The 57,471-nt window shown below is 47.3% G+C and carries 60 protein-coding genes and 1 tRNA gene (2 of these 61 only partly in view); 48 read left to right on the top strand and 13 right to left on the bottom strand.

Translation table 11 applies throughout. The features are described from left to right. Window positions 1-539, top strand: partial view of an ABC transporter ATP-binding protein gene (locus C5I45_RS15105; RefSeq protein ID WP_107994484.1) — the 3' portion only. The gene continues 448 nt to the left of window position 1, outside the view; 539 of the gene's 987 nt are visible here — the last part of the coding sequence; its start codon lies beyond the left edge, outside the window; its stop codon occupies window positions 537-539. Continuing rightward, the gene (locus C5I45_RS15100; RefSeq protein WP_014304668.1) at window positions 532-1,497 is read left to right on the top strand and encodes an ABC transporter ATP-binding protein; all 966 of its coding nucleotides are present in this window, start codon (window positions 532-534) and stop codon (window positions 1,495-1,497) included. Before C5I45_RS15105 ends, C5I45_RS15100 begins: the two co-directional genes overlap by 8 nt. 71 nt (window positions 1,498-1,568) lie before the next feature. Here C5I45_RS15100 and katA read toward each other — a convergent pair whose 3' ends face one another. Continuing rightward, the gene (gene katA, locus C5I45_RS15095) at window positions 1,569-3,014 is read right to left on the bottom strand and encodes a catalase KatA (protein WP_057080141.1); all 1,446 of its coding nucleotides are present in this window, start codon (window positions 3,012-3,014) and stop codon (window positions 1,569-1,571) included. A 256-nt stretch (window positions 3,015-3,270) separates the two neighbouring features. Between katA and C5I45_RS15090 the strand changes: the two genes are divergently transcribed. The 6 genes from C5I45_RS15090 to rpsN all read left to right on the top strand — a co-directional run bounded on the left by C5I45_RS15090 (window position 3,271) and on the right by rpsN (window position 8,640). Beyond that, the gene (locus tag C5I45_RS15090) at window positions 3,271-4,206 is read left to right on the top strand and encodes an amidohydrolase family protein (RefSeq protein WP_107994483.1); all 936 of its coding nucleotides are present in this window, start codon (window positions 3,271-3,273) and stop codon (window positions 4,204-4,206) included. A 223-nt stretch (window positions 4,207-4,429) separates the two neighbouring features. Beyond that, window positions 4,430-5,197: an ABC transporter ATP-binding protein gene (locus C5I45_RS15080; RefSeq protein ID WP_107994482.1), complete on the top strand. Its 768-nt coding sequence runs from the start codon at window positions 4,430-4,432 to the stop codon at window positions 5,195-5,197. Between the two features lie 15 nt (window positions 5,198-5,212). Further along, window positions 5,213-6,202 (top strand): aliphatic sulfonate ABC transporter substrate-binding protein, encoded by a 990-nt coding sequence (locus tag C5I45_RS15075; protein WP_088037042.1) that lies wholly within the window; start codon window positions 5,213-5,215, stop codon window positions 6,200-6,202. Continuing rightward, complete coding sequence (locus C5I45_RS15070; RefSeq protein ID WP_003155411.1) at window positions 6,202-7,035, top strand: ABC transporter permease; 834 nt, start codon at window positions 6,202-6,204, stop codon at window positions 7,033-7,035. The genes C5I45_RS15075 and C5I45_RS15070 overlap by 1 nt, the downstream gene beginning before the upstream one ends. 24 nt (window positions 7,036-7,059) lie before the next feature. After that, window positions 7,060-8,196: an FMNH2-dependent alkanesulfonate monooxygenase gene (ssuD, locus tag C5I45_RS15065; protein WP_003155410.1), complete on the top strand. Its 1,137-nt coding sequence runs from the start codon at window positions 7,060-7,062 to the stop codon at window positions 8,194-8,196. A gap of 174 nt (window positions 8,197-8,370) precedes the next feature. After that, window positions 8,371-8,640, top strand: coding sequence for a 30S ribosomal protein S14 (gene rpsN, locus C5I45_RS15060; protein WP_014417259.1), 270 nt, complete (start codon window positions 8,371-8,373; stop codon window positions 8,638-8,640). 20 nt (window positions 8,641-8,660) lie between these two features. Here rpsN and C5I45_RS15055 read toward each other — a convergent pair whose 3' ends face one another. Beyond that, window positions 8,661-9,128: a hypothetical protein gene (locus tag C5I45_RS15055; RefSeq protein WP_107994481.1), complete on the bottom strand. Its 468-nt coding sequence runs from the start codon at window positions 9,126-9,128 to the stop codon at window positions 8,661-8,663. Then, entirely contained in the window at window positions 9,125-9,328 is a 204-nt protein-coding gene (locus tag C5I45_RS15050; protein ID WP_003155407.1) for a helix-turn-helix transcriptional regulator, read from the bottom strand. Before C5I45_RS15050 ends, C5I45_RS15055 begins: the two co-directional genes overlap by 4 nt. Before the next feature lie 188 nt (window positions 9,329-9,516). Between C5I45_RS15050 and C5I45_RS15045 the strand changes: the two genes are divergently transcribed. Then, window positions 9,517-9,590, top strand: a tRNA-Gly gene (locus C5I45_RS15045). A gap of 89 nt (window positions 9,591-9,679) precedes the next feature. Here C5I45_RS15045 and C5I45_RS15040 read toward each other — a convergent pair. Beyond that, window positions 9,680-10,303, bottom strand: coding sequence for a hypothetical protein (locus C5I45_RS15040; RefSeq protein ID WP_014304675.1), 624 nt, complete (start codon window positions 10,301-10,303; stop codon window positions 9,680-9,682). Window positions 10,304-10,387: 84 nt separating this feature from the next. Here C5I45_RS15040 and queG point away from each other — a divergent pair, with 84 nt between their 5' ends. From queG to C5I45_RS14945, 18 genes are all read left to right on the top strand, one after another. Next, window positions 10,388-11,548 (top strand): tRNA epoxyqueuosine(34) reductase QueG, encoded by a 1,161-nt coding sequence (gene queG / locus C5I45_RS15035; RefSeq protein WP_107994480.1) that lies wholly within the window; start codon window positions 10,388-10,390, stop codon window positions 11,546-11,548. Between the two features lie 76 nt (window positions 11,549-11,624). Next, window positions 11,625-12,536, top strand: coding sequence for an amidase domain-containing protein (locus tag C5I45_RS15030; protein ID WP_038461770.1), 912 nt, complete (start codon window positions 11,625-11,627; stop codon window positions 12,534-12,536). A gap of 36 nt (window positions 12,537-12,572) precedes the next feature. Continuing rightward, window positions 12,573-13,055, top strand: a complete 483-nt coding sequence (trmL, locus tag C5I45_RS15025) for a tRNA (uridine(34)/cytosine(34)/5-carboxymethylaminomethyluridine(34)-2'-O)-methyltransferase TrmL (RefSeq protein WP_007610253.1) — start codon at window positions 12,573-12,575, stop codon at window positions 13,053-13,055. Window positions 13,056-13,192: 137 nt separating this feature from the next. Further along, on the top strand, window positions 13,193-13,825 hold the full coding sequence (locus C5I45_RS15020) for a YhbD family protein (RefSeq protein WP_107994479.1): 633 nt from the start codon (window positions 13,193-13,195) through the stop codon (window positions 13,823-13,825). Next, window positions 13,816-14,529 (top strand): polymer-forming cytoskeletal protein, encoded by a 714-nt coding sequence (locus C5I45_RS15015; protein WP_231040458.1) that lies wholly within the window; start codon window positions 13,816-13,818, stop codon window positions 14,527-14,529. Before C5I45_RS15020 ends, C5I45_RS15015 begins: the two co-directional genes overlap by 10 nt. 11 nt (window positions 14,530-14,540) lie before the next feature. Next, complete coding sequence (locus C5I45_RS15010; RefSeq protein WP_057080137.1) at window positions 14,541-15,251, top strand: hypothetical protein; 711 nt, start codon at window positions 14,541-14,543, stop codon at window positions 15,249-15,251. Window positions 15,252-15,609: 358 nt separating this feature from the next. Further along, window positions 15,610-17,505, top strand: a complete 1,896-nt coding sequence (gene prkA, locus C5I45_RS15005; protein WP_003155391.1) for a serine/threonine protein kinase PrkA — start codon at window positions 15,610-15,612, stop codon at window positions 17,503-17,505. A gap of 190 nt (window positions 17,506-17,695) precedes the next feature. After that, window positions 17,696-18,874 carry a sporulation protein YhbH gene (yhbH, locus tag C5I45_RS14995; protein WP_014417268.1) on the top strand — a complete coding sequence of 393 codons (1,179 nt, stop codon included), beginning with the start codon at window positions 17,696-17,698 and terminating at the stop codon, window positions 18,872-18,874. Between the two features lie 186 nt (window positions 18,875-19,060). After that, entirely contained in the window at window positions 19,061-19,525 is a 465-nt protein-coding gene (locus tag C5I45_RS14990; RefSeq protein ID WP_003155389.1) for a MarR family transcriptional regulator, read from the top strand. A 36-nt stretch (window positions 19,526-19,561) separates the two neighbouring features. Continuing rightward, a complete protein-coding gene (locus C5I45_RS14985; RefSeq protein WP_007610259.1) occupies window positions 19,562-20,227 on the top strand; it encodes an HlyD family secretion protein in 666 nt (221 codons plus the stop codon). A gap of 40 nt (window positions 20,228-20,267) precedes the next feature. Continuing rightward, window positions 20,268-21,863 (top strand): MFS transporter, encoded by a 1,596-nt coding sequence (locus C5I45_RS14980; RefSeq protein ID WP_003155387.1) that lies wholly within the window; start codon window positions 20,268-20,270, stop codon window positions 21,861-21,863. Between the two features lie 24 nt (window positions 21,864-21,887). After that, window positions 21,888-22,421, top strand: a complete 534-nt coding sequence (locus C5I45_RS14975; protein WP_003155386.1) for an NAD(P)H-dependent oxidoreductase — start codon at window positions 21,888-21,890, stop codon at window positions 22,419-22,421. Between the two features lie 12 nt (window positions 22,422-22,433). Next, window positions 22,434-22,805: a hypothetical protein gene (locus C5I45_RS14970; RefSeq protein WP_003155385.1), complete on the top strand. Its 372-nt coding sequence runs from the start codon at window positions 22,434-22,436 to the stop codon at window positions 22,803-22,805. Window positions 22,806-22,923: 118 nt separating this feature from the next. Then, the gene (locus tag C5I45_RS14965) at window positions 22,924-23,691 is read left to right on the top strand and encodes a hypothetical protein (RefSeq protein WP_052585588.1); all 768 of its coding nucleotides are present in this window, start codon (window positions 22,924-22,926) and stop codon (window positions 23,689-23,691) included. Window positions 23,692-23,693: 2 nt separating this feature from the next. Then, window positions 23,694-24,071, top strand: coding sequence for a GntR family transcriptional regulator (locus tag C5I45_RS14960; RefSeq protein ID WP_014304684.1), 378 nt, complete (start codon window positions 23,694-23,696; stop codon window positions 24,069-24,071). Then, window positions 24,061-24,777 carry an ATP-binding cassette domain-containing protein gene (locus C5I45_RS14955; protein WP_107994477.1) on the top strand — a complete coding sequence of 239 codons (717 nt, stop codon included), beginning with the start codon at window positions 24,061-24,063 and terminating at the stop codon, window positions 24,775-24,777. The genes C5I45_RS14960 and C5I45_RS14955 overlap by 11 nt, the downstream gene beginning before the upstream one ends. Beyond that, entirely contained in the window at window positions 24,778-25,695 is a 918-nt protein-coding gene (locus C5I45_RS14950) for an ABC transporter ATP-binding protein (RefSeq protein ID WP_003155379.1), read from the top strand. Then, window positions 25,688-26,635 (top strand): ABC transporter permease, encoded by a 948-nt coding sequence (locus tag C5I45_RS14945; protein WP_107994476.1) that lies wholly within the window; start codon window positions 25,688-25,690, stop codon window positions 26,633-26,635. Before C5I45_RS14950 ends, C5I45_RS14945 begins: the two co-directional genes overlap by 8 nt. A gap of 91 nt (window positions 26,636-26,726) precedes the next feature. Here C5I45_RS14945 and cspB read toward each other — a convergent pair whose 3' ends face one another. After that, entirely contained in the window at window positions 26,727-26,927 is a 201-nt protein-coding gene (gene cspB / locus C5I45_RS14940) for a cold shock-like protein CspB (RefSeq protein WP_003155376.1), read from the bottom strand. A 381-nt stretch (window positions 26,928-27,308) separates the two neighbouring features. Between cspB and C5I45_RS14930 the strand changes: the two genes are divergently transcribed. Further along, window positions 27,309-28,139 carry a MetQ/NlpA family ABC transporter substrate-binding protein gene (locus C5I45_RS14930; RefSeq protein ID WP_107994475.1) on the top strand — a complete coding sequence of 277 codons (831 nt, stop codon included), beginning with the start codon at window positions 27,309-27,311 and terminating at the stop codon, window positions 28,137-28,139. 16 nt (window positions 28,140-28,155) lie between these two features. Here C5I45_RS14930 and C5I45_RS14925 read toward each other — a convergent pair whose 3' ends face one another. Next, a complete protein-coding gene (locus C5I45_RS14925) occupies window positions 28,156-29,235 on the bottom strand; it encodes a GGDEF domain-containing protein (RefSeq protein ID WP_003155367.1) in 1,080 nt (359 codons plus the stop codon). A gap of 151 nt (window positions 29,236-29,386) precedes the next feature. Between C5I45_RS14925 and C5I45_RS14920 the strand changes: the two genes are divergently transcribed. Beyond that, window positions 29,387-30,778 carry an L-cystine transporter gene (locus C5I45_RS14920; RefSeq protein ID WP_003155366.1) on the top strand — a complete coding sequence of 464 codons (1,392 nt, stop codon included), beginning with the start codon at window positions 29,387-29,389 and terminating at the stop codon, window positions 30,776-30,778. 68 nt (window positions 30,779-30,846) lie between these two features. Here C5I45_RS14920 and C5I45_RS14915 read toward each other — a convergent pair whose 3' ends face one another. Continuing rightward, complete coding sequence (locus C5I45_RS14915) at window positions 30,847-31,419, bottom strand: hypothetical protein (protein ID WP_063174147.1); 573 nt, start codon at window positions 31,417-31,419, stop codon at window positions 30,847-30,849. 144 nt (window positions 31,420-31,563) lie between these two features. Between C5I45_RS14915 and C5I45_RS14910 the strand changes: the two genes are divergently transcribed. Further along, window positions 31,564-32,103 carry a YhcN/YlaJ family sporulation lipoprotein gene (locus C5I45_RS14910; RefSeq protein ID WP_003155362.1) on the top strand — a complete coding sequence of 180 codons (540 nt, stop codon included), beginning with the start codon at window positions 31,564-31,566 and terminating at the stop codon, window positions 32,101-32,103. A gap of 120 nt (window positions 32,104-32,223) precedes the next feature. Continuing rightward, entirely contained in the window at window positions 32,224-33,168 is a 945-nt protein-coding gene (locus C5I45_RS14905; protein ID WP_003155360.1) for a hypothetical protein, read from the top strand. On the opposite strand, the gene C5I45_RS14900 is transcribed toward C5I45_RS14905, so the two are convergent. After that, window positions 33,128-33,793, bottom strand: coding sequence for a spore coat protein (locus C5I45_RS14900; protein WP_014304688.1), 666 nt, complete (start codon window positions 33,791-33,793; stop codon window positions 33,128-33,130). The genes C5I45_RS14905 and C5I45_RS14900 overlap by 41 nt on opposite strands. Window positions 33,794-33,985: 192 nt before the next feature. Here C5I45_RS14900 and C5I45_RS14895 point away from each other — a divergent pair, with 192 nt between their 5' ends. Both C5I45_RS14895 and C5I45_RS14890 read left to right on the top strand, forming a co-directional pair. Then, window positions 33,986-36,040, top strand: a complete 2,055-nt coding sequence (locus C5I45_RS14895; RefSeq protein WP_107994474.1) for a 5'-nucleotidase C-terminal domain-containing protein — start codon at window positions 33,986-33,988, stop codon at window positions 36,038-36,040. Further along, on the top strand, window positions 36,037-36,633 hold the full coding sequence (locus tag C5I45_RS14890; protein WP_003155352.1) for a class D sortase: 597 nt from the start codon (window positions 36,037-36,039) through the stop codon (window positions 36,631-36,633). Before C5I45_RS14895 ends, C5I45_RS14890 begins: the two co-directional genes overlap by 4 nt. Here C5I45_RS14890 and C5I45_RS14885 read toward each other — a convergent pair. After that, window positions 36,630-37,538, bottom strand: coding sequence for an RluA family pseudouridine synthase (locus tag C5I45_RS14885; RefSeq protein ID WP_003155350.1), 909 nt, complete (start codon window positions 37,536-37,538; stop codon window positions 36,630-36,632). The genes C5I45_RS14890 and C5I45_RS14885 overlap by 4 nt on opposite strands. Window positions 37,539-37,647: 109 nt before the next feature. On the opposite strand from C5I45_RS14885, the gene C5I45_RS14880 reads away from it, so the two are divergent. The 13 genes from C5I45_RS14880 (at window position 37,648) to C5I45_RS14820 (ending at window position 51,775) form a co-directional block, all read left to right on the top strand. Then, window positions 37,648-38,043, top strand: a complete 396-nt coding sequence (locus C5I45_RS14880) for a DUF5365 family protein (RefSeq protein ID WP_007408448.1) — start codon at window positions 37,648-37,650, stop codon at window positions 38,041-38,043. A 130-nt stretch (window positions 38,044-38,173) separates the two neighbouring features. Further along, window positions 38,174-38,596, top strand: a complete 423-nt coding sequence (locus C5I45_RS14875; RefSeq protein ID WP_003155348.1) for a CBS domain-containing protein — start codon at window positions 38,174-38,176, stop codon at window positions 38,594-38,596. A gap of 127 nt (window positions 38,597-38,723) precedes the next feature. Beyond that, window positions 38,724-39,413 carry an HAD family hydrolase gene (locus C5I45_RS14870; RefSeq protein ID WP_025852171.1) on the top strand — a complete coding sequence of 230 codons (690 nt, stop codon included), beginning with the start codon at window positions 38,724-38,726 and terminating at the stop codon, window positions 39,411-39,413. Beyond that, window positions 39,406-40,944, top strand: coding sequence for a bifunctional GNAT family N-acetyltransferase/carbon-nitrogen hydrolase family protein (locus tag C5I45_RS14865; RefSeq protein ID WP_003155346.1), 1,539 nt, complete (start codon window positions 39,406-39,408; stop codon window positions 40,942-40,944). Before C5I45_RS14870 ends, C5I45_RS14865 begins: the two co-directional genes overlap by 8 nt. A 242-nt stretch (window positions 40,945-41,186) precedes the next feature. After that, the gene (locus tag C5I45_RS14860) at window positions 41,187-42,539 is read left to right on the top strand and encodes an aspartate aminotransferase family protein (RefSeq protein WP_088005354.1); all 1,353 of its coding nucleotides are present in this window, start codon (window positions 41,187-41,189) and stop codon (window positions 42,537-42,539) included. Window positions 42,540-42,555: 16 nt separating this feature from the next. Further along, window positions 42,556-43,131, top strand: a complete 576-nt coding sequence (locus C5I45_RS14855) for a glycerol-3-phosphate responsive antiterminator (RefSeq protein WP_003155344.1) — start codon at window positions 42,556-42,558, stop codon at window positions 43,129-43,131. Between the two features lie 171 nt (window positions 43,132-43,302). Beyond that, window positions 43,303-44,130 carry an MIP/aquaporin family protein gene (locus C5I45_RS14850; RefSeq protein ID WP_003155343.1) on the top strand — a complete coding sequence of 276 codons (828 nt, stop codon included), beginning with the start codon at window positions 43,303-43,305 and terminating at the stop codon, window positions 44,128-44,130. Between the two features lie 16 nt (window positions 44,131-44,146). Further along, window positions 44,147-45,637 (top strand): glycerol kinase GlpK, encoded by a 1,491-nt coding sequence (gene glpK / locus C5I45_RS14845; RefSeq protein ID WP_014304694.1) that lies wholly within the window; start codon window positions 44,147-44,149, stop codon window positions 45,635-45,637. A 138-nt stretch (window positions 45,638-45,775) separates the two neighbouring features. Further along, entirely contained in the window at window positions 45,776-47,443 is a 1,668-nt protein-coding gene (gene glpD / locus C5I45_RS14840) for a glycerol-3-phosphate dehydrogenase (RefSeq protein WP_003155341.1), read from the top strand. Window positions 47,444-47,582: 139 nt separating this feature from the next. Beyond that, window positions 47,583-49,325 (top strand): phospho-sugar mutase, encoded by a 1,743-nt coding sequence (locus C5I45_RS14835; RefSeq protein ID WP_063174155.1) that lies wholly within the window; start codon window positions 47,583-47,585, stop codon window positions 49,323-49,325. 145 nt (window positions 49,326-49,470) lie between these two features. Next, window positions 49,471-50,607, top strand: coding sequence for a GAF domain-containing sensor histidine kinase (locus C5I45_RS14830; protein ID WP_052585602.1), 1,137 nt, complete (start codon window positions 49,471-49,473; stop codon window positions 50,605-50,607). Next, window positions 50,607-51,254 carry a response regulator gene (locus C5I45_RS14825; protein ID WP_015388495.1) on the top strand — a complete coding sequence of 216 codons (648 nt, stop codon included), beginning with the start codon at window positions 50,607-50,609 and terminating at the stop codon, window positions 51,252-51,254. Before C5I45_RS14830 ends, C5I45_RS14825 begins: the two co-directional genes overlap by 1 nt. After that, a complete protein-coding gene (locus C5I45_RS14820; RefSeq protein ID WP_014304698.1) occupies window positions 51,251-51,775 on the top strand; it encodes an NADPH-dependent FMN reductase in 525 nt (174 codons plus the stop codon). Before C5I45_RS14825 ends, C5I45_RS14820 begins: the two co-directional genes overlap by 4 nt. Before the next feature lie 13 nt (window positions 51,776-51,788). Here the strand turns inward: C5I45_RS14820 and C5I45_RS14815 are convergent, their stop codons facing one another. Beyond that, entirely contained in the window at window positions 51,789-52,031 is a 243-nt protein-coding gene (locus C5I45_RS14815; protein ID WP_003155335.1) for a YhdB family protein, read from the bottom strand. Between the two features lie 191 nt (window positions 52,032-52,222). Between C5I45_RS14815 and C5I45_RS14810 the strand changes: the two genes are divergently transcribed. Continuing rightward, the gene (locus tag C5I45_RS14810) at window positions 52,223-52,546 is read left to right on the top strand and encodes a DUF3889 domain-containing protein (protein WP_003155332.1); all 324 of its coding nucleotides are present in this window, start codon (window positions 52,223-52,225) and stop codon (window positions 52,544-52,546) included. A 42-nt stretch (window positions 52,547-52,588) separates the two neighbouring features. Here C5I45_RS14810 and C5I45_RS14805 read toward each other — a convergent pair whose 3' ends face one another. The 3 genes from C5I45_RS14805 to C5I45_RS14795 form a co-directional block, all read right to left on the bottom strand. After that, window positions 52,589-54,043: a peptidoglycan endopeptidase LytF gene (locus C5I45_RS14805; RefSeq protein WP_025852164.1), complete on the bottom strand. Its 1,455-nt coding sequence runs from the start codon at window positions 54,041-54,043 to the stop codon at window positions 52,589-52,591. A 178-nt stretch (window positions 54,044-54,221) separates the two neighbouring features. Further along, complete coding sequence (gene nsrR / locus C5I45_RS14800; protein ID WP_003155328.1) at window positions 54,222-54,656, bottom strand: nitric oxide-sensing transcriptional repressor NsrR; 435 nt, start codon at window positions 54,654-54,656, stop codon at window positions 54,222-54,224. A 131-nt stretch (window positions 54,657-54,787) separates the two neighbouring features. Continuing rightward, entirely contained in the window at window positions 54,788-56,302 is a 1,515-nt protein-coding gene (locus C5I45_RS14795) for a mechanosensitive ion channel (RefSeq protein WP_071543309.1), read from the bottom strand. A 169-nt stretch (window positions 56,303-56,471) separates the two neighbouring features. Between C5I45_RS14795 and C5I45_RS14790 the strand changes: the two genes are divergently transcribed. Beyond that, on the top strand, window positions 56,472-57,471 hold the 5' portion of the coding sequence (locus C5I45_RS14790; protein ID WP_014304700.1) for a SpoVR family protein. The gene runs 407 nt beyond the window's last position; 1,000 of the gene's 1,407 nt are visible here — the first part of the coding sequence; its start codon is at window positions 56,472-56,474; its stop codon lies beyond the right edge, outside the window.

The following is a 57,471-nucleotide window of genomic DNA, read 5'->3' as shown; positions in this document are numbered from 1 at the left end:
ACCGATATCCTCATGAGCTGAGCGGCGGCATGCTGCAGCGCATCATGACGGCTGTCGCGCTAAGCTGCGATCCGAAACTGATCATTGCCGACGAGCCGACGACAGCGCTTGACGTAACCATTCAGGCGCAGATATTGGATTTATTGCGGGATATGAAAAAGCAATTTCGCACGTCTATTTTATTCATTACTCATGACCTTGGCGTGGTTGCTGAAATGGCTGATTATGTGATTGTCATGTATGCGGGAAAAATTGTGGAGGAAGGACCGGTTGCAGAGCTGTTTTCTGATCCGAAGCATCCGTATACGAAAGGGCTGCTCGCGGCCAAGCCGGTTATCGGTCAAAAAAGGGAGACGCTGTACACCATTCCGGGGCAGGTCCCCGAGCTTGCGGACCTGTCCGGATCGTCTTGTTATTTTGCGGAGCGATGTGAACACAGCACGGAAATATGCCGGAGATCGAGCCCGCATTTTACTGAATTCGGGAAGGGGCATCAGGCGGCGTGCTGGCTTTACAGAGAGGAGAAAGCAGATGAGTGATGTGTTGCTGGAGGTCAAGGGGCTGAAAAAATATTACGAGGAGCATGGGGGGATGAGAAAGACTCATAAAAAACCCGTAAAAGCGGTTGACGGTGTCAGTTTTACGATAGGAAAGGGAGAAGTGTTCGGCTTAGCGGGAGAATCGGGCAGCGGAAAGTCATCAATCGGCAAGACCATTTTGAGGCTTCATGAGAAAACAGGGGGAGAGGTGTTTTTTCAGGGGCGTGATGTGTTTCGGATGAGCCGGCGCGAGCTCAAAACTTTCAGATCGGAAGCGCAGCTCATCTTTCAAGATCCGTTCAGTTCTTTAAATCCCCGGCGCCGGATTGGAGAAGCCATCGGTGAAGCGATGATCGAGCATCAATTGGCGGTGAAGCGGAACGCGCGTGATAAAGCGGCGGAAGTTCTTGAAGCCTGCGGACTTTCCGCAAACTTTATCGACCGATATCCGCATGAATTTTCCGGAGGGCAGCGGCAGCGGATCGTGATTGCAAGAGCGATGGCGCTCAAGCCGCAATTTATCATTATGGATGAACCCGTGGCGGCGTTAGATGTCTCCATCCAGGCGCAGATGATCAATTTGTTCAGCAGCCTTCAAAAACAGCACGGGCTGTCATATTTGTTCATTTCTCATGATTTAAGCGTGGTGGAGCACTTATGTACGAAGGTCGCCATTATGTATTTAGGGACGATTGTGGAATATGCGTCAAAGGAGGAGCTCTTTTCACGGCCGCTTCACCCTTATACGAAAGCGCTGTTATCAGCCGTGCCTGTTCCTGATCCCGGAGCGAAAAGGGAGCGGATAATTTTAAAGGGTGATATACCGAGCCCCTCTGATCCGCCTTCAGGCTGTAAATTCCGGACGAGATGTCCGGCAGCCAAGAAGATATGTGCTGAGAAAAGTCCGGCGCTGTCAGAAAAAGGGCTTCATCATTTTGCGGCATGCCACTTCGTGTAATTGAGAAAAAAACGGTTTTATTGATAATGAACATAAAAAACCTGCCGGGCAGACCGGCAGGTTTTTTGATGTTATTTTGGTGACGGCAGTCCGAGTCCTTCGGCAACGCGTCTGCCGTATTCAGGATCAGCCTTGTAGAAGTGGCCGATCTGGCGCAGCTTAATTTCTTCTTTTTCCACAGGTTTCATCGCACTGACGATATTGGCGACAAGGCGCGCGCGCTCTTCCTCGCTCATCAGGCGGTACAGGTCGCCGGCTTGTGTGTAATGATCATGATGATTATAGCTTACACTGTCAGCGAAACCTGATATAGGATATGCCGCCTGTTTATCTTCAGGTGACTCTTTCGGGCCACCGAAGCTGTTAGGCTCGTAATAGACGGAGCGGCCGCCGTTATCATCAAAACGCATTTGTCCGTCACGCTGATAGTTTTTCACTTCATTGCGGGAACGGTTGATCGGCAGCGCCTGATGGTTCGCGCCGACACGGTAGCGATGCGCGTCATGGTATGCGAACAACCGGCCTTGAAGCATTTTGTCAGGTGAGACGTCGACGCCGGGGACTAATGTGCCGGGAGAGAACGTCGCCTGTTCTACTTCCGCAAAGTAATTTTCCGGATTGCGGTTCAGAACCATGCGGCCGACTTCGATCAGCGGATAGTCTTTTTGAGACCACACTTTTGTGACGTCAAACGGATCAAAGCGATATGTGTTTGCATCTTCTAACGGCATGATTTGAACATATAATTTCCATGCGGGGAAATCGCCGTTTTCAATCGCATTGAACAAATCTTCCGTATGGTAATCGGGATTTTCGCCGGCGATTTTTGCGGCTGTATTAACATCAAGGTTTTTCACGCCTTGCTCTGTTTTAAAGTGATATTTAATCCAGACGCCTTCGCCTTTATCATTTGTCCATTTAAATGTATGGCTTCCGAATCCGTGCATATGTCGAAGAGTCGCCGGAATGCCCCGGTCTGACATCAGAATGGTTACCTGGTGCAGGGATTCGGGTGACAAAGACCAGAAATCCCAAACGGCCGTCGGATTTTTCAGATGTGTTCTCGGATCTCTTTTTTGTGTATGGATAAAGTCAGGGAACTTGATGGCATCGCGGATGAAGAACACGGGTGTATTGTTTCCGACGATGTCGTAGTTTCCTTCTTCTGTATAAAATTTAACGGCAAATCCGCGCGGGTCGCGCACTGTGTCACTAGAGCCCAGTTCGCCCGCAACGGTTGAGAAACGGATGAAAAGCGGCGTGCGTTTACCGACTTCTGACAGAAATGCGGCTTTCGTATATTTTGTAACGTCATTTGTGACTTCAAAATAACCGTGTGCGCCCGCGCCTTTTGCGTGAACGACACGCTCCGGAACGCGTTCTCTGTTAAAGTGCGCCAATTTCTCAAGCAGATGGACGTCTTGTATTAAAGCAGGACCGCGATCGCCGGCCGTCATTGAGTTTTGGTTATCTCCGACAGGAGCGCCCCAGCTGGTTGTCAATTTATTTGAACTCATGTGATCACCTCTTTAAATTTATAAGAACATAATATCACCTATCAGTAAAAAGTCAATATTATTTTATAATGATTATAAAATAATGATTTTTATTATCGAAAAGAAAGTATGGGTTTAAAAACCTACTTGACTGACGGGAACAATGGGTTTAATATGAGAAAAAATAGAAACCGCTGACTTGGACACAAGAGGCTCTTATTCTTCACTGGATAAGGGCCTTTTTTTATTGTCAGGCGGTAAGGGAGGCGGCGATTGTATGCTTTTCAGGCAGCATTTTAAACCAGTCGATATTCACGGTCATCTGCCGTACAGCCTTAATTTCGGCAAAAACGATAAGACATTTTCCGATTATAACCGGGAGCGGTCGGAAAGAATGAATCTCACTTGGGATTTTCCTGATCCGCATGATGTTGATGGCGATGACGGCGAAATCGCTTTGATGACAAGATGGGAGAAAGAATTAGATAAGTACGGCATTGACGTGCTGAATTTTTTAACAGCAGAGAGCAATGACCGGATGGCGGCGTTTATTCAAGCCAATCCCGCGAGGTTTACCGGATTTACATATCATCCTTTGGAACAAAAGGATGCGTATGAGGAGCTGAAAAGAGCGGTTGAAGAGCTCGGTCTGAAAGGATATAAACTGTTCGGGCCGCTGACAGACATCGAGTTTCATGATCCGTCGCTGAAAAAGCTGTGGACGTATCTGGCTGACAAAAGACTGCCTGTATTAATTCACTTCGGACTTTTAGGGAGAGCGGGGGGCATTGTCAGCCATCGCAACATCAACCCGCTCTCCATCTATCGCGTCGCGAGAGAGTATGCTGATATACCGTTCATCATTCCGCATTTCGGCGCCGGATATTATCAGGAACTGCTGCAGCTGTGCTGGAGCTGCCCGAATGTGTATATTGACACGTCCGGCTCAAATCAGTGGATGAGGTGGATGCCGTACCGGCTTGATTTGGAAATTCTGTTTCGAAAGACATCTGAATTAATCGGTGCTGAACGGATCATCTTCGGGACGGATTCGAACGGATTTCCGAGAGGATATGTATACAGATATCTTCAGGAGCAGGTGAGGACCTGCCGGGAAATCAATATGCGGGAAGAAGATATAGAAAACATTTTCGGCAACAACGCGCGGACATTATTGAAAATCGCCCGGAAAGAAAAGGAAGTAAATACGTGATACAGCCGATGCGCTCTTTGGCAGGTTTATGCCGGAAGGCGCATTTTTAATTCATACAAAAAACAGTTGACAAGTCGGAATAATTTGAATTAACATGATATTCAAATTTAAAAACAAACGGGTTGCCGATCGGACCGCCGAAGGCTCCCATCTCTGCAAGCAATCGGAGATGGGGGCCTTTTTGTTTTTCGATCGCATGCGGCAGAAAGAGAGGGGAAGACAGATGGCTGTAACCATCAGCATACAAGAAAAAGCTTTTGAGCATGAAGGCCGGAAAACGCCGGTGCTGAATGATATTGAGCTGTCAATTGCATCGGGAGAATTTTTGACTGTCATCGGACCGAGCGGATGCGGCAAAAGCACGCTTTTAAAATTGATTGCCGGTCTTGATACCGATTATAAAGGCTCTGTCGCAATAAACGGCCGCAATGTGTCGGGACCGGGCATCCGGCAGGGATTTATCTTTCAGGAGCACCGGCTGTTTCCCTGGCTGACGGTAAAACAAAACATCGCTGCCGATCTCAATATGAACGACCCGGCCGTTCGGAAAAAAGTGGATGATCTGATTGAGGTTGTCAGGCTGCAGGGAGCGGAGAACGCTTATCCGCGCGAATTATCCGGCGGCATGTCGCAGCGGGTTGCCATCGCCAGAGCCCTTTTGCGTGAGCCGGAGGTGCTGCTTTTAGATGAACCGTTCGGGGCGCTTGACGCTTTTACGAGAAAACATTTGCAGGATGTGCTGCTTGATATATGGCGCGAGAAAAAAACGACGATGATTCTTGTCACGCATGATATTGATGAATCCGTCTATTTAGGCGATAAGCTGGCGATCCTCAGGGCAAAGCCCGGCCGGCTGCACAGCCTGATGCCGATTCAGCTTCCGCATCCGCGCAATCGGACGTCAGCGAATTTTCAGGCCGTCCGGCAGAAGGTGCTTTCTGAATTTGAGAAAACGGAAGACCTCCGGTTTGCGGATGGGTCCGGAATATAGAAGGGACGAAGCGAAGTGAAAAAAATCATCATTCTTTTAGCTGCAGCAGTCATGATGTCAGCCGGATGCAGTGCCGACGGGACAGGAGGGAGCGGGGAAACGGTGAAAGAAATCCGGATCGGCATCCAGCAGAGTTTAAGCCCGCTTCTCATTGCCAAGGAAAAAGGCTGGTTTGAAGAGGCCTTCAAAAAAGACGGAATAAAAGTAAAATGGGTCGAATTCCAAAGCGGTCCTCCGCAATTTGAAGGTCTTGCCGCCGATAAGCTTGATTTTTCCCAGGTCGGCAATTCACCGGTCATTTCCGGTCAGGCGGCGGGAATTGATTTTAAAGAGATCGGGCTGTCTCAGGACGGGTTAAAGGCAAACGGCATTCTCGTAAACAAGGGCAGCGGGATTCAGAGCCTGAAAGAATTGAAAGGTAAAAAAATCGCCGTAGCCAAAGGCAGCAGCGGCTTTGATTTTCTCTATAAAGCTTTAGATAAAGCGGGGCTTTCCGCCGATGACGTCACTATCATCCAGCTTCAGCCTGATGAGGCGGTTTCCGCTTTTGAAAACAAATCAGTTGACGCATGGTCCATTTGGGAGCCGTATTTGTCGATTGAAACGCTGCAGCACGGGGCGGAAATATTGGCGAACGGAGAAAGCACAGATTTATATTCTCCCGGTTTCACATTAGTCAGAACGGGATTTTCCAAAGAACACCCGGATGAGGTTGTCCGTTTTCTGAAAGTGTTCAATAAAGCAGTTACATGGCAAAAGGAACACAAAGATAAAGCCGTCTCCTTATATGCGAAAATCAAACATCTTGATCCGAAAGTCGTCAGAAACGTGCTTAACAATACTGAGCCTCTCAATGAACCGATCGATGATGATATTGTCAAAGCCCAGCAGGAAACCGCTGATTTTCAATATCGAACAAAAGCGATTCATAAGAAAATTCATGTAAAAGACGTTGTCGACAATTCATTTATTAAAAAAGCGCTTGAAACGGGGGATGGCAAGTAATGAAAGCAGAAGCATCAACGGCTGCCGGCGCAATAAGCCAATCAGAAAAGAAAGCTCTGGCAAGATCCCGGAAGTATTCATACCAATGGATGAAAGGGATTGTACTCCCGGCTGCGGTCATCGCAGTATGGCAGTTTATCGCAAGTCTGGGCATCGTCTCGGCCGCGGTGCTCCCGTCGCCTGTCGTCATCTTGCAGACGTTTCAGGAACTTCTTCTTTCAGGTGAGCTTTGGGGTCATTTAGAGATCAGTTTATACCGGGCGGCTGCCGGATTTCTGCTTGGCGCGGGCCTCGGACTTGTTTTCGGGCTGCTGGTCGGTTTCTCAAAGCGGACGGAAGCATATCTTGATCCGTCTCTGCAAATGCTCAGGACGGTTCCGCACTTGGCCGTGACTCCTCTGTTCATTTTGTGGTTCGGATTTGATGAGACATCTAAAATTCTGCTGATCGCATTGGGGGCTTTTTTCCCCGTGTACATTAATACGTTTCTCGGACTCCGCAGTGTGGACGCGAAGCTGTTTGACGTCGCGCGGGTGCTGGAATTTAATTGGTATCAGCAGATGACGAAATTAATTCTTCCGGCATCTCTGCCGAATATCCTGCTCGGCATCAGGCTCTCCCTAGGCATTGCGTGGCTCGGTCTCGTGGTGGCGGAACTGATGGGATCGAGCGAGGGCGTCGGTTATATGATTATGGATGCCAGGCAATTCTCACAGACAAATAAGGTGTTTGTCGGCATTATCATTTTTGCGGCTGTCGGCAAGCTGACAGATGCATTGGTCAGAATGCTCGAACGGAAACTATTAAAATGGCGGAACAGTTATGAAGGATAACCTATTAAAAAAGGAGAGATTCATATGGAGATTCTTTGGTTTATTCCGACGCATGGTGACGGCCGGTATTTAGGGACGCAAACGGGAGGGAGAACGGCGGATCATCTTTATTTTAAGCAAGTGGCACAGGCGGCGGACAGACTCGGGTATACGGGGGTTCTGCTGCCGACGGGGAGATCATGTGAAGACCCGTGGCTGACGGCTGCCGCTTTAGCGGGGGAAACGAGTGACTTGAAATTTTTAGTGGCGGTCCGTCCGGGACTGATGCAGCCGTCTGTCGCCGCGAGAATGGCGTCGACAATGGACCGGCTGTCAGACGGCCGTTTGCTCGTAAATGTCGTAGCGGGCGGAGATCCTTATGAACTGGCGGGAGACGGCATGTTTATCAGCCACGATGAACGTTATAAGGCGACTGAAGAATTTTTAACCGTCTGGCGCGGACTCATGCGGGGCGAAACGGTGACATATGAAGGGGACCATATCAAAGTGGAAAACAGCAACCTCCTGTTTCCGCCAAAACAGTCTCCGCATCCGCCATTATATTTCGGCGGTTCATCACAAGCGGGAATTGAGGCTGCTGCGAAACATACAGATGTCTATTTAACATGGGGAGAGCCGCCGGAGCAGGTAAAAGAAAAGATTGAAACCGTTAAAAAACAGGCTGCGAAGGAAGGAAGGACGATGCGTTTTGGCATCAGACTTCACGTGATTATCCGGGAGACTGAGGAAGAGGCATGGGAAGCGGCTGAACGATTAATCAGCCACTTAGACGAAGAGACAATTGCGAAAGCGCAGGCTGCGCTCCGGCGCGCTGATTCATCGGGACAAAAACGGATGGCCGATCTTCATAACGGTGACCGCTCGAAGCTTGAGATCAGCCCGAATCTCTGGGCCGGCATCGGACTGGTCAGAGGCGGAGCGGGCACGGCGCTTGTCGGTGATCCGCAGACTGTCGCTGATCGAATTTTAGAGTATCAGGCACTCGGCATTGAGTCGTTTATCTTTTCAGGCTATCCGCATCTGGAAGAAGCTTATTATCTGGCTGAACTCGTGTTTCCGCTTCTGCCGTTTCAGAATGAGCGGACTAAAAAGCTTGAGCGCAGATTGGGTGAAGCAATGGGAAACGACCATTTTGCAAGAGGAAATAAAGCGACAGTCTGATGACGTCGCAAGGCGGATCATTGACGGCGGGTGCTTTCTGCGGTTTCATTTCCGGGGAAATGCCGGCAGTGAAGGCGGGTATTCACCCGCCTTTTTAAGCGCTTAGCTTGCACGATGCTCATATGGATGATATGATACAAAACGTAATTATTACGATTTGTTAGGAGTGCTGAAATGGCAAAAAAATCAAAAGTAATCAAAGAGCTCAAGCGGCAGAAGCTTGTTGAACAATATGCGGACATCCGAAGAGAATTAAAGGCAAAAGGCGACTGGGAAGCGCTGAGCAAACTGCCGCGTGATTCTGCTCCGGCCAGGCTTCATAACCGCTGTACGGTGACGGGGCGGCCCCGCGGATATATGAGAAAATTTAAACTGTCCAGAATCGCATTCAGGGAGCTGGCCCATAAAGGCCGGGTTCCCGGGGTGAAAAAAGCGAGCTGGTAACATAAAAAACTCCGGATCTGTCATGAACCGGAGTTTTTGCCGTGCTTATGAAAAGTGAAAACATAAGCCAAATGCTGAATCATCATCAGAATGAAAATCAAAAGAATCGGAAAAAAAGGTAGATGCGGCTGAACCAGCGGATAAAACAAAAGCAGAACGGCTGCGGCCGGCAATGAGAAGTAAACGGCGATATAAGAAGAACGGCAAGCTTTAGCCGTCATCATTCGTTCTCTTTCATCCTGCTCCTCAAATTCATCGGGCACAAGCCTGTGCTTTTTGCCGTTTCGCTTTTTCTTTTCGGCATAGATATACAATGCGGCACAAACGGTAAACAGCAGAAACGGAGTGATATTCAGCTCAAATGAACCGCTCCCCTCCGTTTGGAAAAACTGAGCGATCCGCGGCGCCGCTTCCATAAAGGAAATAAGCGTCCAGCAGGCCAATCCGTAGAGTGCAAGGTGAAAACACGCTTTTCTTTTCAAACTCATTTTTTCTCCTCCTCCAGCCAGAAAACTTCCTCCATCGGCAGGGAGAAAGCCCGGCAGATGTTAAGCGCCAATAAGAGTGAAGGCACATAATCTCCTTTTTCAATCGCTGCAATCGTCTGTCTAGTGGCTCCGGCTTCTTTTCCGAGCGTTTCCTGAGAATAGCCGAATCTGGCTCTCAGCTCTTTTACTTTATTTTTCATCATCAGGGCGTACCTCAAGTTTTCTTCTTTTTTATATTGTATGAGATTCTTAACAAAATGTAAACTTGACTTAACATGCGGACAAAAAAAGAATTTTTTTCGACAAATTTTTTAACATTCCCTTGACGAAAAAAAAATATACATGTAATATTAGAAACATCAAATCGGTACTGACAAAAAACTTTGATGCGGGTGTAGTTTAGTGGTAAAACCTCAGCCTTCCAAGCTGATGTCGTGAGTTCGATTCTCATCACCCGCTCCATACATACGTTATTAACGCAGTGTTTCGTTTCTCTGATAAACGAAGTATTGCGTTTTTTTATGTGAAAAAAGACACGAAGGCGTGTCTTTTTATGAAAGCCAAGAGACGGTATGCGTGCCTCCGTGAATTTGTTCAAACATTTTGGTCAAGGATGATAGCAGCTCATCCGCCGCGTCGGCATGAAATGAAGGCGGGAAAAAGATCAGCTGCAGCATTTTCTTTGTGCCGGTTGTTACAGGGCGGGTGTTGATATGTCCGGTAAGGCCGCCGAAAATGCCGCCAGAGTCGGAGAAAGCAAGTACGTGTTCTTTTTCTCCGATTGTAATCGAAATCGGTTCATCTATTTCTGCGGCGTCATACGCCATGATGGGCAATGAATATTTCAAGGAGAAAAAAAGTATGGTATCATGGGCTGAATTCACACTTTCAATGAATCGTTCCAGGGAAATATCGCCGAGCATAAGCTCCATCGGCGTTTTTTGTCCTGAAAAGGCGGGACTGAGCTGTTCCATCATACGCGCCCACTCTTTAACAAAAGGCTGCTCATCTATACCGCCGTCAGCATAATCAAAGTAAAGAGATTCTTGAAATAAACGGAGGCGGCCTTTCAGCATTTGCGGAGCAGGCCCGACTTCGATCTGTTCATATAAGACGGCTGCCGCTTTGATCCCCGGCACCCGTTCAGCAATAAGTGGATCTAAACTGATGTTCAAGTGTGTTCACTCCATTTCGGGATGATAAAACTCTATTATACCCGTGCGGGAGCCTGATCACAAAGAAAGGAGGCTGTGCAAAAAATGAATATTCATAAACTGAAAGAGGAATTAATCGAATACGCCAAAAGCATCGGAGTCGACAAAATCGGGTTTACAACGGCTGATACGTTCGACAGTCTGCGGGACCGGCTGATTCTTCAGGAATCACTCGGCTATTTATCCGGTTTTGAAGAGCCGGATATTGAAAAACGGGTTACTCCGTCTTTGCTTCTCCCGAAAGCCAAATCAATCGTCGCCATCGCCCTTGCTTATCCTTCCAAAATGAAAGATGCGCCGAAGAGCACGAGAGACGGGCGGCGCGGCATTTTTTGCAGAGCTTCCTGGGGGAAGGATTACCATGATGTGCTGCGGGAAAAGCTTGATCTGCTGGAAAATTTTCTCCAAAGCAAACATGAGGATATCCGCACAAAGTCAATGGTGGATACAGGAGAATTGTCCGACAGGGCCGTGGCTGAACGGGCGGGAATCGGCTTCAGCGCCAAAAACTGCATGATCACCACGCCTGAATACGGTTCTTACGTCTATCTGGCTGAAATGATCACCAATCTGCCCTTTGAACCGGATGTGCCGATTGAAGATATGTGCGGTACGTGCACAAAATGTCTAGACGCTTGTCCGACCGGCGCACTCGTCAATCCCGGACAGCTTAACGCCCAGCGCTGTATTTCGTTCCTGACCCAGACAAAGGGATTTTTGCCGGATGAGTTCCGCACGAAAATCGGAAACCGTCTGTATGGCTGTGACACGTGCCAGACGGTCTGTCCGATTAATAAGGGGAAAGATTTTCATCTTCATCCGCAGATGGAGCCTGATCCGGAAATCGCAAAGCCGCTGTTAAAGCCGCTTTTGACCATAAGCAACCGCGAATTCAAAGAAAAATTCGGACATGTATCGGGATCATGGCGCGGCAAGAAGCCGATACAGCGGAATGCGATTTTAGCTTTGGCTCATTTTAAAGATGCCTCGTCTCTTCCGGAATTAACGGTCTTGATGCACCAAGATCCGCGCCCCGTCATCAGGGGTACGGCCGCCTGGGCCATCGGGAAAATCGGTGATCCTGATTATGCGGAGGAATTAGAAAAAGCGCTTCAAAAGGAGCAGGATGAGGACGCCATACGGGAAATTGAAAAGGGACTGGAGCTGTTATCGGTTTCTGATAAGACTAAAACCGGCCGGTCCTGACATATGTATAGAGAAAAAGCACTTGGCCGGAGTTCAAGTGTTTTTTCTTTATAAAATCGTATGGTGGGTGGAGCGCTTGAAGCATATTATTGAAGATTTAGCGGAGGCCCGGCTTCATTATTTAATCAACGGAACCGAGATGAGGCAGAATGGGCAGGCCGGCGATCTTGAGGTCCTGACGAGAAAAAAAGAGCTGTTTGAAAAACGGAAAGTTGATATCGTGAAGGCGAAGGCAAAAGCCGTCATTGTCAAAAGCAGTCTTGAGGACGACGGCACGTTATGTGTCATGTACACGATTCATTTCGAATATTTGTGCAAGGAGCATGACGGACACCTTTACTTAGAAGAGCAGATTGAGGAACGGATTGCATTTCTCTATGATGAGCTTTTGATTAAAGACCGGGAAGTAAAGAAAAAACCGGCTGGATTTTCTGACGGAAACAGCGTAATTGAATATGAGCGGAGTGAACGGGAAGATTTCGGGCGGGCGTTTCAATACGACCGTCTGGCTGCCGTGCAGTACGCGGAGAAGTTTTGGAATAAACGAAATCCCGCTTATAAAAATTTCAGCGATAATTGCACCAATTTTATTTCCCAATGTTTACATGCCGGAAAAGCACCGATGCGGGGGCATCCGAACAGAGGCTCAGGCTGGTGGATGAAGGCAAGCTCGTGGAGCTACAGCTGGACGGTCGCGCATTCGATGAAGATGTATCTGGCCCAATCCAAGGCAGGGCTTCGCGCAGTGCAAGTATCAAGAGCTGAAGAACTGATGCCCGGAGATATCATTTGCTATGATTTTGAAGGAGACGGCCGTTTTAATCATACGGCGATCGTGGTCGCAAAAGATAAAAGCAATATGCCGCTCGTCAATGCCCAAACGTATGACAGCAGGATGAGATATTGGTCATATGAGGATTCAACGGCGTATACTCCTTCCATCAGATATGCGTTTTTTCATATTACGGATGATACGACAAAAGAGTAATTAATGATATAATGGTGGGCGGAATAAAAAACAGAGGTGAACATCGTGGCATTACATGTCGTTTTATATCAACCCGAAATCCCGGCCAATACGGGAAATATCGCACGTACTTGTGCGGCAACAGACACAACGCTTCATTTGATCCGCCCGCTCGGATTCTCAACCGATGATAAAATGCTGAAGCGCGCCGGACTCGATTATTGGGAGTTCGTCAACGTCGTATATCATGATTCATTGGAAGAGTTATTTGAAGCATATGAGAACGGAAAGTTTTTCTTCATTACAAAATTCGGTCAAAAGCCGCACACATCATTTGATTACTCAAATACGGAGGAAGACTTTTTCTTCGTATTCGGCAGAGAAACGAGCGGACTTCCGAAAGAATTGATCGAAAACAATATGGACCGCTGCCTGCGTCTGCCGATGACCGAGCATGTGAGATCATTAAATCTGTCCAACACGGCCGCGATTCTTGTATATGAAGCGCTGCGCCAGCAAAATTACAGAGATTTGACGTGAGAAAAAACGCCCGCATCCGGGCGTTTTTTTATTGAATAAAAAAGACAGGCAGCAGCGGTTTACGGCATTTTTATATTTCCGGGCTTAACAACGTAACAGTGTTATGTTACAATACGTTCATCGAAGGAGCTGGATTCATGGAGGAACAACTGATTTCTAAAAAAGAATTGCTGGAAGAAACATCAATTTCATACGGGCAGCTGTACCGGTGGAAACGGAAAAATTTAATTCCTGAAGAATGGTTTATCCGAAAATCGACGTTTACAGGCCAGGAAACATTTTTTCCGAGAGCGGAAATATTAAAACGCATCTCAAAAATACAGGAAATGAAAGAAAATCTGTCTCTGGATGAAATGAGAGAAATGCTGTCTCCGCAAATGACTGATGTCAATATAACGTCTGCGGAACTGCTTCAAAAGGGACTGATTTCAAAAGCCGCGCTGCAAGTTTATGGCGAAGACGGCGTGACATTCACGTCCCGCGCGCTGCTGTCTTTATATGTGCTTGAAGGGTTTTTGCAATCGGGCAATATCAGCCTTGAGGAAGGAAAATTGGCGGCGGGGGTGCTGAAAACGTATGAGGCTTCCGAGCTGAAAGCGAATACGGAGCTTGTCATGCTCCGAAAGCTTGGCGTAACGACGTGCTTCATCGCAGACGCGGAACATATTTTATTTGAACCGACTGTCAAAGTGGTTGAACGGGTGGCGCTTGCTGCGGCATCGGAAGAATTAAAAACGAAATGGATGCAGGAGGACCATCAATGGAAGTAACAGATAAATTAATCATTAACGGTTCGGGAAGTTCAAAAGGAGGCCGTTTTCATACAGTGGAGATCAACGGGAGCGGCACGGTGTCAGGTGATGTGGAGTGCACGAGCCTTTTGTTTAACGGCAGCGGAAAAACAGACGGACATGTCAAGACGCAAACGCTGACAATCAGCGGTTCGGGGAAAATCTCCGGCAGTGCCGAAGCTGAATCCATCCGTATCAACGGAACGGGTGTCATTAAAGGTGATGTCAAAACGGAGCGGCTGAACGTCGCGGGATTTTCGTCTTTCGGCGGCGGTGTGAAAGCTGATGATATTTTCATATCCGGGAAAGCCGGGATTGAAGGTGATTGCGAGACAGAGACATTCCGTTCGGAAGGCAAATGCAAGATCGGCGGCCTGCTGAATGCCGATGAAGTCAGTATGAAGCTGGCGGCGGGAGAAAGCCGGGTGAAAGAAATCGGCTGCCGCCATTTGAAGGTGATGAGCAGAAAGAGTGTGCTTACGCGTTTTAAGCTGATGCCGGCCCCGGTGCTGACAGCAGAGCTGATTGAGGGTGACATCATTGAATTGGCGGACACGAACGCGAAGACAGTCCGCGGAAATCATGTGCGGATCGGCGCGGGCTGCACCATTGGGACGGTGGAATACAGCGGCGATTTTACATGTGATCCTACCGCTTTGGTTAACAAAGTCGTGAAACGATAGGAGGAGCTGCAATGGAAACGACAAAAAAATTGAGTCATTTAAAAATGTACGGAGCCGGACACGCTTCCGGCGGTTCCTACCAAAATGTAAGCATTAAAGGGGAAGGAACTGTCGGCGAAGGACTTCAAAGCGAACGCTGCCGGATATTCGGCACGGGACTTTTTCTCGGAGATGCCGAGATCAACAGGCTGAAAATTTTCGGAGAGCATGAAGTTGCAGGAGACTTATCAGCACATTCAGCAAATGTGATCGGCACATTGAAAATTGGCGGCTCCATGCGTTTCGCCAGAATGAGGCTGAAGGGACTTGCTGAAATTGGCGGCGGGGCCGCGGGAGAACAGTGTCATATAAAAGGCAGTCTCACCGTCGGCGGCGATTGCGAGACGGAGCTGCTTCATGTAACAGGATGTATCAATGTGGCGGGATTGTTAAACGCAGGGGACGTAAACATCCATTTGCGTTATGACCGAAGCCGCGTGAAAGAAATCGGCGGCACATCGATCACCGTCAGACGGAAACCCGGTTTTCTTAAACGGAAAGCCGGCATGCTTTCTGCTGAATTGATCGAAGGAGACGCAATTTACCTCGAATACACGGAAGCGGACATCGTCAGAGGGAAGCGTGTGGAAATCGGCCCGGGCTGCAAAATCGGAAAAATCGAGTATCAAACAAGCTGTAAGTCTCATGAAAAATCAACTGTCCAAGAACATATTCAAATATGAAACATTGTTATGTTGTACAGGAAAGGGTGCTCTTCATAAAGAGCACCCTTTTGCCGTTATTTGTTTTCAGGTTTGCTGTCGTAACCCGCAGTAAAAATGGATACTAAAAAAGTGAGAATGACCCCAAGTAAAATGATCGTTTTCATCATGTCTCCTCCTCTTTGCTTTTCCATTTGATGTCCGAGTCTGGATGAAACTGTATTTCTTTCATTATGAACGGTGCACCGGACCCTTGTCAATGACGGCCTTATAACGTCTTTATTTTTAAGAAACGAAAAGCATGTATTATCACGTCACCGCATAGATTGTAACAAAGTACCTTATTTCTAGTGCATTAACCATGATAGAGGAGGTTCTTATGGATATATTAAAGAAAATTGAAAAGTACAGAGAGGAAGAGCAGCGTCTCAAATGGGAAGGGACGTTCGCTGATTATTTGGAGATCATAAAAGAAAATCCATTGGTCGCGCAGTCTGCTCATTCTCGCGTTTTTAATATGATAAAAGACAGCGGAATCGAGGAGGATGACGGGAAAAAGACATACAGCTTTTTCTCGCGGGAGCTGTTCGGCCTTGAGGAATCTCTGGAACGGCTCGTGGAGGAATACTTTCACCCGGCTGCCAAGCGGCTCGATGTGAGAAAACGGATTTTACTATTGATGGGACCCGTCAGCGGCGGAAAGTCAACTCTTGTCACCATGCTGAAAAAAGGGCTTGAAGCCTACTCATTGACAGATAACGGCGCTGTTTACGCCATTAAAGGCTGCCCGATGCATGAAGATCCTCTCCATCTCATTCCCCATCATCTGCGCGACGACTTCTACAGAGAATACGGCATCAGAATTGAGGGCAGCCTTTCTCCGCTTAATGTCATGCGGCTTGAAGAAGAATACGGCGGCAGAATTGAGGATGTTAAAGTTGAACGTATATTCTTCTCGGAGGATAAACGTACCGGAATCGGAACCTTCAGCCCGTCTGACCCGAAATCACAGGATATCGCCGATTTGACGGGGAGCATTGATTTTTCGACGATTGCCGAATACGGTTCGGAATCAGATCCGCGCGCTTATCGGTTTGACGGTGAATTAAATAAAGCGAACCGCGGAATGATGGAATTTCAGGAAATGCTGAAATGCGATGAAAAATTTCTGTGGCACCTTCTGTCACTCACGCAGGAAGGGAATTTCAAAGCCGGACGGTTTGCGCTCATCTCAGCCGACGAATTGGTTGTTGCGCATACGAACGAAACGGAGTACCGCTCGTTTATTGCCAATAAGAAAAACGAAGCCCTTCACTCCAGGATCATCGTGATGCCTGTTCCTTATAATTTAAAGGTGTCAGAGGAAGAACGGATTTATGAAAAAATGATTTCTGAAAGTGATGTTTCTGACGTACACATCGCCCCCCATACATTAAAAGTGGCTGCGATGTTTTCTATTTTGACCCGGCTGAAGGAACCGAACCGCTCTGATATTGATCTCGTCAAAAAAATGAGGCTCTATGACGGAGAAAGCGTTGAAGGTTACAATTCCGTTGATCTGGAGGATATGAAGAAGGAATTCCATGATGAAGGAATGAGCGGAATTGACCCGCGCTATGTCATCAACCGCATTTCCTCAACGATTATCAGAAAAAATATGGAATCCATCAATTCGCTTGACGTGCTGCGTTCCTTAAAAGAAGGACTCGACCAGCATCCGTCCATCTCAGCCGAGGACAAAGAGCGGTATATGAATTTTATTTCCGCCGCCAGGAAAGAGTACGATGACATCGCCAAAAAGGAAGTGCAGAAGGCGTTCGTTTATTCATATGAAGAATCCGCGAAAACTCTCATGGACAATTATTTAGATAATGTGGAAGCGTACTGCAATAAAAATAAGCTTCGCGATCCGCTGACGGGTGAAGAAATGAATCCTGACGAAAAACTGATGAGATCCATTGAAGAGCAGATCGGCATTTCAGAAAACGCCAAAAAAGCGTTCCGCGAAGAAATCTTAATCCGCATATCCGCCTATGCAAGAAAAGGAAAACGCTTTGACTATAATTCGCACGAAAGACTCCGCGAAGCGATTCAGAAAAAGCTGTTCGCAGACTTAAAAGATGTAGTGAAAATTACGACCTCCACCAAAACGCCGGATGAACAGCAGCTTAAAAAGGTCAATGAGGTAGTGGCAAGGTTAATAGATGAACACGGCTATAATTCGACTAGCGCTAATGAACTGCTGAAGTATGTCGGAAGCTTGTTAAACCGCTGATATTTGATTTCATTGAGAGGCCCGTCTGTAAAAGGACGGGTTCTTTTGTCTGTTTTTCGCAATTGTTTGTCAATTGGAGAGTCCGGCCGGCATAAGATAAAAATAAATCTTTTCGCCGGACTTGTTTCATAAACAGGACCAAGCCGGAATACACATGTAAAACGACCATAACGGTTAAGGAGGGGAATTCATGTCCCGTAATGACAGCGGAAATTTTTTGATTTCAGAGGAAGACTGGTCCCTCCATCGCAAAGGCTTTGACGACCAGCAGCGCCACCAAAAGAAAGTGCAGGAAGCGATAAAAAACAACCTTCCGGACCTTGTCACTGAGGAAAGCATTATTATGTCCAACGGAAAAGATGTTGTGAAAATCCCGATTCGTTCGCTTGATGAATATAAAATCCGTTATAACTATGATAAAAATAAACATGTCGGCCAAGGCGACGGCGACAGCGAAGTCGGCGATGTCGTCGCAAGAGACGGCGCAGATAAAAAGCAGGGCGCCGGAAAAGGCCAGGGAGCAGGCGATCAGGCAGGCGAGGATTATTATGAAGCGGAAGTTTCATTGATGGATCTGGAAGAAGCGCTGTTTCAGGAATTAGAACTGCCTAATCTGCAGCAAAAGGAAAGGGACAATATCGTCCATACCGATATCGAGTTCAATGATATCCGGAAAACCGGGCTGACAGGGAATATCGATAAGAAAAGGACGATGCTGTCGGCCTATAAACGAAACGCCATGACAGGCAAGCCGTCGTTTTACCCTATTTATCCGGAAGATCTGAAATACAAAACATGGAATGATGTGACGAAGCCGGAATCGAAAGCTGTCGTTTTAGCCATGATGGATACAAGCGGTTCGATGGGCGTATGGGAAAAGTATATGGCGAGGAGCTTCTTTTTTTGGATGACACGATTTTTACGGACAAAGTATGAAACGGTTGATATCGAATTTATCGCCCACCATACGGAAGCGAAGGTTGTGTCGGAAGAAGATTTTTTCTCGAAAGGCGAGAGCGGAGGCACCATCTGTTCCTCCGTTTACCGGAAGTCTCTTGAATTAATTGATGAAAAATATGACCCCGCCCGCTACAACATCTATCCGTTTCATTTTTCAGACGGGGATAACCTGACTTCGGATAACGCCCGGTGCGTAAAGCTCGTCAATGACATCATGAAAAAATCGAATCTGTTCTGTTACGGTGAGGTCAATCAATATAACAGGCATTCCACCCTCATGTCCGCCTATAAAAATGTCAAAGATGATAAATTTAAATACTACATCCTGAAACAGAAATCGGACGTATTTCAAGCGCTGAAAAGCTTTTTTAAAAATGAGGAAGCCGGTATAAGCAAAGCATCGTATTAAATATAAAGCCGAGTGAAGAATCGTGCGGCCGCGGTTCTTCACCCGGCTTTTTTAAATTAAAAATAAAGAGAAAAAACGGCATAAAAAAAATCCTTAAAAAATGAAACTTTTCTCTTTACAAACCTTCTTTCATTTATTAATATTTTATCTTGTGAACTATTATTAAGGGAATGAGGTGAAAATACGGTGATTGAATCAGAGCTCGCTTTGCTCAGTTTTGAACAACTGTTTGATACTTCCAGATCGATTTACAAAAAGCAGAAAATGATTCTGGAGACAGTGCTTGAACCTTTTGATATTACAGTGCTGCAGTATCTGCTGATGTTCAAAATACATAAGAGCAAAAGCACGCAGCTTTCAAGGCTGGCTTTGTCGCTTGATCTGAAACCGGCGTCTGTCACGAGAATGACCGATATTCTGTATAAGCGCCGCCTAATGGTTCGGAGCGACTATCACGACGACCGGCGTGTTGTTATGATTCAGTTAACCGAAGAGGGGGAAGAACTTCTAAAGAAAGCTGCTGTTCAATATGCCGAAAAAGCGGCGGTCTTATACCGGCAGCTCAATACCGCTGAACTGCAGTACCTGCGCAAGCTTGCGGAAAGTTTAACGAAGCTTGCAAACGGCTGTGCAGTGAAAAACGGAAAATAAAAAAATCCCCACATATTTTTATCATCATTCCACAAAATGATAGAGGAAGAAACGAAAGGAGAAAACAAAATGAACAGAGGACGTTTAATTCTGACCAACATTATCGGTTTGATTGTTGTTCTTGCAATTATAGGCGGAGGTGCTTACTACTATTATCAAAGCACACACTATGTAAAAACCGATGAAGCGAAAGTTGCCGGCGACATGGCTGCTATCACAGCTCCTGCTGCGGGTAAAGTAACTGACTGGAACCTTGATGAGGGGAAAGAAGTAAGCAAAAACGACGTTGTTGCAAAAATTAAAGGACAGCAAAATGCTGACGTAAAAGCCATCATGGATGGAACAATCGTGAAAAACGAAGTGAAAAACGGCCAAATGGTGCAAGCCGGTACGACAATTGCCCAGGAAATTGACATGAAACACCTTTACATCACTGCAAACATTAAAGAAACAGACATTAGAGACATTGAAGTAGGAAACAAAGTAGACGTAATTGTTGACGGCGATCCTAATACAACATTTGACGGAACAGTAGAAGAAATCGGTTATGCGACAAATTCAACATTTGATATGCTGCCTTCTTCAAACTCAAGCGGCAACTACACTAAAGTAACGCAAAAAGTTCCTGTTAAAATTTCACTCAGCAACCCATCTGACAAGGTGCTTCCTGGTATGAACGCATCTGTAAAAATCTCTGAATAATACAGATCAGTCATCAAACCATGAAGGGAGGTTGTCTTAGGTGGCTAAATCAGATAATCAAGTAAAAAGTCCTAAAACATTGCTTATTGTGCTTATGGCCGGGTTATTCCTGGCGATCTTGAACCAAACGCTTCTTAACGTGGCGATGCCGCACTTAATGACCGAGTTCGGTGTGAGTGCGACGACGATTCAGTGGCTTACGACCGGATACATGCTGGTCAACGGTGTTTTGATTCCGTTATCTGCGTTCTTAATCACCCGGTTCGGACAGAGAAGCCTCTTTCTCGTAGCCATGTTCTGTTTTACAGCGGGAACGTTAGTCTGCGGAATCGCGCCTAACTTCTCAACCATGCTGATCGGCCGGTTAATTCAGGCGGTCGGCGGCGGTATCCTGCAGCCGCTGGTCATGACAACCATTCTGCTTATTTTCCCGCCTGAAAGCAGGGGGAAAGGAATGGGGATTTTCGGTCTTGCGATGATGTTTGCTCCGGCGGTCGGACCGACTTTATCCGGCTGGATCATCGAGCATTACACATGGCGCATTATGTTCTACGGCCTTGTTCCGATCGGGGCAATCGTTATTATCATAGCGTTTTTCCTCTTTAAGAACTTGGTGGAACCGCAAAAAATCAAACTCGACAGCTTGGGTGCGATTCTATCTATTGTCGGATTCGCCTCATTGCTTTACGGAGTCAGTGAAGCGGGCAGCGACGGCTGGGGAGATCCGATCGTGCTGTCTACCGTCATTGTCGGTGTCATCGCGATTGCCGCGTTTGTCATTCAGCAATTGCGCTCTGAAAAACCGATGCTTGACTTCCGGGTATTTAAATATGATATTTTCTCACTTTCCAGTGTCATTAATATCATTATTACCGTTGCGCTTTACACAGGAATGTTCCTGCTTCCGATTTACCTGCAGAACTTAGTCGGCTTTACGGCGCTGCAATCGGGTCTCTTGCTATTGCCGGGCGCGATTGTCATGCTGATCATGTCGCCGATTTCCGGTATTCTGTTTGACAAAATCGGTCCGAGACCGCTTGCAATTATCGGGCTGGTCATCACGGTCGCAACGACATTCCAGTACACAAAATTGACAATTGACACACCTTACACGCACATCATGCTTGTCTATGCCATCCGCGCATTCGGTATGTCACTGTTAATGATGCCTGTTATGACAGCCGGAATGAACCAGCTTCCGGCACGGTTGAACAGCCACGGCACGGCGATGAGCAACACGCTCCGCCAGATCAGCGGATCAATCGGAACAAGTTTGATCACAACGATTTATACGAACCGTACGACAATGCATTATTCGCAGATTGCGGATAAAACAAGCACGGCTGATCCAAGCTTCATGCAGTCGTTCCAAAGCGCGGTTTCGAATTTAATGGTCAACATGAACATGTCGCTTGATGCGGCGAAACAAACCGTTTATTCATATCTCTACAAAACAGCTTCACTTAATTCCAACGTTATGGGGATTAATGACGCGTTTATGTGGGCGACGATCTTTGCGGTTATCGGCGTAGTCCTGAGCCTGTTCTTGCGTGACGTACGGAAAGACAAACAGCGGGCGAAGAAAAAAGAGGAGCTGTCATTGCTTCCGGCCCCTAAAGAAGTGAAGGAATCTTAATCATCTGAATGGGAGGTTTCCTGAATGAAAATTTACGTAGTGTACGATAGTGAAGGCGAACACACAAAACATCTTGCTGAAGCCATTGCCGAAGGCGCACGAGAAAACGCTGAGGCTGAAGTCCTGATCGACCATGTCGATCAAGCAGACATCCGCAAGCTGAAAGACATGGATGCCATTATCTGGGGATGCCCGGGTCACTTTGGCACCATCAGTTCAGGCTTAAAAGCGTGGATCGACAGGCTCGGCTATCTGTGGGCTGAAGGCGAGCTGATTGATAAAGTCGGCGCTGTATTCTGTACGACGGCGACAACACACGGCGGATTAGAAATGACCATGCACAATCTGATCACTCCTATGTTTCACCAAGGCATGATTGTTGTCGGTCTTCCCGGCAACGTTCCTGAAAACGCGCTGTACGGCTCTTACTACGGCGCGGGCGTCACATGCCCGGTTGACAGCGATGTGCTGATGACGGAAGAAGGCCTTCAATTAGGCCGTGCGCTTGGCAGACGTGTCAGCCAGGTCACTGGTAATCTAACTGCCGGACGACAGTAAGGAGAGGGTTATATGGCCATTATTATAGCGGTTATTGCTGCTGTCATTGTGATTGCACTTCTTATCACATTCAATGTCCGCAGCACTTCTGCAGGACAGGATGTCAAAGAAGAAAAGAGAGAAGCGATCGGCACTACAGCCGAACAGCCGGAAAAGCATGATCCGGCCGAGGAGCGCTCAGCCGAGCATGCTCCCGTCGTTGTAAAATCTGAATCTCCCCGTGAGAAAAAGAATACAATGGGCGATGATGTGTACCGTCAGGCGCTTCAGAAGTTTAAGACTTCTGAGACGGATCAGGAACCAAACGATCCTGATAGCGGCGGCAAAATGCAGGATAGCAGCTATCGTGATGCGCTGCTCTCCTTAAAAAACAAAAAGAAGTAATTTAAAAGGCAAATCCGCGTAAGAGCGGATTTGTCTTTTTTTATTGAAGATATTGTAATACGTGATGATCTAGTGTACTATGTTACTCATACACTTGATCCGAATGGAGAGAGAAAGAATGACATCGTTTTTAGGTTTGCTGAAAAAAGATGCGAAAGTTTCATGGATTTGGCTCGCGGTGTGGCTTTGCGGCATGATTTGCTGGGCGTTTGCAGCCCACGTCATCGCTGCCCGTCAGAAAGAACCGCTCGTCATTTTCGGCTTTTTTACGGCAATGGGGTTTTTTCAATTTCTTGTAGCGCCGCTTTTTATGTATTATCACCTTCATAAAGAAGGAAAAAACCAGCTGTGGCTTTACAATCCGAATGGGGGATTTTATCTGCTGGCTTCCAAGCTGACGGCCTCACTGCTGTATCAGTTGATCGGGCAGCTGGCGCTGACCGGTTACGGCATTTGGATGTACCGGATGCTTTCTGCAAAAGGAGTGCTGGAACACACCATTCCCCTGGCCGGCACATTAACCGGGCTGAATGCTTACCTGCTGATCAGTTCAGCGTACTTATCTGTGATCGTGGCCGTATTTTGGACTGTTTTTCACTCATTAAAACATTTTCCCGTCCTCCGTTGGGGGATCTGCATCGTGCTTGCGTTTGTCTGGACCTATATTGACGATAAAATCATTACGCCTTTCACTTCATCTCAACATGATTTATGGCCGGTAAAAGTGTATGCGAATTTTCATTTTCATTATACGAAATTGTCCGGATGGACGATGGAGCTGAAAGCCGTCCACATTTCGCTTTTCAGCTTTCTGGCAGTGATCGTGCTTGCAGCGCTCTGTCTCGCGCTGGCCTCTATGCTGCTGAATCGAAAGGTTGAGGTGTAATGATGGAGAATGAATTTCAGTCATCCAAGCCGATTTATCTGCAGATTGCCGATCGTATATATTACCGGCTGATCCGAAGTGAGCTTTCACCGGGGGACAAACTGCCGTCCGTAAGGGAGATGGCCGTACAGATGAAAGTGAATCCGAACACGATACAAAGAACGTACAGTGAAATGGAAAGGCTGGGAATCGTGGAGACGAGAAGAGGACAGGGAACCTTTATAGCGGAAAGATCCGATCTGAAAGCAGAGCTGAAAGACAGGCTGACAAAAGACGTTTTCAAACGCTTTATTCAGGAAATGGCGGAGCTGGGGTTATCTCCTGAGGAAATGCTCGAGGGGATCAAACAATATGCGGAGGAAGCAAACGATGAATCTTGATTTTAAACGCGTAACAAAAAAATACGGCCGCAGGATCGCGGTCAGCGATGTATCATTTTCATTGTCTCCGGGTAAAATCTACGGAATTTTAGGGCCGAACGGAAGCGGTAAATCAACAACGCTTAAAATGCTTGCAGGGCTTGCTTTTCCGACATCGGGCGCCGTCCGGATGGGAGAGTGCAAAGTAAGCAGGAACATGCTGTTTCGTACGGCTTATTTAACCGAACATGATATGTTTTCCGCCCGGACGACCGTCGGTGATATGCTCACGTTTTATCATTCGCAATTCCCGGATTTTCAGCTGGAAAAAGCACATAACCTATTAGCGGAAATGAATCTTTCAGCGAAGCAGAAGATAAAAGAGCTGTCCAAAGGCAGCCGGGGCAGGCTGAAAATCGTTTTGGCCCTGTCGAGAAAAGCATCGGTCATTCTGCTGGATGAGCCGTTTTCAGGTCTTGATCCGGCGGTCAGGGAGTCGATTGTCAACAGTCTCGTATCTTATATTGATTTTGACAGCCAGATCGTCGTCATCGCCACGCATGAGATCGGCGAGATTGAGACGCTGTTAGACGAAGTGATGGTTTTCATAAAAGGGAAAATCGCTGAACGGCGCGAGGTCGAAGAAATTCGGGAACAGGAAGGAATGTCCGTGCTGCAATGGTATAGAAACGTCATGCAGGCGCACGAAATAGAAGGGGGATTCTAATTGGAAACGGTATTAGAACTGCAACAGGTAAAGAAAACGATAAAAGGACGAACGATTATTCATGATCTGAGCTTCTCCGTCCGGGCGGGCGAAGTGTTTGGATTTTTAGGGCCGAACGGAGCGGGGAAAACCACTACGATCAGAATGATGGTCGGATTAATGAAACTGTCTCAGGGAGACATCGTAATCTGCGGGGAATCCATTACGAAAAACTATGCAAAAGCGGTCAGGCACGTCGGAGCCATCGTGGAAAACCCGGAGCTGTACAAATTCCTGAGCGGCTATAAAAATTTACAGCAGTACGCAAGGATGGTAAAAGGCGTTACGAAAGAAAAAATAGATGAGGTCATCGAGCTCGTCGGGTTGCAGGACAGAATACATGACAAAGTAAAAACCTACTCTCTCGGAATGAGACAGCGTCTCGGCCTCGCCCAAAGCCTGCTGCATAATCCTAAGGTGCTGATTCTGGATGAGCCGACAAACGGCCTCGATCCCGCCGGCATCAGAGAAATCAGGGACCATCTGAAAAAGCTGACACGTGAAAAAGGAATGGCTGTCATCGTCTCAAGCCATCTTCTGTCAGAAATGGAGCTAATGTGCGATCGAATCGGCATTCTGCAAAAAGGAGAGCTTGTCGATATTCAAAAAGTAAGGGATGAAGGAAAAGAGGATAAAGATACATACTTCTTCCATATTGAACAAAGAGAAGAGGCTCTTGCCGTTTTGAGTCAGTTTGACTGTGTGAAGAAGACAAACGGCATTGAGATCCAGCTGTCCAAACAGGAAGTGCCTGATGTGATATCACTGCTCGTCCGTGAAAACATCCGCTTATATGAAGTGAAAATCATGACAAAATCTTTGGAAGACCGTTTCTTGGAAATTACCGGCGGGACGAAAGAGGAGGTTCAATATGTTTAAGCTGATCTATAATGAATGGATTAAAATTTTCTGCCGCGTCGGGACGTGGGCTATGATTGTGATTTTAGGCGTTTCGATGATCGGTTTTGCGCTTCTGTCAAACCATTTCACCTCGAGCGAAGCCAATCCGAATTGGAAACAGGAGCTCCAGGCTGAAAACAAAGAAATGAAACAGCAGATGAAGGAAACCGGAAATCAGACGCTCATTGATAACCTGAAACAGAATGTCGCGATAAATCAATACCGTATGGATCATAACATCCCCGAGGATACAGGGTACACAGTGTGGTCATACGTAGCTGATTCTTCGATGATGACTGTTTTGACCGGGCTGTTTACGATTATCATTGCCGCAGGCATCGTGGCGAATGAGTTCAACTGGGGGACGATCAAGCTGCTGGCCATCCGTCCGCTCAGCCGTTTTCAGATTTTGCTATCTAAATATATGACAGTGCTGCTGTTCGGACTGCTGATGCTTGTGATTTTATTTGCCGGCTCCGCTCTGTTGGGATTGGTCTTTTTCGGTACAGGCGGAGATACTGCGGCTGATGTTCATCTCGTATACAAAGACGGCCATGTTTTTGAGCAAAATATCATCGCTTTCCTCGCTAAAACATATGTCTATGAATCTGTCTCCGCTTTTATGCTTGCGACGATGGCGTTTATGCTGTCTGCGGTATTCCGGAACAGCTCATTAGCGGTCGGATTTTCTATTTTTCTATTGGTTATGGGGAACACGGCGACGGTATTTCTTGCTGCGAAATTTGAATGGACCAAATATATTTTATTTGCGAACACGGATTTGTCGCAATATATGAACGGGGCTCCTTTAGTAGAGGGGATGACGATGACATTTTCGGTTGTGATGCTTGTGATTTACTTCGTTATTTTTCTGGCGCTTGCATTCGGCGTATTCTTAAAACGGGATATTGCCACCTGATATAAAAAAGCTGTTTTGCCTTTGCAAAACAGCTTTTCGTTTTAGATGAAAAAAAACCTGCCGGCGTACACCGGCAGGTTTTTTAAACAATTTATGCTTTTGTTACGTTAGCAGCTTGTGGTCCGCGGTTTCCTTCAACGATTTCGAAAGAAACAGATTGGCCTTCTTCTAAAGTTTTGAAGCCTTCGCCTTGAATAGCAGAGAAGTGAACGAATACATCGTCTTGACCTTCTACTTCGATGAATCCGAATCCTTTTTCAGAGTTGAACCATTTTACTTTACCTTCTAACATGAAATTTCCTCCTAAAGCGACAAACGCTTAAATTCACTATTCTTGCTCTAAAACAAACTTCCAAGACGAAAACTCTTACAAAACTTTCTTCTTAAAGATAGTTCGAACAAAAATAATTACCTTTACTCTACCAGTAATCCGAAGAAAAAACAACTGCTAAATGTAACTTTTTTCGAAATAACATGTTTTAAGAGGAAAACGCTCTGATACGGAAATCTGATTTGAGACCAGAACAGCCCATTTGCAGCTGATAAAAACCGCTTTGCAGCCTCTTAAGGAAGCAATTGACAACCCTTTTTTTAATCGGTATTGTATGTAATCATGAGCCCGAATACCATGGTGCAGCTTCTGTACATAAAAATAGATAGGGAGTAGGTCAACTTGAATCTGCGGCTTATAAACAGTCTGTTTCTTTTCATTTTGATCATGTCACTTACTTCATGCAATTATCCTGACGGGAACCGGACCATTACTATCGGAATCAATGAATCTGATCAATCGATCTGGGAGTTTGTCGCGAAAAAAGCCGGTGAGGAAGGATTGCAGCTTTCTTTGGTAACGTTTTCGGATTATGCTGAGGCCGATTTGGCACTTGCCGGCGGGGATCTCGACGCCAATGCGTTTCAATCCGTTACTAATTTTAAATCTTTGCCGCCTCACGTGAAAAAGAAGCTGGCTCCTTTAGGAACGACATATGCGGCATCGCTGGGGGTGTATTCCAAGCAACATAAACGGCTGAAGGATATACCGGACGGAGCGGTCATTGCCGTGCCTGATGAAGCGGCGGCCTTCGGCAGGGCGCTTTTTCTCATGCAGGAGGCCGGACTGATTACATTGAAAAAGGGATTCAGCGGTACGGGGTCAACGGATATGATCAAGGACAACCCGAAGCATCTGACCTTAAAAACGGAAACAAAAAAGAACGCCTATCAGGCGGCGGAACATGCTGACGCAGCAGTTCTCAGTCAAAGCGAGGCGAAAAAAGCAGGATTTCATGCGGAGAAGGACGCGCTGATCCGATCGGCGCAAATGAAGGAAGCGTATATTCATCTGATCGCCGTCAGAGCTGAGGATAAAGATGATGAACGGACGCAAAAACTCCTGTCTTTGTATCAATCAGATGATACCGCGGCGTTGATTGAAAAAGAATATGAGGGCAGCCTGATTCCCGTTTTCCTGAGGGGCGGCTTTCTCACTGAAAAGAAAGAATGATTTCCTCTTCGGGCGATCATTCTTTTTTTTCAGTGCTGCACACTTGATTGCGCCCTGATGTTTTCGCTTTGTACAGCATCCGGTCCGCGATCAGGGGCAATGTCTGAGGGTCCGGTGTATTTGTCGGATAATGCGCGATGCCGAGGGAAACGGTCACGGGAATTGTATCTCCGCTCGTCAGCAGAATCGGGTTCGCGTCAATCGTGTGCCTGATTTCCTCTGCGAGGTGAAGCCCTTTTGTATACGTGCAATTGGGCATAAGCACGGCAAATTCTTCCCCGCCGATGCGGGCTGACGTATGAGAACTGCTGAGTAAGAACCTCAGGCGCGCCCCCAGTTCCTTCAGCACTTGGTCCCCTTCATAATGGCCGTATTGATCATTGATCTGCTTAAAGTGATCAATATCCAAATAAATAAGCGCGAGCTGAGACGAGGGGGATTGAGACGTCCGATCGTACAGAACGCGCGAGACTTCCTCGAATTTTCTCTTATTAAAAATTCCCGTCAGAAAATCATAATTCGCTTGAAACTTGTATTGCTTGAACAAAACGCGGGCATCGGCTTCGTGTTTGATGATATACAGTGACAGCATTCCGCCCAAGATGGAAATGAGCCAATAATAAACGAGGGCCCCGGCAGGCTGTTCAGGCATAAGAAACAGCAGCGTCAAGGTGAAAATAACATTTGAAAAAAGCAGCATAACGAACGCCATTTTATGATCCGGCTTTTTTCCTCTGAGGACGGCCGCAGAAAGTATCGCAATAACCCCGACGGCGGCGATGGAAAAAATGGCGCTTGCATTGAAATTGATCAGGATACGGCCTGCGACGATAATCGCAAAGGCGGCTGCCGTAGACACCCAGCCTCCGTAAAGAGCGGCGATGATAATGGGGATATTTCTGAGATCAATGATGGAATCGGAGTAAGAAAAGCCGAAAGCAATCAGAAAAACCCCTAAAAGCCCGCAGACCGTCCCCTTCAGTAATTGAAACATCGGACGGTCTTCTTTATACGAAAGCGACTCTTTAAAAAGAAGGGTGAACAGATAATTAAATGTGATTAAAATCGTTAAATTAAGAAACAGTTCCTTCAGCATAACAATCACCCTTATATAAGTTACTAGAGAAAGGGTGGAAAGAAAAGAGAAAAATCAATAAAAATACATATATTGTCAATTCTTACTTGACCGATCGGAATTGATATAATATAGTGTTAAAGGATAATGAGCAAGGGAGTGTTTACCTGTTTTGGAGAATTTATTTGTAGTCTTACATGTTTTTATTATGCTTTTGCTTATAGCAGGTCTGTTTGTCATGCAAAAAAAACACGTTTCCTTTTCTAAACGTGTCTTTACCGCGCTCGGACTAGGCATTGTATTCGGTTTTGCACTGCAATTGATTTACGGGCCGGCATCACATATCGTGACACAAACGGCCGATTGGTTTAATATCGCCGGCGGCGGTTATGTCAAATTGCTTCAGATGATCGTCATGCCGCTAGTCTTTATTTCTATTCTCGGCGCATTTACGAAGCTGAAACTGACCCATAACATCGGGAAAATCAGCGGACTGATCATCGGAATTTTGATCGCCACGACAGCAATTGCCGCGGCAGTCGGAATTGTTTCGGCGCTTTCCTTTGATCTGAAAGCCGTCCATATCGACCAGGGAAGCACCGAGTTATCAAGAGGCCAGGAGCTGCAGCAAAAATCTGAGGATATGACGGCCAAAACGCTGCCTCAGCAAATCGTTGAGCTTCTGCCGGGAAATCCGTTTCTTGATTTCACGGGAGCCAGACCGACTTCCACCATCGGAGTCGTTATTTTCGCCGCTTTCCTCGGCATCGCTTTTCTGGGCGTGAAACGGAAGCAGCCGGAGCACGCTGCGACGTTCAGCGGAATTGTCGATGCGGTATACGCGATTATTATGCGTGTCGTGACGTTAATTTTAAGATTGACGCCTTACGGGGTATTGGCGATTATGACAAAGACGATCGCGACAAGCGACATCGACAGCATTGCGAAACTGGGGATGTTTGTGATCGCTTCATACGCCGCGCTTATCGTCATGTTTATCATTCACCTGCTGCTGATTACGTTCAGCGGTTTAAATCCGATCACATACGTGAAAAAAGCATTTCCTGTCATGGTGTTTGCGTTTACGTCCCGTTCAAGCGCAGGGGCTTTGCCGCTTAATATTAAAACGCAAAAAAGCATGGGCGTCCCTGAAGGAATTGCGAACTTCGCCGGTTCATTCGGTTTATCGATCGGTCAAAACGGCTGTGCCGGCATTTACCCGGCGATGCTCGCGATGATGATTGCGCCGACAGTAGGGCAAAACCCGTTTGAACCGGGATTTATCATCTCCGTCATCGCCATCGTGGCAATCAGTTCATTCGGTGTAGCAGGCGTGGGGGGCGGCGCGACATTTGCGGCTCTGCTCGTCCTATCCGCTTTGAACATGCCTGTCGCGCTTGCCGGGCTGCTCATTTCAATTGAGCCGTTAATTGACATGGGGCGTACCGCCTTAAATGTCAGCGGCAGTATGACCGCAGGGCTGTTAACAAGTAAAATGACGAAGGAAACCGATACCGCGGTGTACAATGATTCCTCAATCGTCATTGAAGCTGAAGAAGCTTAATAAAAAAGCAGATAGCGCTAAAACGAAAAATCCTTCATCGTTGAACGAATGAAGGATTTTTTTCGTTTCTAATGATTTCCGGGTTCAATTTCTTCCAGCATATTCATCACGGTGCTGTCATTTAAAACATTTACCGCGCTTTCTTCGAAGTGAATCGGCTCGGTATAGTGAGGCTTCGGCGAAGTTTCTTTACTGCGGTCTGCCTGTCCGTCCGTATGGGATGAGCCGGAGTGATTGCGGGAAGTCTGCTCATGCTGCTGTCCGCCGGATTCCCCGCCGAAAGCCTGTTTGATCAGCTCGGCAGGCTGCACGGAGCCTGTTTGTGAATGCCGTGCTTTGTCCGTGTGCTGCTGTCCGCCGGATTCCCCGCCGAAAGCCTGTTTGATCAGCTCGGCAGGCTGCATGGAGCCTGTTTGTGAATGCCGTGCTTTGTCCGTGTGCTGCTGTCCGCCGGATTCCCCGCTGAAAGCCTGTTGAATCAGGTCAGCAGGCTGCATGGAGTGTGTACCATCTTTATGCTGCATTCGGCCTGAAACCATTCCGGAGATTTTCCGGCGGATTTCGGGTGATAAAGCTGCAATCAGAATCGATGATCCGATCAGCAGCGCTGTCGGGCTGATGCCGCTTTTTTGTCTGAACAAGTTAAATCCCTCCTCATTCAATTGATTACGCTTACCTTTCCCTATCCTTCTGATATTTATCCAAACCGCTCAGAATGCAAACGGCGTGCATAAATCCCGCCAAATAGAAAAACCTATACGTAAAGTGAGAAAGGAGGAATTCACATGATAAAAAAACAAGCAGTTATTTCTGCCCTTCTTCTGCCGATGCTGATTACCGCAGGGTGCAGTATGGGGAACCAGGGAGAAGGAAAACGAAATGACAACCGCACCCAGAATGTAAATTACCGCAACACACCTAACGACGGTGCGACAAATATGAATACAGTGAACCGTCATAACCAAAACACCGATCACAATGACAACCGTAACCTGAGAGTGGCTGATAAAGCCGCCGACAAGGTGACTGATTTAAAAGAAGTTAAAAATGCGACTGTGATCGTTGCCGGAAACAGCGCTTATGTAGCCGTTGTTCTGACAAACGGACAAAAAGGCGCCATCGCCAACCATTTGAAAAATAAGATTACCGATAAGGTGAAATCAGCCGATAAACATGTCCGGACTGTATATGTATCAGCGAACCCGGACTTCGTTGAACGTATGCAAGGCTACGGAAAACGAATCCAAAACGGCCATCCGGTATCCGGACTGTTTGATGAATTCGGCCAAATGGTGCAGCGTGTATTCCCAAACCCCAATAAATAAATGAATGGAAAAGCCGCATTTGCTGCGGCTTTTTTATTTTATCTGCCGTCACGACCCAGCGCTCCTGAGCATAAAGTAAAGAATGAGATGAAAATTAAAGGATCGGGGAGGGGAGCTTGTTTGCGTGACGGCATGGGGAAACGGGCGGCATTCACTCTGATCCTGTGCGGAGTCCTTGTCATATTGGCTGTCAGTTCAGCCGTTTCAGTAAGTATGATGTACGTCCTGTCAGGCCAAAACAGCCGCTCTGTTCCGACGAAGGAACAAGTGACTGAACACATGAATAAAGAAATTTACAAACATACAGCGATTTACTATACGGCGGATGAAAAGCCGCTCTTGGATCTGACCAAGCTTACGCTGGACCACGCAAAGCGTATCAACCAAATCATTGTCGGCTATAAAGGAGCGGCGCCTCTTGAACTCATTTTCTTTTCGGATGAAGCTGAAATGGAGCAATACTCAGGATTGAAAAATGTAGTCGGTTTTTATTCAGAGCAGGAGCAGATGATGGGGCTTTTGCCAGAAGAGAAAAAACAGCTTTTGAAAAAAGATGAGCTGGCCGTTTTCATGTATAAGCAATTGATTATACATGAATATACACACTACGCATTTCATCAAAAAACGCGTCAATTGGGGACGGATACGTCTGTATTTCCGCTTTGGTTTCATGAGGGGCTGAGCGAGTGGGTTGCGCATTATGATGTGGTCATTGATCCGATTGCATTTTCCGTCGTGCCGTTTGATCAATTAACGACCGACCGAAAATGGCAGAAATCGCGTATGGAATATGAAACGGATGTTTATTTGCAAAGTTTCTATATGATAAAGGATTTAACCGAAACATTCGGAGAAGGCATTATCTTAACCATTATCAATAAAACCGCCGAAACACAGGATTTTGAAAAAGGCTTTGAAGCGGCTACGAAAGAAAGCCTGAAACAATTTGAACATGATTTCACAAAAGCATATGAAAAAAAGAAAACGGCATTGGAGAGTCAGGTTTCCAACGCCGTTTTTTTCATTAATGGAGGTTTTGCTGCTGCTGTCCCATTTGTCCTTTAATCGGAGGCATTTGCGGCTGTCCCTGCGCCGGCGCAAATGAATTCAGCATGGTCTGCATATCTTGTGCATTGAGCTGAGGAACCTGATAATAACCGTGTTTGTTTTGGTATAAGAAGATTTCATACGCCATTTCGACATATTGCTGAATTTGGGCGGAGAGCACTCTTCTTGTGACGGGATTGGTCATTTCAAGCGAGCTCATCGTCAAGAGAGAAGCTTGAGCTTTAATCAGGCCGAGCATATGGCCGCTTATTCCGAGATCTTTGACATCATTTAATGATTGATTCGGTTTTTTCGGCTGAGTCGGTTTTATACCGTAGACGGCCTGGTTCTGTTCCTCCATCATATATGTCGACGTTTCCTGAGAAGGCTTTTGGCCGGTCTTAAAGCATTCTGCCGTCAGATTATAGAGTCCGAGAATGAATTGATACTGGCGGTCAAGAATGTCGGCCAGCTGCTGATCCTGTATAAACTGTCTGAGCATCATAAATTGATCCAAAACGCCGACTGTTCCGGCCAGCACTTCATGCATATCGAAAAGCTCATGTCCTCCGTGATTCACTTGCGGTGAACCCGGAATCCCCTGATTTACTGGCGGCTGCTGCTGATTCTGCTGCTGTTCCACTGGTTGTTTTCCTCCTTCATGTCAAATCACATTTAAGATGTGAAAAAAGCCGATCCGTTATACATTAAGACTTATTTCGTTACGTGGGGATTATTTACTATTTTGCGCCAGCGAAGACAATCTTTACAAAAAAGTGATGTGATTTTTAACAAAATAAGCTAACGTATTTCTTAGAAGACAGGGGGGAAATGAATGAAGAAAAAAAGGGGTTTGCGTCTTTCGTGCTGTTTGCTGACGGTTTGTTTTATGATGTTCAGCGTGAAAGATGCGGAAGCAATCGGACAAGCCGGATCACTGAATGAAGCTGGAACGGATAAAGCGTATAAAGAACGGCAGACTGAAGACTCCGGCCGTATCCCGCTCAGAATCATCAGCATGAATGACCTGCACGGAAAAATTGATCAGCAATATGAGCTTGACCTTAACGGAGACGGTAAACCGGATGGCACTTTCGGACGGATGGACTACGCCGCCGCGTACATTAAAAAGGCGAAGGCCGAGAAAGAACACGCCTTTGTCGTACATGCGGGCGATATGATCGGGGGCAGCTCTCCCGTGTCAGCCCTTTTTCAGGATGAACCGACAGTAGAATTGATGGAAGACATCGGTTTTGATGTCGGAACTGTCGGCAATCACGAATTCGATGAAGGAACGAATGAGCTTAAACGGATCATCAATGGAGGAGATCATCCGGACGGTAAGGGGACAAGCGGTTATGACGGCCAAAATTTCCCGCTCGTCTGCGCCAACTGTAAATTGAAGTCAGGGGAGTCCTTTCTGCCGCCGTATGAAATCAAATACGTTTCCGGAATTCCGGTCGCATTTATCGGGGTTGTAACCAGATCGGCGGCAGGCATGGTCATCCCGGACGGAATTAAAAATATTACGTTTACGGATGAGGTAAAGGCCGTCAATGACGCCGCCGCAGACCTGAAGAAAAAAGGAATTAAAGCAATCGCCGTGCTCGCCCATATGTCTGCTGAACAAAATGGCTCAGCCATCACGGGAGAATCCGCAAAGCTTGCAAGCGGAACAGACTCAGAGATTGACGTGATTTTCGCCGCGCACAATCATAAAGTCGTAAACGGAGAAATCAACGGCAAGCTGATCGTGCAGGCATTTGAATACGGAAAAGCAATCGGAATCGCCGATCTCGAACTAGATAAAGAATCGAAGGATATCGTGAAAAAATCAGCGGAAATCCAATATATCGATCAAAGTAAAATCAAGCCTGATCCGGATGCGGCAGGCAAATTAAGCAAATATGAAGAGAAAGTGAAACCGATTATCAGCGAAGCGGTCGGGGAAGCGGCCCATGATATAACGGGCGGGTATTCAAATGACGGCGACACGGCGCTCGGAAATCTGATTGCCGACGGTATGAAAGCGAAGATGAAATCCGATTTTGCGCTTATGAATGGGGGAGGCATCCGGGACGGCATAAAAAAAGGGCCGATCACATGGGGAGATCTTTATAATGTACAGCCGTTCGGCAATGTGCTGACGAAGCTTGAAATCAAAGGAAAAGATTTGCGGGAGATCATCAACGCGCAAATTTCTCCGGTGTACGGACCGGATTACAGCATCAGCGGATTTTCCTATACATGGAACCCGGAAACCGGACAAGCGGTGGATATGAAAATGGCGGACGGTACAGACATACAGCCCGAAAAAGGATATACAGTAACAGTCAATCAATTTATGGCGACGGCATCGGGGGCAAAATACGGTCCGATCGGGAAACTCGGCAAGAATCCGGTGACGGGGCCTGAGGATTTGGAAGCGACAGTAGACTATGTCAAAAGCTTTTCCGCACCGATTTCTTATCAAACCGACGGCCGCATCCGCACGGCATCAGACGCCGAAACACCTGATGACACCGGCAATCAGCCGGGAAGCGGGGAAACACCGGGCAGCACCGGGCCTGATAAAGGAGAAAAACCTCAAACGGAAAAACCCGCTAAAAAACCGGATGCAGCAGAACAGCCTGATCAAACCAAAAAACCTGAACGTCCTGTCGTAAAAGAAGCAGCATCTGATACAGTGCAGTCAATTCCCGAATCCCATACGGCGTCTGCCGCAGATTCGGAACAAAGCACAGAACAGACTGAAAGCGGCACACAAAAAGGCCGCCCATTGCCTGATACTTCAGCGGGCAGCCATCAGACGGCATTGGCCGGCCTGGTGATCACGGGTGCCGGCGTATATTGGCTTTTCAGAAAGAAAAGGGGAACCCGCACACGATGAACAAACTGAAACATATTCCGCTTCTCGTCATCATCGCAGGTGTTATCATCACATGTTACGGTAGCTGGAAGATCATTGATTCACATATGAAAACGAACCAATCGCTTGAAGAAGCAAAAAAAGCAACAGAACCTGTCTTGGAAAAGAACGAAACAAAAAGCGCTGTGCAGGCACAGCGCAAAAAAGAATTTCACCCCGAAACGGGTGAGGCAAGCGGCATTTTAGAAATCCCTGAAATTGACGCTGAGCTCCCGATCGTCGAAGGGACTGACGCAGATGATTTAGCAAAAGGCGTCGGACATTATAAGGACAGCTATTATCCTGGCGATCACGGCCAAATTGTGTTATCCGGCCACAGGGACACGGTGTTCCGCCGGACCGGCGAACTGAAAAAAGGAGACAGACTGAACGTGATTTTGTCTTACGGCACGTTTTCTTATAAAATCAGCCGTACAAAAATCGTCAGCCGGGATGATACGTCTGTCATCACCCTTCAACACAAGCGGGAGGAACTGATCCTGACCACTTGCTATCCGTTTTCTTACATTGGAAATGCGCCGAAACGATATATTATATATGCCGACCCGGTTTAAGAAAAATACGTTTCGGTAAAATGAGCCAGATCAGCCGGCATCGGCGCCTCGGCAACGATTTCTTCTCCTGAGATCGGATGGACGACACTGACTTTTTTGGCGTGAAGCGCCTGCCTGTGAAACAGCGCCCTGCTTCCGCCGTACAGGTCATCGCCCGCCAACGGATGGCCGATGCTTGCCATATGCACCCTGATTTGATGTGTTCTCCCGGTTTCCAGTTCAAGCTCTGCCAATGTAAGCTGCGCACCGGGATGATAGCCCTTCACTTTGTAATGGGTGACGGCGGCTTGTCCGCCGGGTGAGACGCGCCGTCTGACGGAATGTGACCTGTCGCGGCCGATCGGCGAGTCAACCGTGCCTTTTTTCGGCGTGACTTTTCCTTCCGCCGCGGCGATATAGGTGCGTTTTAATGTTTTGGTTTCGAGCTGACGGTCAAGGATTGCATGGGCCAGGCGGTGTTTCGCGAAAACGACCGCGCCTGACGTGTCACGGTCAAGACGGTGAACGTGGCGCACTTTCGCTTGTTCGCCGTTGATTTGAAAATGGTAAGCGATCAGGTTGCTGAGGGTTCCGGTCTGACCCTCTTCATTTGGATGAGTCGGCATTCCCGCCGGCTTATTTGCAATCAGCATATGACTGTCCTCAAATAAAATGTCCGGCTCTCCGTATTCAGGAATTACCGAAGAACCCGTTTTTTCCTGAAGATCAATGAATAAGCGGTCTCCGGTTTTCAGTATGATGTTGTTTTTCGGGGATGTCCGATTCACCTGAATGCTTTTTTGGTTCATCCATTCCGTTATCACGGGTTTTGACGCCTGGAATTCAGATTTCAGGACTGAAAACAGCCATTGTCCGGCGTGTTTTTCCGTAATCAGGAGTTCCAGACCGCGGTCATTTTGTTTCATATCATAAAGCTCCTTTTCAAGCGGAAAGCGGCTGTTTCAATAGGAAACACTTACCTTAGCTTTCGCGTTTTTTTCTATGCTATTCTTGATAAAGATTAAGGATATTCACATGGCAAGAAAGGTGATTGATGTGAGAATTGTGAACGCAGCGACTGACGGACAAGAAAGCGCGATACAAGAGCTTTCCTCTGAATTGTTTCAAAATGTCTTTCCTCTTTATTTCTCCGAACTGGAAATTCAGCGCTTTAAAAAAAGGGGCGTATTGTCTTTACAAAACCAACGTTACCAAGGAACTTTAAAAGAAGCGTTTCAAATTATGGCTTGTCTGCAAACGGTACATATCATGCTGTCAAAGCCGCACCCCGTATATGACGTCAAAGAGCGGGCGCTGTTTGATAAAAATTGCGCTTTGCTGAATGAATGCGGAATGAATTTTCCCTTTACCTATGATGATTTCGAGACAGGGGCCGGATCAGAAGCCTGCGGTCACAGAAGGCTGATCTGACGGGTATAAAGAGCCTTTTGACAGGCTCTTTTTTGCTTCCTTGACATGATACCACAATTTCTTTCCTCTAACTCCCTTTATAATGAGTCAAATCCCCGAGCATAATAAAATGCGAAAGGGGTGCTTTACAATGAGTTCAATCAAACAATCAATGACTACCCACGTGGCTACCGTTTCTCCCAACCAAACGATCCAGGAAGCGGCTGCGCTGATGCACCAGCATAATGTCGGAGCAATTCCCGTCGTTGACGGAGGGGAATTAAAAGGAATGCTGACAGACCGTGATATCGCATTGAGAACAACGGCTCAAGGCCGCGACGGCCAAACACCTGTTTCACACGTGATGTCTTCTCAAGTTGTATCCGGAAACCCGGAAATGAGTCTTGAAGAGGCGTCACATCTGATGGCCCAACACCAAATCCGCCGCCTTCCCATTGTCGATCAAAATCATCTGGTCGGGATCGTTGCGCTTGGAGACTTAGCGGTCGATCAGCGTTCAAATGAGTCTGCGGGAGCGGCTCTTTCCAATATTTCCAGTCAAAACACACAGTAACGGATGAAGAGAGCTTGCACTCATGCAGGCTCTTCTTTCCGTGAGAATGTTACATTTTGAATGCAAAAGAAATTCACGGTATAGTGTATACATAGGTCAGTACGTTTAGCTAAAGGAGCTGTAACCATTGATAAAAGCATTAATCTTTGATTTTGACGGGTTAATTTTAGATACAGAAACCCATGAATATGAAGTGCTGCAGGAAATGTTTGAGGAACACGGTTCAACATTGCCTTTATCCGTCTGGGGAAAGGTGATCGGAACGGCGGCGGGGTTTAAGCCGTTCGCATATTTAGAGGAGCAGCTGGGAAGAAAGCTCGATCATGATGAACTGACGGCGATCAGGCGCGGGCGCTTCGAACAGCGGATGAAGACGGAAACGGCGCGTCCCGGAGTGGAGGCTTATTTAGCCGCGGCAAAAGAATTAGGGTTGAAGGTGGGGCTCGCTTCCAGCTCAGATTTTAAATGGGTGTCGGGCCATCTGAAGGAATTAGGCCTGTTTGATGAATTTGAAGTGATTCAGACGGCTGACGACGTAGAAGAAGTGAAGCCCAATCCGGAGCTCTATCTGAAAGCTGCGGAACATTTAGGCGTTGAACCTTCTGAATGTCTTGCCTTTGAGGATTCGGTCAACGGCTCAATCGCGGCCAAACGCGCCGGCATGAAATGTGTCATCGTGCCGAATAAGGTAACGAGCGCCCTGTTATTTAAAGAATACGATCACAGACTGGAATCGATGGCGGAAATGGAACTTGAATTACTCTTACAGCGATTGAACGATCAAAACGAACCGGCAGGGGGAAGCAGCATTGTCTGAGAAACTTGATCTGACCCGTTTTGAAAAGAAAATGGTCATACGGAATATGGAAGAGAAAGATATCAACAAAATTATTGAGCTGCAAAAGGATTGTTTTCCGGGGATGGAGCCGTGGGAGCCTGAGCATTTAATCAGCCATCTCGCGCACTTTCCGGAAGGTCAGTTTTGCGCCGAGTATGAAGGGGAAATTATCGGTTCATGCTCAAGCCTGATCATCAATTTCGATGAATATGATGACCGCCACACGTGGCAGGACATTACAGACGACGGTTATATCACGAACCACAACCCGGACGGATTGAATCTGTACGGGATTGAGGTAATGGTTCACCCGGAATACAGGCGGATGAAAATCGGACACCGGCTGTATGAGGCGAGAAAAGACTTGGCGAGACGATTGAATCTGAAAAGCATCATTATCGGCGGGCGGATTCCGAATTATCATAAGTATGCGGAAGAAATGACGGCGAGAGCCTATGTCGAACAGGTGACGCGCCATCAGATTTATGACCCGGTGCTTTCTTTCCAGCTGATGAACGGATTTACGCTCATGCGGATCAATCCGAATTATCTCCCGGATGACACCGCGTCCATTAAATATGCGACATTAATGGAATGGAACAATGTCGATTATCTGCCGCAGTCAAAGCGCTATTACAAATCGGCATTTCCGGTGCGCATCTGCGTCATTCAATATGAAATGAAAAAGATTTATTCTTTCGAGGAATTTGCCAATCAGGTTGAATATTATGTCGATGTGGCTTCAGATGCGAGATCTGATTTCGCGGTATTTCCGGAGATTTTCACGACGCAGCTCATGTCATTTCTCGAAGAGCGTTCTCCGAGTCTGGCCATTCAGAGGATTACCGAATATACCGAGGACTATATCAGCCTCTTTACAGATCTCGCGGTGAAATATAATGTGAACATTATCGGCGGCTCCCACTTCGTTGAAGAAGAGGGGAAAATTTATAACATCGCCTACTTATTCAGACGTGACGGTACGATTGAAAAACAATATAAGCTTCACATTACGCCGAATGAGCGGAAATGGTGGGGCATCAGCGCCGGAGACAGGGTGCGCGTATTTGATACGGACTGCGGAAAGATCGCCATTCAGATCTGTTACGATATCGAATTTCCGGAGCTTGCGAGAATTGCCGCGGATCAAGGGGCGAAAATTATCTTTACGCCGTTCTGCACTGAAGACCGCCAAGGCTATTTGCGCGTAAGGTACTGCTCTCAGGCGAGAGCGGTTGAAAACCAAATTTACACCGTCATCTCAGGTACGGTCGGAAACCTGCCGCAAACAGAAAATATGGATATTCAATACGCGCAGTCAGCCATTTTTGCTCCGTCTGATTTTGAATTCGCCAGAGACGGAATCGTCGGTGAAACGAATCCGAATATCGAAATGGTCGTGATCGGGGACGTGGACCTTGAAATCTTAAGAAGGCAGCGTGAAAACGGAACCGTGCGCCAGCTGAAAGACCGGCGCAAAGACATTTACCGGATTACGCATCTGAAATAAAAAAACGCCCGCTCCGCTTAAGGGCGGGTTTTTTTATAAAAACACTTGCACCGGCCCCGGTTTCGGGATATGCTCTTGTAGCCCTTTCGCTTTCTGGGAGAAAGCGTTTTTTTAATTGCCGCCGCTTTATTGACTCGCCCATGCCGCGCCTTTATATTCTTATTAAGAGGAAAACTTCACCATGAGAATCGGCGTCAGAAGCCGGGCAGCTTTCGATACAGTGCAATGATATTGAAAGGGAGATGAGCGGTGTGGAACATGTACAAAAAAATCAGTCACTCAAACAAAAGGATAAAGAGCTGATTTGGCACGCGATGAAAGGGGCGGAGCCGGATGACAGCATAATCGTCCAAAAAGGGGAAGGCGCCTGGGTTACGGACATTGACGGCAGACGGTATTTGGACGGCATGTCAGGATTGTGGTGCGTCAATATCGGATACGGGAGAAAGGAGCTTGCCGATGCGGCTTACAGCCAATTGAAGGAGCTTCCTTATTATCCGCTGACCCAAAGCCATCAACCCGCGATTGAGCTTGCGGAAAAACTGAATGAATGGCTCGGCGGCGATTATGTAATCTTCTTTTCCAACAGCGGATCGGAAGCAAATGAAACCGCGTTCAAAATTGCCCGCCAATACCACATTGAAAACGGCGATCACAGCCGCTTCAAATTCATCTCCCGGTACAGAGGCTATCACGGCAATACGATGGGGGCGCTCGCCGCTACCGGCCAGGCGCAGAGAAAATATAAATATGAGCCGCTCTCACAAGGTTTTTTGCACGCGGCGCCGCCTGATCTTTATCGGAATCCCGGCGATGCCGTCACATTGGAAAGCGCGCATGAAATCGACCGGATCATGACGTGGGAGTTAAGCGAAACGATTGCCGGCGTTATTATGGAACCGATTATTACAGGCGGAGGGATACTGATGCCCCCGGACGGGTATATGGCAAAGGTAGAGGACATTTGCCGCCGCCACGGCGCGCTTCTGATCAGTGATGAAGTCATTTGCGGTTTCGGCCGCACGGGAGAGCCGTTCGGATTTCAGCATTACGGCGTTTCACCGGACATCGTCACAATGGCAAAAGGCATTACGAGCGCTTATCTGCCGCTGTCGGCAACGGCAGTAAAACGGGAGATTTTTGAGGCGTATTCGGGCGGTGAGCCGTACGGCCGCTTCCGGCACGTGAATACATTCGGAGGCAATCCGGCAGCCTGCGCCCTTGCTTTGAAAAACCTGCAATTGATGGAGGACGAAAATCTGATCGCCCGCTCCCGGGAGCTTGGAGAACGGCTGCTCCGTGAGCTTGAGCCGCTCAAAGAACATCCGGCGGTCGGCGATGTACGGGGCAAAGGCCTTCTTGCCGGCATTGAGCTCGTCAAGGACAAAATCACGAAGGAACCCGCTGATGCCGCTCTTGTGCAGCACGTCATCACCGCGTGCAGAGAAAAAGGCCTGCTTGTCGGGAAAAATGGTGATACTGTAGCGGGATATAATAATGTCATTCAGCTGTCTCCGCCTTTTTGCCTGTCCGACGAGGAGCTCTCTTTCATCATTTCGACCGTCAAGGAAAGCGTGCTGAGCATTGATTTTTAAAGTAAAGGAGTAAAACATGAGTTTTCACAACCAGAAGATTCTACCGGCTATCCGGAACATGAAGCAATTCGATGCATTTTTAGAGAGTCCGTTCTTATACGGCGTCATTTTAGATATCCACCTCGGTCAATTAAAAGGTGTCGTGAATGAAGCGAAAAAACACGGAAAACTTCTGATGGTTCACGTCGATTTAATTCACGGCATTAAGCATGACGAATACGGTGCGGAGTTCATTTGTCAGGACATCCGGCCCGCGGGCATCATTTCGACGAGATCCGCCGTCATCGTCAAAGCGAAACAAAAGAAAATATACGCGATCCAGCGTCTGTTTCTCTTGGATACGAGCGCCATGGAAAAAAGCATGGAATTCGTCGGAAAGCATAAGCCTGACTTTATCGAGGTTCTCCCGGGCATCGTTCCGACTTTAATCAGAGAAATTAAAGAAATGACGGGGATTCCGATTTTTGCCGGCGGCTTTATCCGCACGGAGCAGGACGTTGAAAACGCCTTGCAGGCAGGAGCCACGGCCGTGACGACTTCAGACACCGAACTATGGGCTAAATATGAACATTCTATGACAAAAAAAGATTGACACCGCTTACACCCATTGTTACAATAGACCTAGGTTAATACTATGTGATGGAGACCCGGAGACCCACAACAGCTCTTTACGGAAGCAATAAGCGTAAAGCGGTTTGTTGTGGGTTTTTTATTCTCTATAACTCTGTCAAACCTGCTATTTTGTCATTTAGGAGGAATGATGATGACAGCATTTTGGGGAGAAGTAATCGGTACAATGCTGCTTGTTATTTTCGGCGGCGGCGTTTGTGCGGGAGTCAACTTAAAGAAATCGCTTTCATACCAATCCGGATGGATTGTTATTGTATTCGGCTGGGGATTGGGAGTAGCCATGGCGGCATATGCCGTCGGCAGCATCAGCGGCGCTCACTTGAATCCGGCTTTAACGATAGGCCTTGCGCTTGAAGGCAGCTTTCCTTGGAAAGACGTCCCTGTTTATATTGCGGGACAGATGATCGGAGCAATGATCGGTGCGGTTGTTGTGTACCTTCATTATCTGCCGCATTGGAAGGCGACGGATGATCCGGCCGCTAAACTGGGCGTTTTCTCGACCGGCCCGAGTATTCCTCATACATTTGGGAATATGATAAGTGAAGTCATTGGTACGTTTGTGCTTGTGCTCGGCATTTTGGCAATCGGAGCGAATGAATTTACAAAAGGGCTGAACCCGCTGATTGTCGGATTCCTCATCGTTGCCATCGGGATTTCTCTTGGAGGGACGACCGGATATGCGATCAACCCTGCGCGGGATTTGGGGCCGAGAATCGCTCACGCCTTTCTGCCGATCCCGAAAAAAGGGCCGTCAAATTGGAAATATGCCTGGATTCCCGTAATCGGTCCGATCATGGGCGGTGCGTTCGGCGGCGTATTTTACAATGCCGCGTTTAAAGGAAATGTGACACCTAGCTTTTGGTTTGTAAGCGTTATAATGGTTGTAGTGCTTTTCATACTCTATATTTATACCAAGAAATCTCAATCACAGAAAACATTATCAAATTCTGAATATATTTAAAAAGGAGAGCGGCATCATGGAGACCTATATTTTATCAATTGACCAAGGCACAACAAGTTCAAGAGCGATTCTTTTTAATAAAGAAGGAAAAATCGTGCATTCCGCTCAAAAGGAATTCACACAGCATTTCCCTCAGCCGGGCTGGGTGGAGCACAATGCGAACGAAATCTGGGGATCGGTGCTCGCCGTTATCGCGACTGTGATTTCCGAGTCCGGAATCAGCGCTGATCAAATTGCCGGCATCGGCATCACGAACCAAAGGGAAACGACGGTCGTATGGGATAAAGATACCGGAAAGCCGGTATACAATGCGATTGTGTGGCAATCGAGACAAACATCCGGCATTTGCGAAGAGCTTCGTGAAAAAGGATATAATGATACATTCAGAGAAAAAACGGGACTTTTGATCGACCCTTATTTCTCAGGAACGAAAGTCAAATGGATTCTTGACAATGTAGAAGGCGCGCGGGAAAAAGCGGAAAACGGAAATCTTCTGTTCGGAACGATTGATTCATGGCTCATCTGGAAAATGTCCGGAGGCGCGGCGCACGTAACGGATTATTCCAACGCTTCAAGAACGCTGATGTTTAATATTCATGAATTAAAATGGGATGACGAGCTGCTTGATATTTTAGGCGTGCCGAAATCCATGCTGCCGGAAGTGAAACCGTCTTCTCATGTGTACGCGAAAACGGTTGATTATCATTTCTTCGGTAAAAATATTCCGATTGCGGGAGCGGCCGGAGACCAGCAGTCTGCGCTGTTCGGTCAGGCGTGCTTTGAAGAAGGCATGGGGAAAAACACATACGGCACAGGCTGCTTTATGCTGATGAATACCGGAGAAAAAGCCATCACTTCTGATCACGGCCTTCTGACGACAATCGCCTGGGGATTAGACGGAAAAGTCGAGTATGCCCTGGAAGGAAGCATCTTTGTCGCAGGTTCTGCCATCCAATGGCTGAGAGACGGCATGCGGATGTTTCAGGATTCGAAAGAAAGCGAGACATACGCAGAGCGTGTGGATTCCGCTGACGGTGTTTATGTCGTGCCCGCTTTCGTCGGATTGGGCACACCGTACTGGGACAGTGACGTGCGCGGCTCAGTTTTCGGCCTGACACGCGGAACGACGAAGGAGCATTTTATCCGTGCCACGCTTGAATCTCTCGCATATCAGGCGAAAGATGTGCTTGATGCCATGGAGGCTGATTCAGGCATCTCTTTAAAAACATTGCGTGTAGACGGCGGAGCGGTAAAAAATAACTTCCTCATGCAGTTCCAGAGCGACTTGCTTGATGTGCCGGTCGAACGTCCGGAAATTAATGAAACGACTGCGCTCGGTGCCGCGTATTTAGCCGGAATCGCTGTCGGCTACTGGAAGGACAGCACTGAAATCGCCGATCAGTGGAACCTTGATAAGCAATTCAAACCGGAAATGGAAGATGAAAAACGCGTTGAATTGTACGGCGGATGGAAAAAAGCAGTAAATGCAGCTATGGCTTTTAAATAAGATAAAATTATGGTATACTGAAAACAAGTTAATAGGAACGGTCCTGAGATGAGGAGAGACCACAGCACCAAAGTGATGACATGCGCTTTGGCTGTTGTGGTCTCTTTTTCTATACCGTGACAACAAGGAGGAAGCGTAATGATGAATCACCAATTTTCAAGTTTGGAACGGGATCATATGCTGGAAGACATGACTAAAAAAACATACGATCTGTTTATTATAGGCGGAGGTATTACGGGTGCCGGTACGGCGCTTGACGCTGCTTCAAGGGGAATGAAAGTCGCTTTGAGCGAAATGCAGGATTTCGCGGCCGGCACATCAAGCCGATCCACAAAGCTTGTCCACGGCGGTTTGCGTTATCTGAAGCAATTTGAAGTCAAAATGGTGGCTGAAGTCGGTAAGGAACGCGCCATCGTGTACGAAAACGGCCCGCACGTCACGACGCCGGAATGGATGCTGCTGCCGTTTCATAAAGGCGGCACGTTCGGTTCATTCTCTACTTCAATCGGCCTGCGTGTGTATGACTATTTAGCGGGAGTAAAAAAATCAGAGCGCAGAAGCATGCTGTCTGCTAAAGAAACGCTGCAAAAAGAGCCGCTCGTCAAAAAAGACGGCTTAAAAGGCGGAGGCTATTATGTAGAGTACCGGACGGACGATGCGAGACTGACGATTGAAGTCATGAAAGAAGCCGTTAAATTCGGTGCTGAGCCTGTCAACTATTCTAAAGTGAAAGAACTGCTTTATGAAAAAGGAAAAGTTGTCGGCGTTTTAATTGAAGATCTGCTGTCAGGCAAGGAATACAAAGTGTACGCCAAAAAAATCGTCAATGCGACAGGTCCGTGGGTCGACGAGCTGAGAGAAAAAGACCACAGCAAAAGCGGAAAACATCTCCAGCACACAAAAGGGGTCCATCTCGTATTCGACCAATCCGTATTCCCGCTTAAACAGGCGGTGTACTTTGATACGCCGGACGGCCGGATGGTGTTCGCCATTCCGCGTGAAGGAAAAACATACGTGGGTACGACCGATACGGTTTACAAACAAAAACTTGAGCACCCGCGCATGACGGTGCAGGATCGCGATTATGTCGTCAGCTCCATCAATTATATGTTCCCGGAACTGAACATTACGGCGGACGATATTGAATCAAGCTGGGCCGGCCTCAGACCGCTTATTCACGAAGAAGGGAAAGACCCGTCTGAGATCTCCCGTAAAGATGAAATCTGGACATCTCAATCAGGCCTGATTACGATCGCCGGAGGAAAACTGACGGGCTACCGTAAAATGGCTGAGCACATTGTCGATCTTGTCCGCGACCGCTTGAAAGAAGAGGGCGGCCAGGACTTCGGCGGCTGCAAGACGAAGACGATGCCGATTTCCGGCGGACATGTCGGCGGCTCTAAAAACTTTGAGTCATTTGTGGAAGCAAAGACAAAAGACGGCTTGAAAATCGGTTTATCACAGGAAACCGCTAAGCAGTTAGCCATCAGATACGGCTCTAACGTTGAAAATGTATTCAGCCGGATTGAAGGCCTGAAAGACGAAGCGGAAAAACGCCAGATTCCGGTTCACATTTTGGCTGAAGCAGCTTACAGCATCGAAGAAGAAATGGCTGCGACACCTGCCGATTTCTTCGTCCGCAGAACGGGAAGACTGTTCTTCGACATCAAATGGGTGCAAACGTATAAAACGGCCGTGATTGATTACATGAGCGACCGATTCCAATGGAATGACGAAACGAAAGAAAAACACACTGAGTGGTTAAATACGCTGCTGCACGACGCGGTTGTTCCGCTCGAACAATAATAACCGGAGGGCTGTGCCGAAAAGGCATGAGCCCTTCTTTTATCTTTTTACATAAAGCATTTGGTTAAGTTATCAAGTGACACGGGCAGCCGCTTCATATTAAAATATGGTCATAAGCTGAAATTATAGGAGGACGAACATGAGTTGGAGTAAGAGTTACGAACGCTGGAATCAGGCCGAACAATTAGATTCAGAATTGAAAAAATTATTGGCGGACGCAGAAGGAAACGAGCAGCTGCTGGAAGATTTTTTCTACAAAAATCTTGAGTTCGGAACAGGAGGCATGAGAGGAGAAATCGGGCCGGGTACGAACAGAATGAACATTTACACGGTCCGCAAAGCATCCGCCGGACTTGCGGCGTATATCGCGAAACAGGGGGAAGACGCGAAAAAAAGAGGGGTTGCGATCGCATACGACTCCCGTCATAAATCTCCTGAGTTTGCGATGGAAGCTGCAAAAACCCTTGCTTCCCAAGGCATTCAAACATACGTCTTTGATGAGCTCCGCCCGACGCCTGAGCTGTCTTTTGCGGTGAGAAAGCTGAACGCTTATGCCGGCATCGTCGTGACGGCCAGCCATAACCCGCCTGAATATAACGGATATAAAGTGTATGGCGATGACGGCGCACAGCTGCCGCCGAAAGAAGCGGACATCGTCATTGCGGAAGTGAATGCCATAGAAAATGAATTAACGATTCAAGTTGAAGATGAACAGTCGCTGAAAGAAAAAGGTTTGATTAAAATAATCGGTGAAGAAATTGATAAACCGTATACTGAAAAACTGACTTCCATCTCCGTACATCCCGAGCTTTCGGATGAAGTGGATGTCAGCGTCGTGTTCACTCCGCTGCACGGCACGGCAAATAAACCGGTGCGCCGCGGTCTTGAAGCACTCGGTTACAAAAACGTCACCGTCGTAAAGGAGCAAGAGCTGCCGGACCCGGATTTTTCAACCGTCAAATCGCCGAATCCGGAAGAGCACGCGGCATTCGAATATGCCATTAAGCTCGGAGAAGAACAAAATGCCGATATTCTCGTCGCTACGGACCCGGATGCCGACCGTCTCGGCATTGCCGTAAAAAACAGCGAAGGCAAGTACACAGTGCTGACGGGAAACCAGACAGGCGCGCTTTTATTGCATTACCTGCTTTCCGAGAAGAAAAAACAGGGCACCCTTCCTGAAAACGGTGTCGTCATGAAAACGATTGTCACGAGCGAATTGGGCCGCGCTGTCGCTTCATCGTTCGGATTAGATACGGTTGACACGCTGACAGGCTTCAAATTTATCGGTGAAAAGATCAAAGAATATGAAAAATCAGGCCAATACACGTTCCAGTTCGGGTATGAAGAAAGCTACGGCTACTTAATCGGCGATTTCGCGCGTGACAAAGACGCGATCCAGGCTGCGCTGTTAGCCGTCGAGGTATGCGCCTTTTATAAAAAGCAGGGCATGTCGCTTTATGACGCGCTGCTGTCCATTTTTAAAGAATACGGATATTACCGTGAAGGCTTGAAGTCATTGACGTTAAAAGGGAAACAGGGAGCAGAGCAGATTTCCGCTATCCTGACTTCATTCCGAAACGATCCGCCGAAGCAGATGGCCGGAAAACAAATCACGCAGGCTGAAGACTATTCAACGGGAAAACGGACTGTATTTGCCGATCATCTTGAAGAAGATATTGATCTGCCGAAGTCAAATGTCCTGAAATATTTCCTTGAAGACGGCTCTTGGTTCTGCCTTCGCCCATCAGGAACGGAGCCGAAAGTGAAGTTCTATTTCGCCGTGAAGGGGACTTCTTTACAAGACAGCGAACAGCGTCTTGCCGCATTATCTGAAGCCGTCATGAAAACGGTGGATGGCATAGTGGAAAAAACGAAATAAACAACAAACCGCCGGAAGCGACATCCGGCGGTTTTTTTATACGCCTCATCCGAAAGTATGAGGAAAATTCATGCTGAAAACAAAGGAATATACAGAAAAGAATTGATATAATATGGATAATTCTGATTGGCCGGAGTGAGGGAAATTGACGAAAACGACGGTAGAAACGTTAAAAACGTTAAAAGCGATTGCGGAAACCTTAAACCAAAACCACGATTTAAAGGAAGCGCTTGATAAAGTGCTCCGCGAACTGCTCAGCCTGACCGGACTGCAGACAGGGTGGATTTTTCTGATTGAGCCGGACGGGTCTTATACGCTCGCCGCATCCGCTTATTTACCGCCTGCTCTCGGTCAGCGGGAAAATGCACTCATGTGCAGCGGGGAATGCTATTGTCTGACCAAATTCAGCAATGGCGGATTGACAAAGGCCGTAAACATAATGAATTGTAAACGGATTGAATTTGCGGAACAGACGACGAACTGCCGCGATACGGAGGGCATTACCCATCATGCGACCGTACCGCTTGAGGACGGCGGCCGGAAGTTCGGTTTATTAAACGTCGCCGCAAGCGAAAAGACATTTTTCAACGAAGAAGAACTGCATCTGCTTGAAGCGGTTGCATTTCAAATCGGAACGGCGATTCAGCGGATGAAATTGGCCGAATTTGAGCAGCAGAACGCCCTGTTGATGGAACGAAGCAGACTTGCGCAAGAGCTGCATGATTCCGTCAATCAGATGCTGTTTTCTGTCAGCTTAACGGCAAAAGCCGCAAAGAGCTTTACAGATGATCATCGGCTCCGGCAGATGATTACGTTTATTCAAGAGCTGTCTCAGGATGCGCTAACAGAAATGAGGGCGCTCATTTGGCAGCTGAAGCCGGAAAGTTTAACGAAAGGGCTGTATGCGTCGATCAAAAGCTACGCCGCTCTTATCGGCCTGGAAGCCGTTTGTGAAGCGGAGGATGAGCTGGAGCTTACGGATGAACAGGAACACGCGCTTTGGCGGATCGCCCAGGAAGCCTTGAATAACTGTAAAAAGCATGCGGGAACGGACCGGGTTATCATTTCCGCCGTTAAAAAGCCGGGTTACGCTGAGCTTCACATTAGCGACCGTGGTGCGGGCTTCAGCGCTGATACGCATGCTGTGCTCCCATCGCTCGGCGTGGCCGGCATGAAAGCGCGGGCTGAAGCGATCGGAGGCCGCTTTACATTGCAATCCGAGCTTGGCGCCGGAACGGTTGTCTCCGTTCGGCTTCCGTTTCGGGACAGGAGGTCTGATTGATGAAAATTGTGATTGCTGATGATCATCATGTTGTCCGCAAAGGACTGCGCTATTTCTTCGCCACTCAGGAAGACATTGAAGTTGTCGGTGAGGCGTCCACCGGTGCTGAAGCGCTTCAGCAAGCTGAAAAGACGGAGCCGGACATCATTCTGATGGATTTATCAATGCCTGATATGGACGGCATAGAAGCGGCAAAAATTGCGGCTGAACGATTTCCGGACATCAGTATCGTCGTTTTGACGAGCTATTCTGATCAGGAGCACGTCATTCCCGCCCTTAAAGCCGGCGCAAAAGCGTATCAGCTGAAAGACGCTCAGCCCGATGATTTAGTGAAAACGCTCCGTGAAGTGTATTCCGGACGTTACCGGCTGTCGGCGGATATTGTGCCTCACGTGCTGACCCATATGGTTCAGGATGATCAGGATAAGGAAAAATATTATCAGCTGACCCCCCGTGAAAAAGATGTTCTTCAAGAAATAGCCAAAGGAAAAAGCAATAAGGAAATTGCGGCGGCCCTGTTTATTTCAGAAAAAACAGTGAAGACCCACGTGTCCAACCTGCTGTCAAAGCTGAATCTTTCCGATCGGACGCAGGCGGCATTGTATGCGGTAAAATATAATGTTTTGGGAAAGGCGGTAAAATCATGAGCATATTAGTGATCAGCGGCACACCGAGAAAAAACGGGCGGACGAGAATTGCCGCTTCTTATATCAGAGATCGGTTTCATACCGATTTTATTGATTTGAGCGAAAGTGAACTGCCGCTTTATAACGGTGAAGAAGAACAGAACGAGCTGCCTTCAGTGCAAAAGTTAAGGCGGCAGGTGAAAAAGTCAGCGGCCGTCGTCTTATTATCTCCCGAGTATCACAGCGGCATGAGCGGCGCTTTAAAAAACGCCATCGATTTTTTAAGCAGCGATCACTGGGCATACAAACCGGTGGCCATCATTGCCGCGGCGGGCGGAGGAAAAGGAGGCATGAATGCGCTGGCGAATATGCGGACGGTCATGCGGGGCGTCTATGCAAATGTCATCCCGAAACAGCTGGTCTTAGACCCGATTCACATCGACATGGAGCGCCGGACCGTATCTGAGGATATGGCGGTCAGCCTGAAAGACATGATCGAAGAGCTGAATATGTTCACAAACACAAGAAATCCCGGCGTCTGACGCCGGGATTGTTTTATGTCAGCATGGCTAATTGATCTTCATAAGCGAGCTCTGTCGCATGATCAATATACCCGAGAAGGGAATACAGCTCTTTTTCAAGCACGGCATGATCATATTCGAAATGATACGCGTGCAGAAAGTGCTCAATACGCTTTGATAATAAATCATCTTTTGTACGAACCATCAAAATTAATAAATTGTCCCATTGAGACCGGTGTGTGTAATACAAGGCTTTATCATAATCGGCATGATCCATCTTACGCTTCTCCTTTCAATGAGAAGTTCTCCGTTAGTTTATGCCGCCGAAGCCCGGATGCAACGGGGGAAAACTTGGTGTCCTTATCACTGCGGCATAGCAATATGAGGGAGACATAAAATAAAACCGCATATCCGTCTCTTCTTTGGACACGCTAAGATTGACAAAAAACGACTCAGGAGAACATAAAGATGAAATCCCTTCCATTTGCGCTTGCCCTCTTGTTTTGCGGCATTCTCATTGCCTCTATCGCTGAAAAAGGGCATACAGAACACCTCGATCCGTCAGTTGAAAAATGGGAACAGCTCGCATGGAACCAGCTTGAACGTGAATACAAGGGGGCCGAGCTTACCGATTATTCGTACATGGGCCGTACAAAAGTGAACCGGGAACAGACGAAAGACGTGTTTCGCGTAACGGTGCAAACCGCAAAAGAAACGTTTTCATCCCGTGCTGAAGTGTATTTCCATCCCGTAACAAAACACGTGATCAGTATCAATATTTTCAGACTGTAAAAAAGCTGCACAGCCTTATGCGGCCGTACAGCTTATCAGATATCAGAAGAAACGTTTTGCGCCGAGGTAGCGCTGTTTCCAATAGGAATTGTTCATGCTGGAAATAACGACACCCGAATCGTTGGCATTAATAAACTGGCCGTTCCCGAGATAAATACCGACGTGGGAAGGTCCGGCTTTATAAGTTGAGAAAAAGACAAAGTCACCGACCGCCGGCTGGCTGACTGATGTCATTGTATTCCAGTAGCCTGCGGCTGAAAGTCTGGATACAGAAGTGACCTTATTGAGAACGTAATAAATGAAACCGCTGCAGTCAAAGCCTCTCGGCGTCGTTCCGCCCCATACATACGGTACGCCCAGCTGAGCTTTTGCGGCATCGATCATTACATTAATCTTCGCGCTTGTTGAACCTGTGCCGCCTGTGCTGCCGGACTGATTCGGTGTCGTGTTTGTCTGCTGCCCGGTAATCGTCAGTTTCTGTCCGATTTGAAGAACATCTGTTTTCAGATTGTTTTTCTCGCGGATCTGCTGGGCTGTCACATTGAACTTTTGGGCGATCACCCATAAAGAATCCCCGCTTTTCACGGTATATGTAGTGGTTTTCCCTGTATTTCCGGACTGGTTCGGAGCTGACGGTGAAGACGAAGAGCCGGAAGTAGACGTTTTGGTCAGCTTCAGCACTTGTCCGACCCGCAGCATGTCTGACGTCAGTTTGTTGATGCTTCTGATTTGCTGAACCGTCATATTGTATGCGTTTGCGATTTTCCAGAGTGAGTCTCCGCTTTTTACTGTATAGGAGGACGTTTGCGTCTGGTTTTGATTTTGGTTTGAATTGTCTTTTGACGGCGTGTTTCCCGAAGAAGACGTTCCTTTTGTTTTCAGGACTTGGTTTACGTAGATCGTATCCGTTTTTAAGTTGTTTAATATTTTGAGTTCCGCAATGGTCATATTGACGCTGTTAGCGATCTTCCATAGGGAATCGCCGAGTTTTACTTTATAGGTCCCGGAAGATGATGACTGATTTTTGCTGCTGTTTGAGCTGCTGCCAGGAGCGGTTTTTTTCTGATCGGTGCTTGAGGAAACTTTCCCCGTCACTTGCAGCTTCTGTCCGGCGCGGATTAAGTCGCTTGTCAGACCGTTCAATTTTTTCAGTTCCTGTACGGACATTTTAAAATCAGATGCGATCAGCCACAGCGAGTCTCCGCTTTTCACTGTATAGACGCTTTTAGTCGTGCCGCTGTTCTTTGAAGATGGCTTTTTGCTGCCGGAATCTGATTTGCCGTTAGGAATGTTGAGCGTCTGCCCGATAGAAAGAACGGTGGATTTTAGATGATTCGCTGATGTAATGGCATCCACGCTTGTATTGTAGTTTTGGGCAAGCTTCCATAATGAATCTCCGCTTTTGACCTTAATCGTTTGTGCTTCTGCCGGTGTTACAGCTAACGCAGACCCGACGATCGCAGATGCAGTCAAACCGACCGCTACCTTTTTTTTCATAGTGAATCTCCCTTTTCCTGCGATAATTTTACTATCCCCATTCGTTGCAGCCGCAAGGTGAGGATATCAGTAATGATAATCTTTATATCGGCACTTGTCTGCAATCGTTTATCATATTAATAGAAATAGTCCTTTTTTCTTATGCCGGCATAAAAAAAGAAGGAATGCGGACATTCCTTCAGCTTCTGAGTAGTCTCATAATCTCCTCTTTGTTTTTGACCAGATCCCTTAACGTATATTTGTCTAAAACGGCCAGGTAAGCTTGCAGGGCTTCATTCAGAAGGTTCTTTAAGTTGCAGGCGGGAGATATGATACAGAGATTTTTTTTGGAGTCAAAGCATTCTACGATGTTAAAGTCGTCTTCTGTATGTCGAACGACTTCTCCAATGTTTATGTCTTCCGGTGTCATTCCTAATCGAATTCCGCCTCCCCGGCCCCGGATCGTTTCGACATACCCGAGCTGGCCGAGACGGTAAATGACTTTCATGAGGTGGTTTTTAGAGATGGAATAAGTATCTGCGATTTCTTTTATGTTGGAAAGTTCGTCGGAATGTCTGGAAGCCAAAAAAATCAAAACGCGTAAAGAGTAATCGGTATAGTTCGTTAATTTCATAGAATGACCTCGAAAAAAGAGATTTTGCTTCTGTTACAGTCTATCATATATGAATCTAAAATGAAAAAAAAGGAATTTGCCCCCTTAACTCAAAAAAAACGTGCGCTCCTTCTGAGCACACGTTTTTTTCGTTAAGACATCGGCGGCTTACGATCGTCAGCCGATTGATGTTTTTCAATTTTGCGATCCAATTTTGCGAGGTAACGGGAGGCAAATTCTTTTCCGCCAAGACCGAATGAAAGTCCGAAGGCAAGCGCGAAACCGCCCAGAATCAGAATAAACGCGGCATTTACGATCGTGTCGGCGACACCGAGCTGATCCAGCGCCATAAAGATTGAGAGAGTGATAATGGTATATTTCGCAAGCGGCGCCAGGAATCTGAATTCTTTTCCGCTCAGCATGCCGGCAAGCAGCCTGCTGACAAGCTGTCCGGCCAAAAGTCCGATTCCGAGAATAAATACAGCGGCCAGAACATTAGGCAGGTAAGCGATAATACCGGTTGCGATAACGACGAGAAATTCGAGATGAACAAGCTGCAGCGCCTCTGCCGTAAAGAGCAGGACGATGATGATCTGAACAATCATGCCGACCGTCTGAGAAAGCGTCAGCTTCGGGGTGCCCGCCTGTTCAAAGCCCATTTTACCGAGAAGAGAGTTAAAACCGGCCCGGTGCAGGAGCCCGGATATAATGCTGCTGACCCATTTTCCGACCCAGATGCCGGCGATGATCAGCACAATACCGATGATGATATTAGGGAGCATTGTGAAGACCGTGTGCAGCATGGCTGACGCCGGTTCAGAAATACCCGCCACATTAAGCCGGTCAAGCGCAGAGATGATCACCGGAATGAAAATCAGCACGTAGACAATCGTTCCGATGATTGCCGACAGGCTCGTATCCTTCAGATAAATGGAAAGCCCCATACGTGCGGCGAGCCTTTCCGTTCCGATACTCGCCAGAAAGTTTGTGACGATATCACGGACGAGACGGGCAACAAGCCAGCCGATTAAAACAATCAGCGCCGCGGCGAATAATTTCGGTATAAAGGACAAAACGCTTTGGATCATATTTGTAAACGGCCCTGACACTCCGCTGATCTGGAGAGCGGACAAGACGCCGGGCAGGAACAAGAGCAAGACGAAGTAAAAAACGATTCGTGAAGCAGCCGTAACGGATCTGCTCATCTCCGCTTCTTCAGACACCATTGTCCATTTTCTGAGCCGGCCGTTTTCAGCGAGTTTCATGCCCGCTTTTTTGACGAGATAGCTGAAAAGCGAAGCGGCCGCCCAGCCCACGAGCAGAATCAAGCCGGCTTTTAAAACGCTCGGCACAGCCGCCGTTATCGCCGACAGCATGCTGACAAAAGGCGAAGCCACGGTTGTCAGATGCAGAATGTTAAAGAATAGAATAAAAACGATGATTAATGCGATAAAATAAATGACTTTACTGATGACTTTTTCTGAGGAATAGCGCGCCGGCTTTTTTTCGGCGAACAGCCTGTCGTCGATTTTTGTTTTTTGCAGGCCTTTGTATACGGCTTTTTCAATGATTTTGGCAATGCCCCAGCCGATAAGCAGGACGAGCAGTGCAATGATCAGATTCGGGAGTTTGCTGAGATACGTCGTAAGCATGTCTGCTGTATTCAAGTAGAATCGCTCCTTTTCTTTTTGGGGTATGGTGTGTGTTTTACCCACTTACATATAAAGCAAACAGGGCGGATGTGCCGAAAGTTTTCAGTCGGAAACCGGTCTGTTATTTCATCTTTTGAGAGGAGGGGTCATACATTATAAATAAGTCCAAGTAGGGGGGATTCGCTTGAACGCGGAGGAGACAAAAGGTTTACAGCGGGCAATTGAGGAAATAACCGACATTGCGAAGGGTTTCGGCCTTGATTTCTACCCGATGAGATATGAAATTTGCCCGGCTGAAATTATTTATACATTCGGCGCGTACGGCATGCCGACGAGATTCAGCCACTGGAGTTTCGGCAAACAATTTCATAAGATGAAACTCCATTATGATCTCGGTTTGAGCAAAATTTATGAACTTGTCATTAATTCCAACCCTTGCTACGCTTTTTTGCTGGACAGCAATTCGCTGATCCAAAATAAATTAATTGTAGCCCATGTTCTTGCCCATTGTGATTTTTTCAAAAATAACTGCCGCTTTCAAAATACGAACCGGGACATGGTTGAGAGTATGGCGGCTGCGGCGGAGCGGATTAAGCATTATGAAAGAATTCACGGGATAAAAGAGGTGGAGTCCTTTTTAGATGCCATTCTGGCGATTCAGGAACATATCGATCCGTCGCTCGTCAGGCCGAAGCTGCTGTGGAGCGTCGATGATGAAGAGGAGGACGAAGAAGAAACCGCGCCATCGCCTTACGATGATTTATGGGGGATGGATAAGCCGAAACAGGTGAAAAAGAAAAGAGGGAAAAAACCGTTTCCGCCCCGTCCGGAAAAAGATATTCTGCTGTTTATCGAGGAACATTCGCGAGAGCTTGAACCGTGGCAGCGTGATATTTTAACCATGATGAGAGAAGAAATGCTGTATTTCTGGCCTCAGCTGGAAACGAAAATCATGAACGAAGGCTGGGCATCCTATTGGCATCAGCGGATTATCCGCGAGCTTGACCTGACTTCAGATGAAGCCATCGAATTTGCGAAGCTGAACGCAGGCGTCGTTCAGCCGTCAAAAACGGGAATCAACCCGTATTATTTAGGGCTGAAAATTTTTGAAGACATCGAAGAGCGTTATGACAACCCGACAGATGAAATGAAAAAAACAGGAGTAAAGCCCGGTTCCGGCCGCG

Origin of the sequence: Bacillus sp. ZY-1-1 (assembly GCF_003047165.1) — a bacterium.
In the GTDB taxonomy this organism is placed as follows: Bacteria; Bacillota; Bacilli; order Bacillales; family Bacillaceae; genus Bacillus; species Bacillus velezensis.
Note: the sequence above shows the minus strand (reverse complement) of the source record. Positions and strands in the feature narration are given on the sequence as shown.

Bases quoted from the DNA above. Each gene is read 5' to 3' on its own strand.
- C5I45_RS15100 (WP_014304668.1), top strand. From the start codon at position 532: ATGAGTGATGTGTTGCTGGAGGTCAAGGGGCTGAAAAAATATTACGAG.
- katA (WP_057080141.1), bottom strand. From the start codon at position 3,014: ATGAGTTCAAATAAATTGACAACCAGCTGGGGCGCTCCTGTCGGAGAT.
- C5I45_RS15090 (WP_107994483.1), top strand. From the start codon at position 3,271: ATGCTTTTCAGGCAGCATTTTAAACCAGTCGATATTCACGGTCATCTG.
- C5I45_RS15080 (WP_107994482.1), top strand. From the start codon at position 4,430: ATGGCTGTAACCATCAGCATACAAGAAAAAGCTTTTGAGCATGAAGGC.
- C5I45_RS15070 (WP_003155411.1), top strand. From the start codon at position 6,202: ATGAAAGCAGAAGCATCAACGGCTGCCGGCGCAATAAGCCAATCAGAA.
- ssuD (WP_003155410.1), top strand. From the start codon at position 7,060: ATGGAGATTCTTTGGTTTATTCCGACGCATGGTGACGGCCGGTATTTA.
- rpsN (WP_014417259.1), top strand. From the start codon at position 8,371: ATGGCAAAAAAATCAAAAGTAATCAAAGAGCTCAAGCGGCAGAAGCTT.
- C5I45_RS15055 (WP_107994481.1), bottom strand. From the start codon at position 9,128: ATGAGTTTGAAAAGAAAAGCGTGTTTTCACCTTGCACTCTACGGATTG.
- C5I45_RS15050 (WP_003155407.1), bottom strand. From the start codon at position 9,328: ATGAAAAATAAAGTAAAAGAGCTGAGAGCCAGATTCGGCTATTCTCAG.
- queG (WP_107994480.1), top strand. From the start codon at position 10,388: ATGAATATTCATAAACTGAAAGAGGAATTAATCGAATACGCCAAAAGC.
- C5I45_RS15020 (WP_107994479.1), top strand. From the start codon at position 13,193: ATGGAGGAACAACTGATTTCTAAAAAAGAATTGCTGGAAGAAACATCA.
- C5I45_RS15015 (WP_231040458.1), top strand. From the start codon at position 13,816: ATGGAAGTAACAGATAAATTAATCATTAACGGTTCGGGAAGTTCAAAA.
- C5I45_RS15010 (WP_057080137.1), top strand. From the start codon at position 14,541: ATGGAAACGACAAAAAAATTGAGTCATTTAAAAATGTACGGAGCCGGA.
- prkA (WP_003155391.1), top strand. From the start codon at position 15,610: ATGGATATATTAAAGAAAATTGAAAAGTACAGAGAGGAAGAGCAGCGT.
- yhbH (WP_014417268.1), top strand. From the start codon at position 17,696: ATGTCCCGTAATGACAGCGGAAATTTTTTGATTTCAGAGGAAGACTGG.
- C5I45_RS14985 (WP_007610259.1), top strand. From the start codon at position 19,562: ATGATAGAGGAAGAAACGAAAGGAGAAAACAAAATGAACAGAGGACGT.
- C5I45_RS14975 (WP_003155386.1), top strand. From the start codon at position 21,888: ATGAAAATTTACGTAGTGTACGATAGTGAAGGCGAACACACAAAACAT.
- C5I45_RS14970 (WP_003155385.1), top strand. From the start codon at position 22,434: ATGGCCATTATTATAGCGGTTATTGCTGCTGTCATTGTGATTGCACTT.
- C5I45_RS14965 (WP_052585588.1), top strand. From the start codon at position 22,924: ATGACATCGTTTTTAGGTTTGCTGAAAAAAGATGCGAAAGTTTCATGG.
- C5I45_RS14960 (WP_014304684.1), top strand. From the start codon at position 23,694: ATGGAGAATGAATTTCAGTCATCCAAGCCGATTTATCTGCAGATTGCC.
- C5I45_RS14955 (WP_107994477.1), top strand. From the start codon at position 24,061: ATGAATCTTGATTTTAAACGCGTAACAAAAAAATACGGCCGCAGGATC.
- C5I45_RS14945 (WP_107994476.1), top strand. From the start codon at position 25,688: ATGTTTAAGCTGATCTATAATGAATGGATTAAAATTTTCTGCCGCGTC.
- cspB (WP_003155376.1), bottom strand. From the start codon at position 26,927: ATGTTAGAAGGTAAAGTAAAATGGTTCAACTCTGAAAAAGGATTCGGA.
- C5I45_RS14925 (WP_003155367.1), bottom strand. From the start codon at position 29,235: ATGCTGAAGGAACTGTTTCTTAATTTAACGATTTTAATCACATTTAAT.
- C5I45_RS14910 (WP_003155362.1), top strand. From the start codon at position 31,564: ATGATAAAAAAACAAGCAGTTATTTCTGCCCTTCTTCTGCCGATGCTG.
- C5I45_RS14895 (WP_107994474.1), top strand. From the start codon at position 33,986: ATGAAGAAAAAAAGGGGTTTGCGTCTTTCGTGCTGTTTGCTGACGGTT.
- C5I45_RS14890 (WP_003155352.1), top strand. From the start codon at position 36,037: ATGAACAAACTGAAACATATTCCGCTTCTCGTCATCATCGCAGGTGTT.
- C5I45_RS14885 (WP_003155350.1), bottom strand. From the start codon at position 37,538: ATGAAACAAAATGACCGCGGTCTGGAACTCCTGATTACGGAAAAACAC.
- C5I45_RS14880 (WP_007408448.1), top strand. From the start codon at position 37,648: ATGGCAAGAAAGGTGATTGATGTGAGAATTGTGAACGCAGCGACTGAC.
- C5I45_RS14875 (WP_003155348.1), top strand. From the start codon at position 38,174: ATGAGTTCAATCAAACAATCAATGACTACCCACGTGGCTACCGTTTCT.
- C5I45_RS14860 (WP_088005354.1), top strand. From the start codon at position 41,187: ATGAGCGGTGTGGAACATGTACAAAAAAATCAGTCACTCAAACAAAAG.
- C5I45_RS14855 (WP_003155344.1), top strand. From the start codon at position 42,556: ATGAGTTTTCACAACCAGAAGATTCTACCGGCTATCCGGAACATGAAG.
- C5I45_RS14850 (WP_003155343.1), top strand. From the start codon at position 43,303: ATGACAGCATTTTGGGGAGAAGTAATCGGTACAATGCTGCTTGTTATT.
- glpK (WP_014304694.1), top strand. From the start codon at position 44,147: ATGGAGACCTATATTTTATCAATTGACCAAGGCACAACAAGTTCAAGA.
- glpD (WP_003155341.1), top strand. From the start codon at position 45,776: ATGATGAATCACCAATTTTCAAGTTTGGAACGGGATCATATGCTGGAA.
- C5I45_RS14835 (WP_063174155.1), top strand. From the start codon at position 47,583: ATGAGTTGGAGTAAGAGTTACGAACGCTGGAATCAGGCCGAACAATTA.
- C5I45_RS14825 (WP_015388495.1), top strand. From the start codon at position 50,607: ATGAAAATTGTGATTGCTGATGATCATCATGTTGTCCGCAAAGGACTG.
- C5I45_RS14820 (WP_014304698.1), top strand. From the start codon at position 51,251: ATGAGCATATTAGTGATCAGCGGCACACCGAGAAAAAACGGGCGGACG.
- C5I45_RS14815 (WP_003155335.1), bottom strand. From the start codon at position 52,031: ATGGATCATGCCGATTATGATAAAGCCTTGTATTACACACACCGGTCT.
- C5I45_RS14810 (WP_003155332.1), top strand. From the start codon at position 52,223: ATGAAATCCCTTCCATTTGCGCTTGCCCTCTTGTTTTGCGGCATTCTC.
- C5I45_RS14805 (WP_025852164.1), bottom strand. From the start codon at position 54,043: ATGAAAAAAAAGGTAGCGGTCGGTTTGACTGCATCTGCGATCGTCGGG.
- nsrR (WP_003155328.1), bottom strand. From the start codon at position 54,656: ATGAAATTAACGAACTATACCGATTACTCTTTACGCGTTTTGATTTTT.